Below are 57671 nucleotides of genomic sequence, written 5' to 3'. Positions count from 1 at the left end.
GCCGCCGCCGTGGAACCGGTGGCGACGCCGTCGTCGACCACGACGACGGTCCGCCCCTCGACCGGGACCCTCGGCCGGTGCCCGCGGTACTGCTGCAGCCGCCGCTCCAGCACCGAGCGCTCGGCCTCCTCCACGGCCACCTGCTGGGCACGGCTGAGCCGCGCCATCGCCACCACGTCGTCGTTGAGGATCCGCACCCCGCCCTCACCGATCGCGCCGAACCCCAGTTCGGGATGGACGGGCACGCCCAGTTTACGGACCACGATCACATCGAGCGGCGCGCCGAGGGCCCGGGCCACCCGGGCCGCCACCGGAACCCCGCCACGCGGCAGCCCCAGAACGACGGGATCCCGCAGTTCCAGCGCCCGCACTGCCTCGGCCAGCCGGTCCCCGGCCTCCGTACGATCGACGAACAGCACGGTCCACCTCACCTCCCGGGTCCTCGGACCCGTGCGGAAGCTCCCCTTCCAGCTTGCTCTTCCGTCGCGGCCCGGTGCGACCGACACTGGGTGGGTGAGGCGGTGACCCACGATGACGCTCACGATCGCCCTGGCCGGCGACACGATGCTCGGCCGGGGTGTCGCACAGCAGATCGCCGACTACGGCCCGGACTCGCTCTTCGCGCCCGGGCTGAAGCCTGTGGTCGACCGGGCCGACCTGTTCCTCCTGAACCTCGAATGCTGCGTCTCCGCCCGAGGGAGCCGCGCCCGCATCCCGGGCAAGCCATTCTTCTTCCGGGCCCCGCCGGAGGCCGCAGGCGCACTCGCGCAGCTTGGGGTGGACGCCGTCACCCTGGCCAACAACCACGCCCTCGACTACGGTCCGGAAGCCCTCGAGGACACGCTGTCGCTCCTCGCCGAAGCGGGCATCGACGTCGTCGGGGCCGGCCCCGACGTCACACGGGCCCGCGCCCCGATCGTGATGACGGCCGGAGGGCTGCGCATCGGTCTGCTGGGCGTCGCCGACCACCCCGAGGAGTTCGCCGCGGGCCCGCACACCCCCGGCACCTCCTACGCAGACCTCCGCCACGGCGCACCGCGCTGGCTCATCGACGCCATCCGCGACCTGCACCAGGGCACCGACGTCACCCTGGTCACCGTCCACTGGGGACCCAACATGGCCTCCCGCCCCGTCCCCCACGTCCTGCGCTGCGTCCCGGACCTGCTGGAGGCCGGGGCCGCCCTCGTGATCGGCCACTCCGCCCACGTCTTCCAGGGCTTCACCCGCCGCGTCCTGTTCGACCTCGGCGACTTCATCGACGACTACGCCGTCGACCCCGAGCTACGGAACGACCTGGGCCTGCTCTTCCTCGCCACGCTGGACGGGTCGTCCCTCCTCCGCGTGGATGCGTACCCGCTCGCCCTCGACTACTGCCACACCCGTCCCGCGGACCCGGACGAGTACGACTGGATCCGCCGCCGCCTCACCAGCGCATGCGCGGCCATGGGTACGACGGTCACGGACGACGGCGACCATCTGACGGCGCGGTGGGTCTGAGGGGCGGTCGGGGGTCACCGGGACCAGGGCCAGGCCCACGCCCGGGGGACCACGCCCGGGAGGCCACGGCCAGGAGACTGGGGCCAGGCGACCGGGACCCAGTGGATCATCCGTTTGCCATCCTTTCTGACATTCCGTCATTGAGACCATCACGGCACGCCCGACCTGTATGAAGGCCCGTCAGATGCATCCGTGCAGGGGGCTGCACCAGCACCTTCCGACAGGTCGTCAGGTCGCGGAGCTGTTTCCCTGGGTTGCGGAGCGCGGCGCCCTGTCGGGACAGCAGGTCCTGCCCCGCGCCCTCGGAGGGTGAAATGCGCATTGCACGAGTACTCGCCGCCGGCGCCCTGACCGTGATCGCCGTCGGCCACCCGGCCGGAGCCGCGGCCGCGGACGAGTCGGATCTCCGCGTCAGCCCCGGCGTGGTCTACCCGGGATCGACCGTCAAGGTCAGCACGGAGGTCTGCGGACCGGACGTGACGTACGGCAAGGGACAGGCGGAGGCCGGCGGCCAGATCAACATGCTGGAGACCGGCAGGGAGGGCGAACTGGCCGGCGAGTTCACCGTCCCGGCGGACACCAAGGAGGGCGTCTACAACATCACGGTCAAGTGCCCCCCGAGAACCCGCGTCGACACCACGGTCGAGGTGGCCCACCGCCCGAGCGGACCGGTGCGCGGCGGATTCGGCGGAGCCGGAGGCATGGACGGCACCCAGATCGCCCTCGGCTGCGCGCTGATCGCCGGCGCGGTGGGCGGCGGCGTGATCGCCAAGCGGCGCCGCACCGCCGGCGACGCCGCTTGACCGGCCTGCCCCCGGGGGCGGGGTGGCCGGCGCCCCGGCCGCCTCGCCGCCCGGCACCGGCGGCCGGGACCGCCACCGGGCGCGGACGAGCCGCGGTCCTGCTGTCGACCAGGAACCTCGCCGTCGTCCTGATCGCCGGCATCTTCCTGGTGGCCCACGGGATGCGCGGCGAGCCGGCCCCCCAGCCGTCCGCCGCCCAGGCCTTCTCCGCACCCGACTCCACGGCATCGCCGGCCCCACCGGAGACGCGGGCGCCCCGGAACGCCTCCCCGCGGGTGCCGCCCACCCGGGTGCCGCCCCCGCTCACGGCCGCCGCCCGCACGAAGGCCGCCCCGAAGCGACTGCGCATCCCCGCGATCGGCGTCAACGCACCGATGACCGGGCTCACCCTCGACGGGACCGGCACCCTCGCCATGCCGTCGGCCCGCAGAGCCCATCTGGCCGGCTGGTACGCCAAGGGCCCCGTCCCCGGCGAGCCCGGCACCGCGGTCGTCGCCGGCCACGTCGACACCCCGACCGGCCGCGCCGTCTTCTACGCCCTGGGCGTCCTCCGCAAGAAGAGCACCATCGAAATCGTCCGCGCCGACGGCCACACCGCGCTGTTCTCCGTCGACGCCGTCGAGGTGTACCCGAAGAAGAAGTTCCCCGACCAGAAGGTCTACGCCAGCACCTCGGCCCCCCAGCTGCGGATCATCACCTGCGGCGGCGGCTTCGACAAGAAGACCGGCTACCGCGGGAACATCGTCGTCTACGCGTCCCTGATCCGGATGTCGTGACGCCACGGCCAAGCCCGGCGAGGGCCCCGTCACCACGGACGGTTCGCGGGCGCCGGCCTGCCGGTTGGCCGAGGGTGCTGTCGGTGGGTGGGTGCACACTGGCGGCATGAGCGCCTCTTCGTCCGCCTCGGCTGACGCGTCCGATGCCGCCCCTGTCTGGGTGGAGTCGATGGGCGGCCCTCTGATCGTCATCCCCGTCTCCGCGCTGGCTGCATGGCGCGGGTGCACGGAGACCGGATTCGTCGTGGGGGACGCGACCGCTCCGGACGACTACGACCGCGCCTGCGCGGTGGACGACCTGGCCGTGGTGATCGCCGTCGGCGACAGCGGCGCGCAGGCACTGGTACTGGCGGACGAGCCGGCCACCAGTTGCTACCTGCCCGGCCATCGGGCTTTCCTGCGCCGGCTCGCCGCAGGCTCCGAGGACGAATTGGAGGCAGCAGCCGAGGCTGTCCTTGCGGACCCCGCCACCGAGTGGGAGGAGTGCGGCACCTGGGCGTCGGATGGCCCGGCCGTGCTCATGGACTCCGTAGAGGCGGGCGCAGAGCTGAGCATCGGGTATCCCGGAGGTGGGATGCCCGCTCAGGCGGCAATCCCGCTGTCCAGGGGCCGCTGGAGGGTCCGCGCCGTCCACACCGAAGCGGATGAGGTGAACTGGGTCGGCTTGGTCCAGCTCCTCCCCGTCGATGCCTGACCGCAAGAACAGCCGTCGGCCGTGTTCCTTCCAGCTGGGGAAGGAACACGGCCGACGGCCCACAGACCGACCAGGGGAGCGGAAACCCGCTCCGACCCGTGGCGATCTTAGATGTCGAAGTACAGCTCGAACTCGTGCGGGTGCGGACGGAGCTGGATCGGGGCGATCTCGTTCGTGCGCTTGTAGTCGATCCAGGTCTCGATCAGGTCGGAGGTGAAGACACCGCCGGCCTGCAGGTACTCGTTGTCCTCCTCCAGCGCGTCGAGGACGGCCGGGAGGGAGGTCGGGACCTGCGGGACGCCCGCGTGCTCCTCGGGGGCGAGCTCGTAGAGGTCCTTGTCGATCGGCTCGGCCGGCTCGATCTTGTTCTTGATGCCGTCGAGGCCGGCGAGCAGCAGTGCCGAGAAGGCCAGGTACGGGTTGGAGGACGGGTCCGGCGCGCGGAACTCGACGCGCTTGGCCTTCGGGTTCGAGCCCGTGATCGGGATACGCATGGCCGCGGAGCGGTTGCGCTGCGAGTAGACCAGGTTGACCGGGGCCTCGAAGCCGGGGACCAGGCGGTGGTAGGAGTTCACCGTCGGGTTGGTGAAGGCCAGCAGCGACGGGGCGTGCTTGAGGATGCCGCCGATGTAGTAGCGGGCGGTGTCCGAGAGGCCCGCGTAGCCCTGCTCGTCGTAGAAGAGGGGCTCGCCGCCGGTCCACAGGGACTGGTGGACGTGCATGCCGGAGCCGTTGTCACCGAAGATCGGCTTGGGCATGAAGGTCGCGGTCTTGCCGTTGCGCCAGGCGACGTTCTTCACGATGTACTTGAAGAGCATCAGGTCGTCGGCCGCGGCCAGCAGCGTGTTGAACTTGTAGTTGATCTCGGCCTGGCCGGCGGTGCCCACCTCGTGGTGCTGGCGCTCCACCTTCAGGCCGGCCTTGGCCAGCTCCAGGGAGATCTCGGCACGCAGGTCGGCGAAGTGGTCGACCGGCGGGGCCGGGAAGTAGCCGCCCTTGTAGCGGACCTTGTAACCACGGTTGTCCTCGAGCGCACCGGTGTTCCAGGCGCCGGCCTCGGAGTCGATGTGGTAGAAGCCCTGGTTCGCGGAGGTCTCGAAGCGGACCGAGTCGAAGATGTAGAACTCGGCCTCGGGGCCGAAGAAGGCGGTGTCCGCGATGCCGGTGGAGGCGAGGTAGGCCTCGGCCTTCTTGGCGATGTTGCGCGGGTCACGGCTGTACTGCTCGCCGGTGATCGGGTCGTGGATGAAGAAGTTGATGTTCAGCGTCTTGTCGCGGCGGAACGGGTCGACACGCGCCGTGGTGATGTCCGCGCGCAGCGCCATGTCGGACTCGTGGATCGCCTGGAAGCCACGGATCGAGGATCCGTCGAACGCCAGCTCCTCGTCCGGGTCGAACGCGTCGGCCGGGATCGTGAAGTGCTGCATCACACCCGGCAGGTCGCAGAAGCGGACATCAACGAACTTGACGTCCTCGTCTGCGATGAACTTCTTCGCGTCGTCGGCGTTCTGGAACATCCAACTCCTCCTACTCCCGACCCGGGGCTTGGGCGGGGCTGTAGCTCGGTCATGCAGCCAGTGCGGTGGTGCACGCTCGTCCCCGACCATAGGTACGAGGGATTTCTCAAGCGTGACCCATTTGTTTCGACCAAGTTAACCGGAGGCCCGTCGCAAACGGAGGCGGACAGAGCCGGACAGAGCCGGACAGACACTGGCCGGTCGGCCGGACAGGGGCGGCGGCGGGAAAGGAATCCCTGCCCAGTACCGTGGACGGGTGGACAAAAGGCAAGCACTCGGATCGTGGCTCTCCGGGCCTCGCGCGGCCGCCGAGCAGATGGGCGTCGACTTCGGATACCGGGGCCGGCAGCTCGGTCTGCCGGAGCACGGGCCCGGCTCCATCGCCCCTGTCGGGCGGCGTCTCGGCGCCGTCTTCGTCGACTGGGCGATGTGCATGCTGATCGCATACGGGCTCTTCGCCCAGGGTGACCAGCGCGCGGCCGGGAACTGGGCGCTCGGCATCTTCCTGCTGCTCGGTCTGCTGACGGTCGGTACCGTCGGCTTCACTCCGGGCAAGCGGCTCTTCGGCCTCCGCGTGGTCGCCGAGGAGGGCGGACGGCTCGGCTTCGGACGCGTTTTCGTGCGCACCCTGCTGCTGTGCCTCGCCATCCCGGCGCTCATCTGGGACCGCGACGGCCGCGGCCTCCACGACCGCCTCGCACGGGCCGTACAGGTCCGCCTCTGAGCCTGAGCCCCAGAGGGGCGGCTGCTACGGCAGCGGTAGTCCGCACGCGTCGTGCGTGAGCCCCGCCCGTACCTGGCCCCGGATGCCCGCGCGCGGTCTGCCCCCGGATGCCCGCACGCTGTATCTGCCGCCGGGTGTCCGCACGCCGTACCTCCCCCTGGGCGTCCGCAGGCCGTACCCGCCCATCGGCCTCCCGTGCCCGCCCGTGGGTGTCCGCACGTCCCGAGTGGGCCCGCGCGTAGCCATGTACCGGTCGCGTTTGCAGACGACGCGCACGCCGTCCGGCCCGGCGCACGACGGCCACGGCCGCTGACCCCGCGACACGCCGCCGACGCGCGACATACGAGCGGACCCGCGACATACGGAAGGGCCGCCCGGAGAAGAAACCTCCGGGCGGCCCTTCCGTACATCGGCGGGCAGGCGGGTCAGCGCATCTTTCCGCCCCGCGGCATCCGCATGCCCTTCGGCATCGGACCCTTTGGCAGCGGCATGTTGCTCATCAGGTCGCCCAGCGCGCGCAGCCGGTCGTTGGCGGCCGTGACCTGGGGGCCGGTGAGGACACGGGGCAGCTTCACCAGGGTGGTGCGCAGCTTCTTCAGCGGCACCTCGCCCTCGCCGTTGCCGACGATGAAGTCGTGCACCGGCACGTCCACCACGACGCGCGACATCTTCTTCTTCTCGGCGGCCAGCAGGGTCCGCACCCGGTTCGGGTTGCCCTCGCCCACGAGCACGATGCCGGCCTTGCCGACGGCACGGTGGACGACGTCCTGGTTGCGGTTCATAGCGACCGCCGGAGTGCTGGTCCAGCCGCGGCCGATCTGCTGCAGCACGGCGGCCGCGGCGCCCGGCTGTCCCTCCATCTGGCCGAAGGCAGCGCGCTCGGCGCGCCGGCCGAACACGATCGCACTCGCCAGGAAGGCCAGCAGGAAGCCCAGAATGCCCAGGTAGACCGGGTGACCGATCAGGAAGCCGATCCCGAGGAAGACACCGAAGGTGACGATTCCCACACCCGCGATCACGAGCCCGACCTTCGGGTCGGCCCGGCGGGTCATCTTGTACGTCAGGGCGATCTGCTTCAGTCGCCCGGGGTTCGCGGCCGCGTCAGCGCCGCCGTTGTTTGCCTTCCTCGCCATGCAAAGAAGTTTACGTTGCTCAGGGACGGCGCCCGGCCGCGGCCTCCAGTACGTGCTGTGCCTCGACCCGGTCCCTTGCGCGGCGGCGGTCCTCCAGGACCGCGGTCCAGGCGTTCCGGCGGGCCGTGCGCTGGCCACCGGCCATCAGGACGGACTCGACGGCGCGCAGCGCACCGCTGAGATAGGGCATGGGTGTGGCGGTGGCACGGCCGGCTGTCGCCATTACGGCTCCCTGTGGAGTGACGAGGGGTGTGCGCGGTGAGTGAGACCAGCGTCACTGATTGGTGTTACCAGGGCGTGTCCGACCGGTCAAACACCAATGAAACCTTGATACGCACGCCGCGCACGCCGACGCGGCCCGTACGGGCGCCCCTACCTGCGGGGACCGTACGGACCGCGTCGACTCGGCCACTACTGACCAGTAATAACTTGTGCGCAGATTCACACGGTCTGCGTCCGGGGGGACTCGGATCCAGCGGCACGCGGTCCCGTGCCCGACCGCTTGAGGCCGCGTAGGACCGCGTAGGACCGCGGAAGTCCGCGTCAGACCGCTTCGCCCGCCACGGGCCGTGCCGCCACCGCCGCGCCCTCGCCGCGCCGCTCCATCGCCTGCTGGAACAGCCGGCCGGCGCGGTAGGAGGACCGGACCAGCGGGCCGGACATCACACCGGAGAAGCCGATCTCGTCGGCCTCCTCCTTCAGCTCCACGAACTCCTGGGGCTTCACCCAGCGCTCCACGGGGTGGTGCCGCACGGAGGGCCGCAGGTACTGCGTGATGGTGATGAGCTCGCACCCGGCGTCGTACAGGTGCTGGAGGGCTCCGCTGACCTCCTCACGGGTCTCGCCCATGCCGAGGATCAGGTTCGACTTGGTGACCAGACCGGCCTCACGGGCCTTGGTGATCACCTCGAGCGAGCGCTCGTACCGGAAACCGGGGCGGATCCGCTTGAAGATCCGGGGCACGGTCTCGACGTTGTGCGCCAGCACCTCGGGGCGCGACGAGAAGACCTCGGCCAGCTGTTCCGGCACCGCGTTGAAGTCGGGGATGAGCAGCTCGACCTTGGTGCGGCCGGCCTCGCGGCCCGCGGTCGCCTCGTGGATCTGGCGCACGGTCTCCGCGTACAGCCAGGCGCCGCCGTCCTCCAGGTCGTCGCGGGCGACGCCGGTGATCGTGGCGTAGTTCAGGTCCATCGCGACGACGGACTCGCCGACCCGGCGGGGCTCGTCGCGGTCCAGCGCCTGCGGCTTGCCCGTGTCGATCTGGCAGAAGTCGCAGCGCCGGGTGCACTGGTCGCCGCCGATGAGGAAGGTCGCCTCGCGGTCCTCCCAGCACTCGAAGATGTTGGGGCAGCCCGCCTCCTGGCACACCGTGTGCAGGCCCTCGCTCTTCACGAGCTTCTGCAGCTGGTTGTACTCGGGGCCCATCTTCGCCCGAGTCTTGATCCACTCGGGCTTGCGCTCGATGGGGGTCTGGCTGTTCCGGACCTCCAGACGCAGCATCTTGCGTCCGTCGGGTGCGACAGCGGACACGACCGGCTCCCTACACTTCGATTCTTCGGCGAACCCCAGGGTACGCCCGTGGTTCCCGTTGCCTTACGTTCGGCCAACCTCTGGCCTGAGGGGATCATTCCCTGGTGGTTCCCCGGTGGATCCCGGGGCCGTTCCCGGATCCTCCCCGGGCGGGTCCCGGCCCGGAGTCCGGTCGGGACCCGGACCAGGATCCGGGGTGACCCCGGTGGCCGTCAGGCCGGGGCGTTCTCCTTCTCGCGGGGGGCGAGGACCGCGGTCTCCAGGATCTCCCCGAGGTACCGCTCCACCACCGGCACCACCTCGGGCACCGTGATCTCGCGCCCCAGTTCGTTCGTGAGCGAGGTCACACCGGCGTCCCGGATGCCGCACGGCACGATCCGGTCGAACCAGGTGTTGTCGGGGTTCACGTTCAGCGCGAAGCCGTGCATCGTGACGCCCTTCGCCACCCGGATGCCGATCGCGGCGATCTTGCGGTCCTCGCGGCGCTGGCCCGCGTTGGACGGCGCGTACTCGGGGCCGTTCAGCCGGGGGTCGAACTCCTCGTCGTGCAGCCGCGGGTCGAAGTCCAGGGACAGTCCGCCGAGGGCCGGCCGCTCCTCGACCGGGTCGCCGAGCACCCAGACGCCGCTGCGGCCCTCGACCCGGGTGGTCTCCAGGCCGAACTCGGCACAGGAGCGGATCAGCGCCTCCTCCAGGCGGCGTACGTGCGCCACGACGTCCACCGGGCGGGGCAGCTTCTGGATCGGGTAGCCCACGAGCTGGCCCGGGCCGTGCCAGGTGATCTTGCCGCCGCGGTCGACGTCCACGACCGGGGTGCCGTCCAGGGGCCGCTCGTTCTCCGCCGTGCGCCGTCCCGCCGTGTAGACGGGCGGGTGCTCCAGCAGAAGGCAGGTGTCCGGGATCTCGTCGGCGAACCGGGCCGCGTGCACCCGCCGCTGCTCGTCCCACGCCTCGCGGTACTCGACGGCTTGCTCGCCGAACCCCAGATGGACAAACCGCAGCTCACTCACGGCCATGCCTCCTCAGCACGTTCACAGTGCACGCATCCGCGCCCACGCCACTGTACGACCGGATGCACGAGACCGGTCCGGCGGTCGCCGTCACCGATCCCTGCCAATCCTCACACGATCGGATGAATGTAGGGCGAAGGAGGTGGTACCGGCGGGACGGGCCGCTAAATTCGCGCCGTTCCATGAGGGCTGCACCCGGGCCCGGAAGGCAGGAGACCGCAGAGCTGATGACGGAACGACCCTCGCAGCGCACCCCCAACCGCCAGCTCGCCGCGCTCATCGCGGAGGCAGGATTCTCCAACGCGGGGCTCGCCCGCCGAGTGGACCAGCTCGGTCTGGAGCACGGACTCGACCTGAGGTACGACAAGACGTCGGTCACCCGCTGGCTCCGCGGTCAGCAGCCGCGCGGCACCACCCCCGCGCTGATCGCCGAGGTCTTCACCCGGCGCCTCGGCCGTCGGCTCAGCGCGCAGGACCTGGGACTCGACGCGTGCGCCCCCGTGTACGCCGGTCTGGAGTTCGCGGCCACACCCGAGGAGGCCGTCGACATCGTCAGCGGGCTGTGGCGCAAGGACTCCGGCAGCCACGCCGAACTCCGCAAGATCGCCTTCACCCCCGCCGGGCTGGTGGTGCCGAGCCGCGACTGGCTGATCGGCAGGGCCGACGAACGGGTGGGACGCGGCGACCCCGCCCCCCACGCCGTCCGCGTCCCCAGCCAGGGACGGCCGGCGGGCCCCCGCCCCGTGCCACTGTCCGGCGTCGGCCTCGGCCGGCCCACAGACCGCGGTCCCGGCCAGCGGGTGACCGGCGGGGACATCGCGGCGCTGCGCTCGGTCGGCGAACTCTTCCGGGCGCTCGACCACGCCTACGGAGGCGGGCACGCCCGGCAGGCCCTGGTCCGGTACCTGGAGCACGAGGCCGAGCCGATGCTGCGCGGCGCCTACGGCGAGACGGTCGGCCGCCGGCTCTTCGCGGCCGTCGCCGACCTCACCCGGCTGGCCGGCTGGACCTCGTACGACATCGCCGCGCACGGACTCGCCCAGCGGTACTTCGTCCAGGCGCTGCGGCTCGCGCAGGCCGCCGGGGACCGTGCGTACGGCGCGTACGTACTGATCACCATGAGCCGTCAGGCCGTCTACCTCGGGCACGGCCGGGAGGCGGTCCAGCTGGCCCGGGTCGCCCAGCAGGGCGTCGGCTCGGCCGCGCCGCCCGTCGTGCAGGCCATGCTGCACGCGGTCGAGGCACGCGGCCACGGGGTGCTCGGCGAGGTCCGGGCCTGCACGTCCTCGCTGGCGCGCGCGGAGCGGGCCATGGAGGCGGCGAAGCCCGCGGACGAGGTGCCGCACTGGGCGCGCTCCTTCGACGAGGCCCAACTGGCCGATGAACTGGGCCACTGCCACCGCGATCTGCACCAGTACCGGTCGGCCGTCCAGCACGCCGAGCGTGCCCTGCAACTGCGCGCGCCCGGTTTCGCCCGCAGCCGCCTCTTCTGCCGGATCGTCCTCGCCACCGCCCGGCTGGGCCTCGGCGAGCTCGACCAGGCGTGCGCGCTCGGCGCGGAGGCCGCCCAGCAGGCGTCCGAGATGCGCTCCGCCCGTGCCCTGGAGTACGTACGCGACTTCGAACGCCGCCTGGAGCCGTTCCGCGACGCCTCCGCGGTACGGACGTACCGCGACCGGGTCTCGGCCCTGGGCTGACGGCCGGGCGGGCCGCCCCGGTCCGACGACCACGTGGCCTCCGGGGCGGTCCGCCTCCGGGCCCCGCCCGGCCGCCGGGCAGCCGCCGAGCAGCCGAGCGGCACGGGGTGCGTGCGGCGCAGGGTCAGGGCTGGGCGCCGCGTCTGTCCGGGGCGAGCGTCAGGCGGCCGCAGGCAGGGCCGGGACGGTGTGGTGGGGGCGGATGCCGAAGTCGGTGAGGATCGCCCGGGCGGCGCGGCGTGCGGAGCACAGGGTGCCCTGGACGGTGCTGGTGTCGCGGTGGTCGCCGCAGACGTAGAGGCCGTCCAGCAGGCGGACGGGCCGGCGCAGATCGTGCGGGGGCGGCATCGCGGGGACGGCTTCCCGGTCGTGGTGCAGGGACAGCAGTTCCCAGTCGGAGGTGGACGTGCCGTAGAGCCCGTCGAGGTGGCGCAGCACCAGCCGGTCGAGGTCCCGGGCGGGCGGCGGTGGGCCGAGTACCGTGGAGGAGACCAGGACTCGTCCGGCCGGCGCGCGCGAGGGGTCGACCGCGCTCATCACCGCTGTGTGGGCCACCGGTCCGCCGCGGTCCGCGTCCACCACGAGCGCCGCTCCCACCAGCGGCGCGACCGGGGCACTGTGGTGAAGGACCGTCATCTCGTGGAAGTCCGGGACGCGCAGACCCGGCAGCAGGTCCGCCGCCGACCGTGCGCCCGTCGCCAGGAGCACCGCGCGGCAGCGGATCTCCCCGTCCGCGGTCAGTACGGACGTGGTGGAGACGGACAGCGCCCGTACCCCGGTGCGTACGGTGCCCGGCGGGAGTGCGTCGGCGAGCAGCGTGGGCAGCGTCCCTGCACCGCCCTGAGGCGTGCACAGGCCGCTGCGGACGTAGGCGCGCAGCACCAGGTCCGCGACCCGGCTCGACGTGGTGAGGTCGGGATCGCAGAGCAGCGCCGACAGCAGGGGCCGCAGGTACCCGCGGACCGTGCGGGGCGGCAGCCCGCGCCGTACGAGTGCGGCGCCCGCGGGCAGTTCGGGCCGGGTCATCAGCCGCCTCGGCGGTGACGCGGCGAGCCGGGTCAGCGAGGCGCTGAGCCGCGCCTGGTCGAGGGCGCCGCCCATCGGCGTGGCGGTACGGGGAGCGCTCGCGAAGGCGCGTGCTGCCGTGAGCGCGCCCCGGGCGCCCCCACCTCCGCCCCCGGCCTCGCCCACGCGATGCCGGCGGCCCTCGCTGTGCACGAGGACGCCGGGGGCGAAGGCCCGCAGGGACAGCCTTTCCAGCCCTGGTGTCCGGCGCAGCTCGGGATACGAGGGACTGAGCGGCCGGCCGGTCCGGTCGAGCCGGAACCCGTCGACGACATCGGTGGACATCAGGCCGCCGACCTCAGGCGCGGCTTCCAGGACGCTGACCGTCACTCCCGCGCGGGTCAGCCGATGGGCCGCTGCCAGGCCCGCGAGCCCGGCCCCGACGATGACGACGTCCACATGGTGAGCGGGTGTGAGCACGTGCCCCTCCCCGAGATAACGCGGCATGGTGGAGACGTTGTGCCCCCAACCGACGAGTGGAATACCCGAGTTCGGGTCGAGATTAGGTCCCGATCCGGTCAACTGCAGTCGCGCACCGACCGAGCACTGGAGCACACGGGCGCACACCGTCGACAACCCGTCAGAAACGATCCCGAACGCTCACTTCCGGCAGACATCCCACCGAAAAGCCGCACCACGAAGTGCCGTCGTACTACGAAGTGCCGCACCATGCAATGGCACACCACGCAATGCCGTACCCCGAAGTGCCGCACCGCGGGGCGTCAGCGCAGAGCCGCCCGCACCGCGTCGTCGATCCGCGGGAACGCGAACGTGAACCCGGAGTCCAGCAGCCGGCGCGGCAGCACCCGGTGCCCGGCAAGCGCGTTCGCCGCGAACTCGCCGACCACGGCCCGCAGCGCGAACGCAGGGACGGGGAACGGCGTCGGCCGGTGCAGGACCCTCCCCATGGCGGCCGACACCTCCCGATTGCTCACCGGGTACGGCGAGGTGAGGTTGACCGGTCCCGACAGCGACCCCGTCTCCATGATGTGGCGCACGGCCGCGACGTGGTCGTGCAGGGCGATGAAGCTCCAGATCTGCCGCCCGTCGCCGAGCCGCCCGCCCAGGCCCGCCTTGAAGAGCGGAAGAAGCTTCGCCCACGCCCCGCCCTCACGCGCCACCACCAGGCCGGTGCGCAGGTGCGCCGTACGGATGCCCGCCTCCTCCGCCGGTGCCGTGGCCGCCTCCCATGCGACGCACACCGACGGCAGGAAGCCCTCGCCGTGCGGGGAGTCCTCGTCGACCGGACGGTCCCCGGTGTCCCCGTAGTAGTCGATGCCCGACGCGCTCACCAGGACGCCCGGCGGGGTGTCCAGCGATGCCAGTGCCTCGGAGAGCGTCGCCGTCGAGAGCACCCGACTGTCCCGGATCGTCCGCTTGTACTCCTCCGTCCACCGCCGGTCGCCGACCCCGGCCCCGGCGAGATTGACGACGGCCTCGGTGCCGACGAGCCCCGCGACGTCCACGTACCCCCGCCGGGGGTCCCACTGCACCTCGTCCCCGGCCCGGGCAGGCCGGCGCACCAGCCGCACCACCTCGTGACCGTCCGCGCGCAGTGAGCGCAGCAGCGCCGTACCGATGAGCCCGGACGAGCCGGTGATCGCGATCCGCATGGCCCCATTCTGGGCGGGCGGACCGCCCCCGCGGCGTCGCCCCGGAGAAACCGTTGCGGCGCGCCGTCCGGTGCGTGGCAGAGTGACCGGATGCCCGCGACGCAGCCGCACCAGCACCCACACCCGCACCGGATACGCCCCGCGGTACTGACCGACGATTCCGAGCTCGCCCTGCTCGACCGCGAGACCTGGTCCCCGCTGCACGCCGTCTCCCCCCGGCCCCGGCCGCCGTACCGGCCGTTCTTCGACGAGCGGCACACGCCCGAGCAGATCCTGCTCGTGGAGAGCGAGGGGCGCATCGCCGGGTACATCCGGACCGTGGCGCCGACCCCCCTGCCGTGCAACGCCCATGTGCGCCAGATCCAGGGACTCGCGGTCGCCGAGTGGGCCCGCGGCCGGGGGCTGGCCCGGGCCCTGCTGCGAGCCGCCTGCGACGAGGCACGGAGCCGTGGGGCGCTCCGGATGACCCTGCGGGTGCTGGGACACAACACCCCCGCGCGCACCCTCTACGCCTCCGAGGGGTTCACCGTGGAGGGCGTGCTCCCGGGGGAGTTCCTGCTGGCGGGCGAGTACGTCGACGACGTGCTGATGGGACGCAGCCTCCGGGACCCCGCCGGCTGATTCCCACGGGTGCGTACGCCCGTCCGGACCAGTGGAATCGTGGGGCCCGGCATCGTCCGCCACCGTGGACGGTATGAACGATCAGCAGAAGCCCCAGCCGCTGTGGGCGGACGACGACATCCCTCCCGAGGGACCGCTCCACTTCCTCTCGCGCAGAGCCTGGCAGGCGGTGCTGGCCGCCGGGCTCGTCTCTCTGGTCCTCGGCATCCTCATCCTGGTCTGGCCCGAGGTGTCGCTGGCGGTCGTCGGGATCCTCTTCGGGATCTTCCTCCTGGTCAGCGGTGTGGTTCAGCTCGTCGCCGCGTTCGGTACGCATGTGTCGACGCCGATGCGGGTGCTGGTGTTCATCAGCGGCGCCCTGTGCATCCTGCTCGGGCTGCTCGCCTTCCGCGACCGGTTGCAGTCGGTGCTGCTGCTCGCGCTGTGGATCGGCATCGCCTGGCTGTTCCGCGGGATCACCCAGATCGTCGCCGCCGCGTCCGACGCCCGCACGCCCGCCCGGGGCTGGCAGATCTTCTTCGGCATCCTCAACACCCTCGCCGGCATCGTGCTGATCGTCTGGCCCCTCACGTCCATCACGGTTCTGGCGATCTTCGCCGGCTGCTGGCTGATCGTCCTGGGCGTGGTCGAGATCATCACCGCGCTCTCGATCCGCAAGGACGCCGAACAGGTGCCGCGGGAGGTCTGACCTCGCGAGGTCGCACCATGTGCTGCGCGAGTCCGGCCAAGGGGTCCGGCGAGTCCGGCCGGGCCGCCCCCCGGTGGGCGTCAGTCCAGCGGCCCGAACCGTTCCCAGAGCCTGGGGAAACGCTCCTCCAAGGCGGTCCTGTCCTCGAAGTCGACCGGAACGCCGAGCGGTTCCGGCGGCGGCAGGGGCAGTCCGAGGTCCGGCGTCTCGGTGCCGGTCAGCTGCTCGAACGCCTCGTCCGCGGCGAAGCCGATCTCCTCGCCGTCGCCGTCGATCTCGGGGTCGAATTCGTCGAGGAGTTCGGCGAGCGACTCCGGGTCGTGCACCGCGCCCTCGAAGACCTTCCGGCCCTCACCGATCAGCCAGCACCGGAACGAGTCGAAGACGTCGTCGCTCGCACCGTCCAGCAGGACGGCCGCGGCCCCCCACAGATCCCAGAGGTACGCACGGTTGAACCGGGACTCGAAATGGCGGGCGAAGTCGATCACGTCATCGGGTTCGAGCTTGGTCAGCCGCTCCACGAGCAGCTCGGCATGCTCGTCGGGGTCGCCCTCGGCGGCCTCGCGCGTGCTGTCGATGAGCTCCCAGAACTCCGTCTCTTCCATCACGGGTCCAGCATCAAGGCTCCGGGCACGTCCCGCACCCGGAAATACCGGACAGAAGCCCCTGGGAATACCCGACAGAAGGTGTCGTCCATACATGGGAGCGTCGGGGCATGACCTACGAACAGCTCGTCCAGGACAAACCCCTCGGCGACCGGATCGCCCTCGTGGCCGGGGCCACCCGCGGTGCCGGCCGCGCCATCGCCGTCCAGCTCGGTGCGCTCGGCGCCACCGTGTACGTCACCGGTCGCACCACCCGGCAGCAGGTCAGCGAGGTCGGCCGGGCCACCGAGACGATCGAGGAGACCGCCGAACTGGTCACGGCCGCCGGCGGGGAGGGCGTCGCCGTGCCGGCCGACCACCTCCAGGCGGACCAGGTCCGGGCCCTCGTCGAACGCATCGACCGCGAGCGGGGCCGCCTCGACATCCTCGTCAACGACATCTGGGGCGGGAACCACCTGCTCGACTTCGACACCAGGATGTGGGACGTCGACCTGGAGCGCGGGCTGCGGATGATCGACCTGGGCGCGCGCAGCCACATCATCACCAGCAGCATCGCCCTCCCCCTGCTGGTGCGCCGGCCGGGTGGCCTGGTCATCGAGGTCACGGACGGCACGGCTGAGACCAACAAGGGGTTCCGGGAGAACTTCTACTACGACCTGGCCAAGAACATCCCGATCCGGATGGCCTTCACCCTGGGCGAGGAGCTGCGGAAGCTCGGCGGCACGGCCGTCGCGGTCACGCCCGGCTTCCTCAGGTCCGAGGAGATGCTCGACGCCTTCGGCCTCACCGAGGAGAACTGGCGCGACGGGATCGACAAGCAGCGGCACTGGGTCCTGTCGGAGTCACCGCTCTACATCGGCCGGTGCGTCGGGGCACTCGCCGCCGACCCCGACCGCGACCGCTGGAACGGACAGTCGCTCGACAGCGGGCGGCTCGCCAGGGAGTACGGCGTCACGGACGCGGACGGCAGCCGCCCGGACGTATGGGGGTTCATGCTCGCCGAGCAGGCAGGGGAGAAGCCCTCGCCGGACGACTACCGGTGAGGCGGACGAGCCCAGTGGGGCAGATGACCACCGTGAGGTGGATGACCGCCAGTGAGACAGATGACCACTCGTGAGACGGACAACTGTCAGCGAGGCTGATGACTACCAGTGAGACAGACGACCATCAGTGAAACAGATGACCACTGGTGAGACGACAGGTGTCGAGGGACGCGGCCACTACGGGTGGGCCGCCTCCGCGGCGGCCGGCCGGGAGCCTTCCGGCTCCCGGTACAACCGCGCGGTCCGCGCGGCCGACTCGGCGAACAGGGCGCGCAGTTCCGCGGGCTCCAGCACCTCCACCTCGGGCCCGAGGGCGGACAACTGCCCGAACGCGACCTCGTGGGACTCCACCGGCAGCGTGAGCGTCACCCGGCCCTCCCCGTCCGGCGGACCGGCCGCCGCCAGCGCCTCCTCGGCCGCCGCACGGTCGGTGACGTGCGGCAGCCGCCGCGCGCCCGGCTCGCTGACCCGGATCACCACCTCGGTACGGAGGATGGAGCGCGCGAACTGCGCCGCGCGCTGCTCCCAGAAGCCCGGCAGATCGAAACCCTCGTCACGGTCGAAGCGCTCACCATCCGCCGCCACCGATGCGAAGCGGTCGACCCGGTACACCCGGAAAGCCTCTCCGGCACGGGCGCACAGGTACCAGACCCCTGCCTTGAGCACGAGCCCGTACGGCTCCAGTTCACGTACCACCACCGCGTCCCGGCGGCGGTACCCCGCCCGGATGCGGTGGTCCTCCCACACTGCTGCCGCGATCACGTGCAGCAGCTCCGGCGTCGTGGGCTCCTGGTACCAGCCCGGCGCGTCGAGGTGGAAGCGCTGCGCTGCCGAATCAGGGGCGTTCCGCAGCGAGGGCAGCAGCGCCGCGGACACCTTCAGCCGGGCCGCCGAAGCGGCGTCCTCCAGCCCCATCTCGCGCAGCGCGCCCGGGACTCCGGACAGGAACAACGCCTCGGCCTCGCCGCGCCCGAGCCCCGTCAGCCGGGTGCGGTACCCGCCGACGAGCCGGTAGCCGCCGGCCCGTCCCCGGTCCGCGTACACCGGGATCCCGGCCTCGGAGAGCGCCAGCGCGTCACGCGCGACCGTGCGCTCCGACACCTCCAGCTCCCGGGCCAGTTCGGCGGCCGTCATCAAGGGCCGGCCCTGCAGCAGGAGCACCATCCTGATGAGACGAGCAGCGCGCATGAGGACATCATGCGCGCTGCCGTCGGGTTCCTACGGGCCGGTCAGAGGCCGTAGCGCTCCCGGGCCTCCTTCACCGCGGACGCCGGCACCTCGCCGCGGCGGGCGAGCTGGGCCAGTGCCGCGACGACGACGGACTGCGCGTCCACGCCGAAGTGACGGCGGGCCGCCTCGCGGGTGTCGGAGAGGCCGAAGCCGTCCGTGCCGAGCGAGGACCAGTCCTGCTCCACCCACTGGCTGATCTGGTCCGGCACCTGGCGCATCCAGTCGCTGACCGCCAGCACCGGGCCGGGAGCACCCTCCAGTGCCTGGGTGACGTACGGGATGCGCTGCTCGCCGCGCAGCAGGGCCTCGTCGCACTCCAGCGCGTCGCGGCGCAGCTCGGACCAGGAGGTCGCGGACCACACGTCGGCGGTGACGCCCCATTCGGCGGCGAGGAGTTCCTGTGCCTCCAGGACCCAGTGGATCGCCGTACCGGACGCCATCAGCTGGATCCGCGGGGCGTCCGCCGCGGCGGACGTGCCCTCCTTGAAGCGGTACAGGCCCTTGACGATGCCCTCCTCGACGCCTTCCGGCATCGCGGGCTGCTGCTTGGGCTCGTTGTAGACCGTCAGGTAGTAGAAGACGTCCTCGGGGGTCTCGCCGTACATGCGGCGCAGACCGTCCTTGACGATCACCGCGATCTCGTACGCGAACGCCGGGTCGTAGTTCAGCGAGGCCGGGTTGGTCGCCGCGATCAGGTGCGAGTGGCCGTCCGCGTGCTGGAGGCCCTCACCGGTGAGCGTGGTGCGGCCGGCCGTGGCGCCGACGATGAAGCCCTTGCCGAGCTGGTCGGCGAGCTGCCACATCTGGTCGCCGGTCCGCTGCCAGCCGAACATCGAGTAGAAGATGTAGAAGGGGATCATCGTCTCGCCGTGCGTCGCGTACGACGTGGCGGCGGCGATGAAGTCGGCCATGGCGCCGGCCTCGGTGATCCCCTCGTTGAGGATCTGGCCGTCCTTGGCCTCCTTGTAGTACATCAGCTGGTCGCGGTCGACCGGCTCGTACGTCTGGCCCAGCGGCGAGTAGATGCCGACCGACGGGAACAGCGACTCCATGCCGAAGGTGCGGGCTTCGTCGGGGACGATCGGCACCCAGCGGCGGCCGGTCTGCTTGTCCTTCATCAGGTCCTTGGCGAGGCGGACGAAGGCCATGGTGGTGGCCATCTCCTGTTTGCCGGAGCCCTTCTTCAGGGCGGCGAAGGCGCGCTCCTCGGGCTGCGGCAGGGCCGCCGCGTGGACCCGGCGGGCCGGGGCGGGACCGCCCAGGGCCGCACGGCGCTCCTGCAGGTAGCGGACCTCGGGGGAGTCGGCGCCGGGGTGGCCGAAGGGCACCACGCCGTCGGCGAAGGCGCTGTCCGGGATCGGGAGCCCGAGCCGGTCGCGCATGTCCTTGAACTCGTCGGCGGACAGCTTCTTCATCTGGTGGTTGGCGTTCTTGGACTCGAAGCCCGGGCCCAGGGTGTGGCCCTTCACCGTCTGCGCGAGGATCACCGTCGGCGCGCCCTTGAACTCCACGGCCGCCCGGTACGCCGCGTACACCTTGCGGGCCTCGTGGCCGCCGCGGGAGGTGTGGAAGCACTCGGCGATCTTCGCGTCGGTCAGCAGCTTCGCCATCTCGGCGAGCGCGGGCTCGGCGCCGAAGAAGTGTTCGCGGATGTACGCGACGTCGCGGGTGGCGTACGTCTGGAACTGGGCGTCCGGGACCTCGCGGAGGCGGCGCAGCAGGGCGCCGGTGACGTCCAGCTGGAACAGCTCGTCCCAGGCGGAGCCCCACAGCGACTTCACGACGTTCCACCCGGCGCCGCGGAACTGGCCCTCCAGCTCCTGAACGATCTTGAAGTTGGCGCGCACCGGGCCGTCGAGCCGCTGCAGGTTGCAGTTGATGACGAAGGTCAGGTTGTCCAGCTGCTCCCGCGCGGCGAGCGCGATGGCGGCCGTCGACTCGGGCTCGTCCATCTCGCCGTCGCCGAGGAACGCCCACACGTGCGACCGCGAGGTGTCCTTGATACCGCGGTTGTGCAGGTAGCGGTTGAAGCGTGCCTGGTAGATCGCGGAGAGCGGGCCGAGGCCCATGGAGACGGTCGGGAACTCCCACAGCCAGGGCAGGCGGCGCGGGTGCGGGTAGGAGGGCAGGCCGTTGCCGCCGGCCTCCTGCCGGAAGTTGTCGAGCTGCTGCTCGCTGATCCGGCCGTCCAGGAAGGCGCGGGCGTAGATGCCGGGGGCGGCGTGGCCCTGGATGTAGAGCTGGTCGCCGCTGCCGTCGGCCTCCTTGCCGCGGAAGAAGTGGTTGAAACCGGTTTCGTACAGCCAGGCAGCGGAGGCGAAGGTGGCGATGTGGCCGCCCACGCCCAGGCGGGAGCCGCGGGAGACCATGGCGGCCGCGTTCCAGCGGTTCCAGGCGGTGATGCGGTTCTCCATCTCCTCGTCACCGGCGAAGGCCGGCTCGGCGGAGGTGGGGATCGTGTTGACGTAGTCGGTCTCGAGCAGCTTGGGCAGGGCGAGACCGGCCCCCTCGGCGTGCTGGAGCGTGCGGCGCATCAGGTATGCGGCCCGGTGCGGACCAGCGGCCTTGGCGACGGCGTCGAGGGAGGCCGCCCATTCGGCGGTCTCTTCGGCGTCACGGTCCGGGAGCTGGTCGAGCTCGCTCGGAAGCTTGCCTACGGGGTCGGTCATGATCGCCGCCTTCCGGGACTGGGAGGGGGTGGAGATAAAGAGAGCCTTGTCTGGCAGGACAGGGCGGAGGGGTGGGTTGGTGAACCCGTCGAAGACTGTAAGGCTCTGATCGATGATCGATCAAAGCTTCCGAGTCGAAAACTTCTCCGAAAGGCAAAATTGGCATTCCGTGCCGCGAATCAGGGCACGGGGTGCCGCCTCAAATGGGGTGTTTCCGGGCGTGCCGGGATCCGGCCGGATCCGCCGGGGTCAGCCTCGACTGGAACCCGGTCAGCCGCTCAAGCCCCGGCATCTGGATGTCGGTGTCGCGGCCGGTGATGGACACCGCGACCCGACACCACCCACCAGCCCGGCCGCCGCTCCGTGGCGGGCGTGGACCGGGAGGGTGGCGGTGCGCTGCGGCGACTCGGGCCGGGCCGGTGTCATCGGCCGGCCGCATCGCCGCGCGGGGCCGTCTGCCGGGCGAGGCCGGCATACCCGGATCCGACGGGGCCGGTCCGGTTCCGCCGGGATCCGCTCCGGGCGGGCCGGGCCGGGCAGGGCGGCGGGTGGGTCCGGTGGGCTCAGGGGCGCGGGGCGCAGCCCAGGACGTGGGCCTTCACCAGCTCGCCGATCCGGGGGTCGCGGCGGCGGAACGCCCGGACCAGTTCGTCGTGCTCCTCCGCGTAGGACTGCTGGACCGTGCCCAGCCAGCGGATCGACAGCGCCGTGAACACCTCGATACCGAGGCCCTCCCAGGTGTGCAGCAGCACGCTGTTGCCGGCCGCCCGCACCAGCTCCCGGTGGAAGCCCACGGTGTGCCGCACCTGCGCCTCGCCGTCCGCGCTCCGGTCCGCCTCGTACAGCGCCGCCACATGGGGCTCCAGCGCCGAGCAGTCCTCGGCCAGCCGGTCCGCCGCCAGCTCCGCCGCGATCTGCTCCAGACCGGCTCGTACGGGGTAGCTCTCCTCCAGGTCCGCCGCCGTCAGACTCCGGACCCGCACGCCCTTGTTGGGCACCGATTCGATCAGCCGCAGCGACTCCAGTTCCCGCAGCGCCTCCCGCACCGGCGTCTGGCTCACCTGGAGTTCGGACGCGATCCGGCGCTCCACGATCCGCTCGCCCGGCTTCCAGCGCCCGCTGACGATCCCGTCGACGATGTGCTCGCGGATCTGCTCGCGCAAGCTGTGGACGACGGGCGGGATGGTCATGCGGGCTCCTTCCGACGGCTGCGGGCCGATGCATACCGTTGGGTAGACAATACGGCGGCGCCCCCGCCCCGGAGAGGTCCGGGACGGGGGCGCCGCGGGTGAGGCTGATCACCCTGTGTCACGGGGCGGCTCAGAGGCCGAGCTCGACCTCGAACTCGCCGGCCTCCAGGATCGCCTTGACCGCTGCCAGGTAGCGGGCGGCGTCGGAGCCGTCCACCAGACGGTGGTCGTAGGACAGCGACAGGTAGGTCATGTCGCGGACGCCGATGACCGTGCCCTCGGGGGTCTCGATGACCGCCGGGCGCTTGACCGTGGCGCCGAGGCCCAGGATCGCGACCTGGCTCGGCGGCACGATGACCGTGTCGAACAGCGCACCGCGCGAACCGGTGTTGCTGATCGTGAAGGTCGCGCCGGACAGCTCGTCCGGGGTGATCTTGTTGGCGCGGACCTTGCCGGCCAGATCGGCGGTGGCCTTCGAGATGCCCGCGAGGTTGAGGTCGCCGGCACCCTTGATGACCGGGGTCATCAGGCCCTTCTCGGAGTCCACGGCGATGCCGATGTTCTCCGTGTCGAAGTAGGTGATGGTGCCCTCGTCCTCGTTGATCCGGGCGTTGATGACCGGGTGGGCCTTCAGCGCCTGGGCCGCGGCCTTGACGAAGAACGGCATCGGGGACAGCTTGACGCCCTCGCGGGCCAGGAACGCGTCCTTGGCCTGGTTGCGCAGCCGCATGATCTTGGTGACGTCCACCTCGACCACGGTGGTCAGCTGCGCCTGCGAGTGCAGGGCCTTCATCATGTTGTCGCCGATGACCTTGCGCATCCGGGTCATCTTGACGGTCTGGCCGCGCAGCGGGGAGACCTCGAGGGCCGGGGCCTTGGCGGCCGGAGCGGCGGCGACGGCCGGAGCCGGGGCGGCAGCGGCGGCCTTCGCGGCCTCGGCGGCGGCGACGACGTCCTGCTTGCGGATGCGACCGCCCACGCCGGTGCCCTTGACCCGGGACAGGTCCACGCCGTGCTCGGCGGCGAGCTTGCGGACCAGCGGGGTCACGTAGGCGCCTTCCTCCACCACGGCGGCGGGGGCGGGCGCGGCCGGAGCCGGAGCGGCCACCGGGGCCGGGGCCGGAGCGGCCACCGGGGCCGGGGCCGGAGCGGCCACCGGGGCCGGGGCAGCGACCGGGGCCGGGGCCGGGGCGGGCGCCGGGGCGGCCGGAGCAGGAGCCGGAGCGGCGGCCGGGGCAGCACCCGCGGCACCGATCACGGCCAGCTTCGAGCCGACCTCTGCGGTCTCGTCCTCGCCGACCACGATCTCCAGCAGCACACCGGAGGCGGGCGCCGGGATCTCGGTGTCGACCTTGTCGGTGGAGACCTCGAGCAGCGGCTCGTCGGCCTCGACCGTCTCGCCGACCTGCTTCAGCCAGCGGGTGACGGTGCCCTCGGTGACGGACTCGCCGAGCGCGGGCAGCACCACGTCGGTGCCCTGCGCCGCACCCGCGGGTGCTGCGGCGGGAGCCGGAGCGGCAGCAGGGGCCTCGGCCGGGGCGGCGGGCGCCTCGGCGACCGGGGCGGGAGCCGGGGCAGGGGCAGGGGCCTCGGCGGCGGCCGGGGCCGGGGCGGCCGCGGGGGCGCCGGTGCCGTCGTCGATGACGGCCAGCTCGGCGCCGACCTCGACGGTCTCGTCCTCGGCGACCTTGATGGAGGAGAGGATGCCGGAGACGGGGGAGGGGATCTCGGTGTCGACCTTGTCGGTGGAGACCTCGAGCAGCGGCTCGTCGGCCTCGACCCGCTCGCCCTCGGCCTTCAGCCAGCGGGTGACAGTGCCCTCGGTGACGCTCTCACCGAGCGCCGGAAGGGATACGGAAACCGCCATGGTTTCAGTTGCTCCTTACAAAAAGTGCGGAAGTAAGTCGTCGCGCCCAGTACGCGCAGGTCCGTGAGGCAGGGTCCCGGCCCAGGGGCCGGGACCGGGGCCGGGACGGAGCCGGCCGGTCGTGCCGGACCTAGTCGTGGGCGTGCAGCGGCTTGCCGGCCAGGGCCAGGTGAGCCTCGCCGAGCGCCTCGTTCTGCGTCGGGTGGGCGTGGATGAGCTGCGCGACCTCGGCGGGCAGCGCCTCCCAGTTGTAGATCAGCTGGGCCTCGCCGACCTGCTCGCCCATGCGGTCACCGACCATGTGGACGCCGACCACGGCACCGTCCTTGACCTGGACGAGCTTGATCTCGCCCGCGGTCTTCAGGATCTTGCTCTTGCCGTTGCCCGCGAGGTTGTACTTCAGGGCGACGACCTTGTCCGCACCGTAGATCTCCTTGGCCTTGGCCTCGGTGATGCCGACGGAGGCGACCTCCGGGTGGCAGTAGGTCACCCGCGGCACGCCGTCGTAGTCGATCGGCACGGCCTTCAGACCGGCCAGTCGCTCCGCCACCAGGATGCCCTCGGCGAAGCCGACGTGCGCGAGCTGGAGGGTCGGGACGAGGTCGCCGACGGCCGAGACGGTCGGGATGTTCGTCCGCATGTACTCGTCGACGAGCACGTAGCCGCGGTCCATCGCGACGCCCTGCTCCTCGTAGCCCAGGCCCTGCGAGACCGGGCCGCGGCCGACGGCCACCAGCAGGATCTCGGCCTCGAACTCCTTGCCGTCCGCCAGGGTCACCTTGACGCCGGTCTCGGTGTACTCCGCCTTCTGGAAGAAGGTGCCGAGGTTGAACTTGATGCCGCGCTTGCGGAAGGCGCGCTCCAGCAGCTTGGAGGTGTTCTCGTCCTCGACCGGGACGAGGTGCTTCATGCCCTCGATGACGGTCACGTCGGTGCCGAAGGACTTCCACGCGGAGGCGAACTCGACGCCGATGACGCCGCCGCCCAGCACGATCGCGGACTTCGGGACGCGGTCCAGGACCAGCGCGTGGTCGGAGGAGATGATGCGGTTGCCGTCGATGGTCAGGCCGGGCAGGGACTTCGGGACGGAACCGGTCGCGAGCAGGACGTGACGGCCCTGGACGCGCTGGCCGTTCACATCGACCGAGGTCGGGGAGGACAGCCGGCCCTCACCCTCGATGTAGGTCACCTTACGGGAGGCGATCAGACCCTGGAGACCCTTGTACAGGCCCGAGATCACCTCGTCCTTGTACTTGTGGACCCCGGCGACGTCGATGCCCTCGAACGTCGTCTTGACGCCGAACTGCTCGCTCTCGCGGGCCTGGTCGGCGATCTCACCGGCGTGCAGCAGGGCCTTCGTGGGGATGCAGCCGCGGTGCAGGCAGGTGCCGCCGACCTTGTCCTTCTCGATCAGGGCGACGTCCAGACCCAGCTGGGCGGCACGCAGGGCCGCGGCGTAACCGCCACTGCCACCGCCGAGGATCACTAGGTCGAAAACGGTGCTGGCGTCGTTCGCCACGTCACGTCCTCCATGCATGTGCGCCGGTCGCCGGTCCTCGATGACCAGGCGGCGGCTGGTGTTCGGCCGCTTTATGTCGGCCCTGTGGTGGGGCCCTGTCCTGCCGAGAACCCATCTTCGCACTTGTTGGGGGAAGGCGGGACGCGGGGCCGGGGTCTGAGACGGCCGATTCACCGTCTCCTGCGGTTACCCGTCCGTACGAACTGCGGATTTCGTCGTCGGTGAAACCGCGCGGGGCCCCGCACCCCCTCGGAGGTCCGGGGCCCCGCGTGACGCACATCTCAGCCGAGGTCGCCCGCGGCGGTCCGCTCCGCCAGCTTGACCAGGGTGCGCACCGCGGAACCGGTGCCGCCCTTGGGGGTGTAGCCGTACGGGCCGGACTCGTTGAAGGCCGGGCCCGCGATGTCCAGGTGGGCCCAGGTGATGCCGTCGCCGACGAACTCCTTCAGGAACAGGCCGGCCACCAGGCCGCCGCCCATGCGCTCGCCCATGTTGGCCATGTCCGCGGTCGACGAGTCCATGCCCTTGCGCAGGTCGGCGGGGAGCGGCATCGGCCAGGACGACTCGCCGACCTCCTCGGCGATCTCGTGGATCGCGGTACGGAAGGCGTCGTCGTTGGCCATGACGCCGAAGGTGCGGTTGCCCAGGGCCAGCACCATGGCACCGGTCAGGGTCGCCACGTCGACGATGGCGTCCGGGCCCTCCTCGGAGGCGCGGGTGAGCGCGTCGGCCAGCACCAGCCGGCCCTCGGCGTCGGTGTTCAGCACCTCGACGGTCTTGCCGCTGTACATGCGCAGCACGTCGCCGGGGCGGGTCGCCGAGCCGGACGGCATGTTCTCGGCCAGCGCCAGCCAGCCCGTGACGTTGACCTCCAGGCCGAGGCGGGCGGCGCTGACGACCGCGGCGAACACGGCGGCGGCACCGCTCATGTCGCACTTCATCGTCTCGTTGTGACCGGCCGGCTTCAGGGAGATGCCGCCCGAGTCGTAGGTGATGCCCTTGCCGACCAGGGCGAGCGTCCTGGTCGCTTCCGGGTGGGTGTAGGCCAGCTTCACCAGGCGCGGCGGGGCGTCCGAGCCGGCGCCGACGCCGAGGATGCCGCCGTAGCCGCCCTTGGCAAGCGCTTTCTCGTCGAGCACCTGCACCTTGATGCCGTGCTCCTTGCCGGCCTCCGTGGCGATGGCGGCGAAGGAGACCGGGTTCAGGTCGTTCGGCGGGGTGTTGACCAGGTCGCGGGCCCGGTTGATCTCCTCCGCGACGGTGGCGGCGCGCTCGGCGGCCGCCTTGAAGGCCTTGTCCCGCGGCTTGGCACCGAGCAGGGCCACCTCGGCGAGCGGCTGCTTGCCGTTGGCCTTGGCCTTGCCGTTCTTCTCGCCGCCCTGGTAGGCGGTGAACGCGTACGCGCCGAGCAGCGCGCCCTCGGCGACGGCCTCGGCGTCCTCGGCTGCCTCGATCGGCAGCGCGAAGGCGGCCTTCTTGGAACCGGCCAGGGTGCGGGCGGCCGAGCCGGCGGCCCGGCGCAGTGCCTCGGCGTCGTAGGCCCCGTCGTTCTCGGGGGCGGCGCCCAGGCCGACGGCCAGCACGACGGGGGCCTTGAGTCCGGCCGGCGAGGGCAGCTTGGTCACCTCACCCTCGGCACCGGTGGCGCCGAGGGTCTCCAGGACGGCTGCGAGCTTTCCGTCGAACGCCTGGTCCACGGCCTCGGCGCCGGCCGCGACGACCGGGCCCTTGGCGCCCTTCGCGACACCGACGACGATGGCGTCGGCGCGCAGCGTCGCAGCGCCGGCAGTGCTGAGAGTCAGAGCAGTCACGGTGGTGAAGTCTCGCTTCCATTGAGTTCTGAGGGCCGATGGATGGCTCGGCCGTGCCCGGCGCATCGTAGATCGGGCGGCGGGGCTGCCGTGCCAGAGCCTACGCGCGTGGTCGTATTCCGCTCACGGCGACGTCAATTCACTCGAACGTGGTGTCTCTCTCACGTTTGTCCGACATGCCGCGAGACCTCAGTCACACTCGCTTCATTCAGGCAAGGGGTCAAGTCGTCTCTTTGCATCATCTCCACAGATCCTCCGTGCGTGTCCGTGTGTGTCCGTGCGTGTCCGTGCGTGCCGCCGGGGGTCGGGCGAGGGGGGAACACATGGGGTACCAGGCGTCACGCCTGCGCGGAATCGGTGCGGCAGCCCTGCTCACCGCCGGTCTGCTGGCGACCGGCACGCCGGCGGCGGCGGCCGTCGCGCCGCGGATCGACCTGAAGGTGCTGGTGGTGGACGACGGCGGCGGCGCGGTCGGCGCGATCACCGCCGAGCTGCGGAACACCGGCGTCCCGTACCGGGTCGTGGAGCTCGACGACCCCGGCCGGCCGCTGATCGACGCGGCTTTCCTCAGCGACACCGTCGACGGGCGGCCGCGCGCCAAGTACCAGGGCGTCGTGCTGCCCGACGAGAACCCGTTCGGCGAGGGCTCCGCGGAACAGGCCGCGCTCGTCGCCTATGAGCGGACGTACGGCATCCCGCAGGTCGACGCCTACACCTGGGCGCATCCCGGAGTGGGGCTCGACTACACCAGCGAGGGCGGCTTCGCCGGAGTCCTCGACGGTGCCGCCGCCCGGGTCACCGCCGCCGGCACGGCGGGCCCGTTCGGCTACCTCGACGGACCGGTCACCTTCGAGGACAACTCCCCGTCCGTGGACGAGAGCTACGGCTTCGCCGCCCGTCCCCGCGAGGGCTACACCAGCTACCTCGACATGCCGGCCGGCGACGGCGGCGCCCGCGGCAGCCTGATCGGGGAGTACGCCCACGAGGGGCGCCGCGAGCTCGTCGTGACCTTCGCCTACAACCAGCACCAGCGGCAGTTCCGGGCCCTCTCCCGCGGCATCGTCGAATGGCTCACCCAGGGTGTCCACCTCGGCCGCAGCCGCAACTACTTCGCCGTCCACGTCGACGACGTCTTCGCCCCCGACGCCCGCTGGGACACCGAGCGCAACTGCACCCCCGGCGACATCGACTGCACCGGTTCCGCCGACGAGCAGACCCCGGACATCCGGATGACCGCCGCCGACGCGCAGTACGCCGCCCAGTGGCAGCAGAGCAGCGGCCTCACCCTCGACATGGTCTACAACGGCGGCGCCGGCGAGGAGTGGAAGGCCGAGCACGGCGGCACCGACCCGTTCGCCGACCGGCTCGTCGCCGACCGGGCGAAGTACCGGTGGATCAACCACACCTACACCCACCCCTTCCTCGGCTGCGTCCAGGACACCTCGACCGTGCCCTGGCAGTGCGCCCGCGACGCCGCCGGCGACATCCGCTGGGTCAGCCGCAGCGAGATCACCGCGCAGATCGCCGACAACCACAACTGGGCGGTGGGGAAGGGCATCTCCGTCGACCGGGCGGAACTCGTCACCGGCGAGCACTCCGGTCTGCGGACGCTGCCCCAGCAGAGCCAGGACAACCCCAACCTGGCGGGCGCGCTCTCCGGCACCGGCGTGAAGTGGATCGCCTCGGACAACTCCCGCGAACCCGCCCAGCGCGCCGTCGGCAACGCCCTGACCGTCCCCCGCCACCCGATGAACGTGTACTACAACGTCGGCACCGCGGCCGAGATGGCCGACGAGTACAACTGGATCTACACCAGCCGGGAGGACGGCGGCAGCGGCATCTGCACCGACAACCCCGCCTCCACCTGCCTCGACGGACCCCTCGACACCGCCACCGGCTACGCCACCCACATCGTGCCGCAGGAGGCCCGCACCGCCCTGGGCCACGTCATGGCCAACGACCCCCGGCCGCACTACGTCCACCAGTCCAACCTCGCCGAGGAACGCATCCTCTATCCGGTCCTCGACAAGGTCCTCGCCGACTACCGCGGCCTCTTCGCCGACAACACCCCGGTGGTCAACCCCCGCCAGCGCGACATCGGCACCGAACTCTCCCGCCGCGCCGCCTGGGACAAGGCGCTCGCCGACGGCACCGTCACCGCCTACCGCATCGGGAACACCGTCACGATCAGGACGCCCTCCGGAGTGCTCGCACCCGTCACCGCGCCCGAAGGGACCCGCAGGCAACTCCTGCTCGGCAGCACCGCGTTCGGTACGGCGTACGCGGGCAAGCGCTCCGACTGGACCAAGCCGGACCTGCTGCAGTCGGCCGTGACGCTGACGCTGCCCGGTGCCTGAGCGCCGCCGGGAAAGCCCGGATCCGGCGAGAGCCGCCGCCAGGGCGGTGACCGCCGTCCTGCTCGTCGGGCCCGCCCGGGCGCTGCTCGCGTGCGTCACCGCGCACCGGGCGTGAGCCCGCCGGAGGGCGGTGGTGCCACGAGCACCGTGGGAGGCGTCGGCGCCGCGCCGCGGCTGTACGGGGTGGTGCGCTGCCCGGCGAACGCTCCGGGCGGCGCCCGCGGCACGACCGCCTTCCGTGGCTGCCCAGCGGCCTCCGCCGGGGCCGTCGCCACGGCCACCCCGGTCGGGTGCGCCGGATGAGCCGAGGCGGACGAAGCCGGCGAATGCTCCGCGCCGTGCCCGGCGTGCCGGGCACGGGTGTCCCGGGGGCGAAGGCGCGGGTGTCCTGTCCCGGGTTGCTGTTCCGTCGGCGGAGCGCTGCGGGTGTCCGGGCCTGCGCCCGTCCGTCGAGCGTCTGCCCGGGTCGGTCGGGTGCGCGGTGGGTGGAGAGGTCGGGCGCCGGACGCGGCCTGCCGCGCACGCCGGAACCAGTGGGTACGCCCGGCGTGCCGGGCCCGGGCGGCTCAGGGGCCGAGGGCGCGGGCTTCCCGTCCCGGGTCGCCGTCGAGTCGTCGAGCGATTGCCCGGGAAGGTGGGGTGCGGGGAGACGCCGCGCGTGCCGGGCGGCAGTCTTCCGCGTTCGGCGCGCCGGTGTTTCAGGGGCCGATGGTCAGTGCCACCAGCGCCGTCGTCGCCGCAGTCTCCGCGAGAGCGCCGAACACATCGCCGGTGACCCCGCCGAAACGTCGTACGCAGTGGCCGAGCAGCAGCCGGGCCGCCACGAGTGCCGCCGCGGCAGCGACGGCGTGACGTGCTGCGCCGAAGGGGCCGAACGGGGCCCCCGCCGCCGCGCAGGCCGCGAGGGCCACGGCGACGACGGCCGCCGCGGCGCCCGCGGGTACGGCGCCGGCGACCGCGGCGCCCAGGCCGTCGGGGCGGGCCGGTGGTACCCCCGGCCGGCAGGCGACCGTGAGGGCGAGCCGGGCGGCGATCGCGGCCACCACCGCGGCGGATGCGCCGTGCGCCCATCCTTGGGCGTACAGCCCGGCCAGCGCCGCCACTTGGGCCAGCAGGACGAACAGCAGGGTGATGACACCGAACGGGCCGATGTCCGACTGCTTCATGATCCGCAGCGCGTCCTCGGCGGGCTTGCCGCTGCCCAGACCGTCGGCGGTGTCCGCGAGGCCGTCGAGGTGGAGGCCGCGCGTGAGGACGGCCGGGGCGGCGGCCGTCGCCACCGCGGCGAGCAGCGGGCCCGAGCCCAGGGCCGACAGCGCGGCGCCGGCGGACGCGGCGAGCAGTCCGACGACGAGACCGGCCAGCGGGGCGCACAGCATCCCGGCGCGTGCCGCGGCACGGTCCCAGCGCCGCACCCTGACGGGCAGGACGGTCAGCGTGCCGAAGGAGAAACGGATGCCGTCCAGCGGCGTCAGCGGGGGATTCATCGCGCGCAGGGTAACGCGCGACGTGGGACGGTGGGTCGGGCAGGGGCCCGTGAATCAGGAGCTGCCGGTATGGGTGAGTGGTTCTACCGGAACATCGTCGAGCCGGGGAAGGTCCCGCTGCTGCTCGCCCTGACCGCCTTCCTCCTGACGTTCGTGGTCACGCGGATCGTCGTACGGCTGATCCGGGCCGGGCGCGGACCGTTCAAGAACGTCTCGGCCGGCGGGCTGCACATCCACCACGTGGTGCCCGGCGTGATGCTGACCGTCGTCGGCGGGTTCGGCGGCATCGCCACCGAGTTCGGCACGGCGGCCTCGGTCTGCGCGGTCATCTTCGGGACCGGTGTCGGCCTGGTCCTGGACGAGTTCGCCCTGATCCTCCATCTGGACGACGTGTACTGGAGCGAGGAGGGCCGCCAGAGCGTGGAGCTGGTGATCCTCACCGGGGCCCTCGTGCTGCTGCTCCTCGCCGGTTTCGCACCACTGGGGGTGAACGACCTGACGGAGGAGGAGCAGAGCGACCGGCGCCTCTTCATCGGCGCACTCGTCGTCAACTTCCTGTTCGTGGTGATCGCCCTGCTCAAGGGCCGGGTGCACACGGCGGTCATCGGCGTCCTGGTGCCGTTCGTGGCCATGGTCGGTGCGCTCCGGCTGGCGAGGCCCGCATCCCCCTGGGCGCGCCGTGCGTACCGCAAGCGGCCCAAGGCCCGGGCCAGGGCGATCCTGCGCGCCTACCGGCACGACCGTCGCTGGATGGAGCCCAAACGCCGCCTCCTGGACAGGATCGGGGGCTTCCAGGAGAAGGTCCAGGACGTTCAGGACAAGGTCTCGACGCGCGGCCGGGACGACTGACCGCCCTCTCCGTCCTGCTGGCCGTCCTTCTCGCCTCCCCTGTGCCGACGGGCCACGGCCAGCGCCGCCATCAGCACCAGCACCGCTGCGATCGCCGCCAGGTGCTCCTTGCCCGCGAGGTTGTTCTTGACCAGGATCTCGACGACCATCGCCACGATCACCAGCCCGCCCGTCCACCGGGCCCGGTACGTCCAGCACACGTACACCGCCAGACCCACCACCGCCGCCGAGGGACCGGTGTCCACCACCACCGCGTCCGACGCGGGCAGCCCCAGCGGGTGGTCCGGTCCGAGTGCGACACCGATCCGCGCGTACGTGGTGCCGGCCAGCGTCGCCAGATAGGCGACCCCCAGCATCCGCCACCGGCCGAGACAGATCTCGGCGATACCGAAGACCACCAGGACCTGGGCCAGGGCGCCCCAGACCGGCAGGTCGAGCGCGGGCACGAACAGCGACAGCGGGGTGCGCAGCACCGCCACCCACATCGGGTCCTGCGCCTGCACCGAACCGATCAGCTGCACCGGACGGAAACCCCAGGACTGGTTCTGCACCACCTGGAACAGGGCCGTCAGGCTCACGGCGGCGAGTGTCAGCGGGACGGCCCGGCCGCGCCGGGCGACGAGCGCCGAGCGGACGGCCGTGTACAGCTGCCCCCACTCGCGGCGTGCGGCCCTGCGCAGGACCGGAGGAATCGTCATCGGAATCGGGGCTCCCAGTCAGTCCGGGTACTCGGCGTTCGGCCTCGGTACTCCAAGACGTGCTGGAAGATCACGAAGTTGAGAGGGCGTCCGAGTGATTCCGGTCTCCTCGTACGAATACGTACGGACACGCCCCTGAGGCCTGGGCAGGGCCCTGCTCCCGGCCGCGGACCCGGCCGGAGCCGCTCATGCGGAGGTGCCGGACTCCGGCTCGCCCGTCTCGTGGCCGTCCGCCCCCGTGTCGTCCGCCGCGCGCACGGGGAGCTCCGCGGCCAGCGCCGCGGCGGCCTGGACCAGCGGGAGCGCGAGCAGCGCGCCCGTCCCTCCGCCGACCGTGACGCCGTGCTCCAGCACGGGGGTGAGGGCCATCCGGTCCAGGGCCTTCGCCTGACCCGGTTCGCCGCTCGCATGGCCGGCCAGCCACCAGTCGGGGGCCCGGAACGCCGCCCGCTGCGCCACCAGCGCACACGCCGACGACACCACGCCGTCCAGGATCACCGGCAGCCGGCGCACCGCGCACTGCAGCAGGAAGCCGGTCGTCGCCGCGAGATCGGCGCCGCCCACCGTGGCGAGCAGCTCCAGCTGATCGCCCAGCACCGGCCGCGCCCGGCGCAACGCGTCCCGGATCGCAGCGCACTTGCGCATCCACGCCAGATCGTCGATGCCGGCCCCGCCGCGGCCCGTCACCACCGACGCGTCGGTGCCGCACAGCGCCGCGATCAGCACACCCGCGGCCGTCGTGCCGCCGACACTGAGGTCGCCGAGGACCACGATGTCGGTGCCCGAGTCGGCCTCCTCGTCGGCGATCGCCATGCCGAGCCGGACCGCCTGCTCGGCCTCCTCGGCCGTCAGCGCGTCCTCGACGTCGATGCGTCCGCTGCCCCGGCGCACCCGGTGCTTGACGATCTCGCCCGGCAGCAGCCCCGGGTCGCAGTCCAGACCGGCGTCGACGATCCGCACCGACGCCCCGTACCGGTGGGCCAGTACCGCGACCGGGCTCTCGCCCTCCAGCACGGCGCGCACCAACTCGTGCGCCGAGCCCGCGGGCCGGCCGGACACGCCCAGCTCCGCCACGCCGTGGTCACCGGCGAACAGCACCACCCGCGGACGCCCGACCGCCCGCACCGGTACGACGCCCTGCGCCGCGGCCAGCCACTCGCCCAGTTCGTCGAGCCGCCCCAGCGCACCGGGCGGAAAGTCCATCCGGTCCCGGCGTTCCTCGGCGTCGCGCCGTACACCGCTGTCCGGGCGCTCGATCAGGTCGGAGAAGTCGTCGAGATTCAGCGAACTCATTTGCGTGATTTTAGGGCTCGGCCCGGGCCCGCGGAACGCAGGCCGCGGCTACTGGCGGCTCAGGGACCGGGTGATGCCCGCGGCGATCGTCGTGGCGAGGGTCCAGCCCGTGACGATCAGCAGATACGACAGCCACTGGAGCCGTCCGCGGGGCGCGAACGCCCCCTCCTGGCCGAATCCGATGATCGGCAGCAGCAGGTCCAGGGTGTAGAAGACGGGGTTGAACTCCGGTGCCTCGTCGGGCTTCAGCGGGGGCGGAGGACACAGCGTGAAGGCGACGGCGCCGGTGAGCAGCAGCGCCGCCAGCCACCCGGCGGCTCGCAGCGGGCGGAAGCCGTAGCCCACGGCCGTGTCCTGGAGCAGGCCCCAGATCCTCGCGTACCAGGGGAGCGTGCGGCGGTGGCGGCGGAGCTTGGCGAGCTGCACGGTGCGTGCCGCGGCCTCGTCGCCCGAGGCGCGGTAGGCGGCGGTCAGCTGCTCGTAGGCGAACGGCAGGTACCCCGCCTCCTCGCGTTCCAGCAGCGGCAGTCGCCGTTCGGCGGGGAGGTGCGGGGCGAGGGCGCGGTACGCGAGGCCGTCGAGCCGGACGGTGTCGGGCCAGGCATCCGGTTCGACGTGCAGCAGATCGAGCTGGGAGCGGCGCAGGTTCACGGTGCCCTCGACCAAGGGCATGTTGCGCAGCCACAGTTCGCCGACGACGCAGCTGCTGGCGCGCAGGGCCTGCCCGCCGGGGGCGGACAGCCGGGCGTACGCGAGGTTGAGCTGACGCGGGACGGTGGCGCCGCTCAGATTGAGACCGCCGTGGGCCCGCAGTCGCACGGCGCGCAGATCGGTGCCGACGGACAGGGTCTCGGCGTGCAGCGCGGTGTCTCCGGGGGCGTGCAGTTCGGCGGACTCGAGATTGACCTGGCCGCCGACGGCGGCGCCGTTCAGCCGGACCTGACCGTGGGCGACGAGGCCGACCGCCCAGACGTCGGTGCCTATGGTGGCGTGGTTCAGCTGGAGGACCGGTTCCGGTGGTTCCTCCGTGTCCCGGGCGCCGGCCGGATCGCCGAGCCGTGCCTGGTTCGCGAAGAACGCACCGGAGATCTGTGCGCCCATGAGCCGTACGGGGCCGGTGGTCCGGCAGCCGGTGATGCGCAGCACCCCGTCGACGCGGAGGGTGCCGGCGGTGAGCCCCGGCAGTACCGAGTCGCTCAGCACCAGGACGCGGACCCGCGCCCCGTACATCACCGGGGCGCGCTCGAAGTGACAGGCGCGCATCCGGACGGGATGGTCGACCGTGCCGTACCTCAGGTCCAGTCGGCCGGTGATACGGGCGCCGAACACTTTCAGGCCAGCCGTCTCCCCGTCCCGTACGGGGCCGCCCAGCAGCAGGGCGCGCAGCACCTCGGCGCGCACGGTCCGTTCGGGACCCCAGGACGCTCCGGCTCCGGCGTCCTCGTCGGGGCTCTCGCGGAAGTCGACGCCCTCGCCGCTGGGGAACGCCTCCCAGACGCGGCGCTCCGCCGGGGTCAGGTCCGTGATCTCCATAGACATCGACCGGATGCTGTCGGGCGGGTGTTCGGACTGTCAACTACGCGTCCGCCGGGGCGCCTTGCGGGACGCTCTGCCGGGGCCGAGGGGCCTCGCGGGGCCGGCCGCCGGGCGTTCCGCGAGGGCGTTGCCCCAGGACGTCCCGCCCGGACTGCCGGTCATCGCAGGACCAGTGCCTGGCCCGCCACCACGAGCAGGACGTGCTCGCACTCCTCCGCGAACGCCGCGTTCAGCCGGCCCAGTTCGTCACGGAAGCGGCGGCCGGAGGGGGTCGCCGGGACCACGCCCGAGCCCACCTCGTTGGTCACCGCCACCACCATGCGGCGGGTCCGGCGGAGCGCGGTGACGAGTTCCGCCGTCCGTTCGTGCAGCCGCTGCTCACCGTGTTCCTGCCAGAGCGAGTCGTCCCAGGCGTCCGTACGGTCCATCGCGTCCGTGAGCCACAGCGACAGGCAGTCGATCAGCAGCGGCGGTCCGTCCTCCCGCAGCAGCGGGACCACTTCACAGGTCTCGACGGTGCGCCAGGAGCCCGGACGGCGCTCGCGGTGCGCCGCGATACGGGCCGCCCACTCGACGTCGCCGCCGCGGGTGCCGCCCGTCGCCACGTACACCACGTCGGGGAACGCGTCGAGCCGCCGCTCCGCCTCCAGGGACTTCCCCGAGCGTGCCCCGCCGGTGATGAGGGTGCGCCGGGGCACGTCGGGCACCTCGTGGTACTCGCCGACGTACACGGTCGTTCCGTCGGGCACCGCGCGGGCGCCCGACGCGGCGAGACGGCGGGCCAGTTCGGGGCCCGGGGGGACGTCGTGGTCGATGTGCACGGCGATCACGTCGGTGGTCGCGCCGACGGCGCCCGAGGCGCGCATCCGGGCCAGGCCGTCGGGCCGGCCGATGACGTCGCCGACCACCATGTCGTACGGCTCGAGGTGCCCGTCGGTCTCCAGCCCGGCCGGAGCACCGCCCGGGGGCAGGTAGAGCAACCGCTTGCCGTCGGGCGAGGTCACCTCGTACCCGGTCCCCGGCGAGTCCATCGCCACCGCCCGCACCCGGTGGCCACTGATCAGCGTGAGCTCGCGCCCGTCCGGGACCCGCCCCGCGGTCGGCAGTCCGGCCGGCAGTTCCACGGCGGGTCCCCCGTGCGGATGAGTGAGCAGCACCTGCCGTACGCCGGTCAGCGACTGCCCTGCCCGGGCGGCGGCCAGCGCCGCACCCGGTGTCAGGTCGAGCAGCAGCGCCCCGTCCACGAGCAGCGCGGTCACGCCGCGTCCGTGGGGGCCGCGGGACAGGGCGCAGGAGGCGCAGGAGCAGTCGGGGCGGGGGAGCCCGGTGGGGGCTCCGGTGCCGAGCAGAGTCAGTTCCACGGTGACGATCCTCCCGCGTCGGCGCAGGTGGTGCGCGCCCGGCTAGTCTGCGGGCAGGAATGACCCGAATGGCACGGAATCCAGGAGGCGGGCATGGCGTGGACATGGCGGTTCGAGGCGGCCGACGGTGCGGAGGTCCAGCCGGCGGTCGAGCCGGAGGAGTTCTCCACCCAGGGGGACGCGGAGTCCTGGATCGGTGAGGTCTGGAAGGACCTCCTGGAGGGCGGCGCGTCCCAGGTCACGCTGTTCGAGGACACCACGAGGATCTACGGCCCGATGAGCCTCAACGCCGACGAGACCTGACGGTCCCGGGGCGCGGCCCCTCGGCACATCCCGAGAGGCCGGCCGCGCCCCGGCCGCCCCCGTTGGCGACTGGTCGCCCCCGTTCGGCGGGCTGCCGGTCACGCGGACGGCGCCCGGTGGACGCGTCGTCCGCCCGCTCGCAAGGCTGTTCCCCCTTCGGCGGTATGCGACGGCCCGAAGACCATATGGCTGCTCCCGGCGACGCTCGCGTGCCGCAGCCGAGGGACCGTCGCGAGGCGGCGGAGGGTCAGGCGGGCGACCCGCCCGGGCGGCGGCGGGGTCAGACCTCGTCGAGGGTGACCTCCACGGTCCTGGTGGTGCCGCCGCGCCGGTAGGTGACCGGCACCGTCTGGCCCGGCTGGTAGGAAGCGAGCGCCTCGGCGAGGTCCGTGATGTCGGCGATGTCGCTGTCGCCGATCTTCGTGATGACGTCACCCGACCGCAGGCCCGCCTTCTGCGCCCCGCCGCCGGGCTTGGCCTCTGCGACGGCGATGCCGGACGGAGCGTAGTCGCCGCCGACGACGGTCCGGGCGGTGATGCCCAGCGCGGCCCGTCCCGAGTGGGTGACCTTGCCCTGTTCTACGATCTGGTCCGCGATCGTCCTCACCGTGGACGCCGGGATCGCGAAGCCGATGCCGGGCACCGGGCCGCCGCCCATCTGCGGGTCGGTGGCCGCCACCGTCGGGATGCCGATCACCTCGCTGCCGAGGTTCACCAGTGCGCCCCCGCTGTTGCCGGAATTGATCGCGGCCGAGGTCTGCACCATGTTCGCGATGGTCGCCCCCGTGCCGCCGGCCTCCTCGGTCTCCGTGACGGTCCGCCCGGTCGCGGACACGATGCCCTGGGTGACGCTGCTCGACAGGCCGAACGGCGACCCCATCGCCAGGACGATCTGCCCCACCTCGACCTCGGCGGAGTTCCCGAAACGGGCCGGTTTCAGGGTGGCCGGGACGCTGTCGAGCTTGATGACGGCGAGGTCCTGGTCGGGGTAGGAGGACACCAGCGCGGCCGACAGGACGGTCCCGCCGGTGGCCGCGGTGACGGTGAACTTCTGCTCGGCGCCGACGACATGGGCGTTGGTGACGACATGGCCCTTGGTGTCGTACACCACCCCGGAGCCCAGACCGGCCGCGGAGTCGATCTGCACGACCGATGGCAGCACGTTCCTGATGACCTCCTGGAACGCGTCCTCCAGCTCGTTCTCCGACGTCCGCCCGGCCGCCCGGGTCGTGTCCTGCGTGCCGCCGGAGTCCGTGCAGCCGCCGAGGAGCGCGATCGCGCACGCCCCGGCGGCCACGGGCAGCAGCCACCGGCGGGCCGGCCGGCGGGCAAGGGACGGGTCCATGTCCGGAGTATCCCTTTCGCCCCGCCGGGGTCGCCCGCGGTGGACGTCCGATCAGGGGGCTGCGACACCGGCCTTGCCGGACGGGTCCGCCGCCCCGGCCGCCCCGTCGGCGGTCCGACCGGCGGCCTCACCAGTGGCCCCCGACGACCCGCGGGCCTCGGCGGATCCTCCCGCCTCGCCCGTCTCGCCGGCCTCCGCCGCGAGGAACTGCGTCGCGGCCAGCTCCCCGTACAGCGGGTCGCCGGCGACGAGTTCCGCGTGGGTGCCGACCGCCCGTACCCTGCCCGCCTCCATCACCACGATCCGGTCCGCCAGCGTCACGGTGGACAGCCGGTGCGCGACCACGAGGACCGTGGTGTGCCGCGCCGCCTCTGCCACCACGTCGCGCAGTGCCAGTTCGTTCACCGCGTCCAGCTGTGACGTCGCCTCGTCCAGCAGCAGCAGGCGGGGCTTGCGCAGCAGCGCCCGGGCGATCGCCACCCGCTGCCGCTCGCCGCCGGACAGCTTCGAACCGCGATGGCCCACCAGGGTGTCCAGTCCGTCCGGCAGCCGTGCCACCAGCGCGTCGAGCCTCGCCTGTGCCAGCACCTCGGCGATCTCCTCGTCCGTGGCGTCCGGTGCGGCGAAGACCAGGTTCTCGCGCAGCGTCCCGGCCAGCACGGGGGAATCCTGCTCCACGTACCCGATCGTGGCCCGCAGTTCGGCCAGCGGCCAGTCGCGCACGTCCACGCCGTCGATCAGCACCCGGCCGCCGGTCGCCTGATAGAAGCGTTCGATCAACCCGAAGACCGTGCTCTTGCCGGCGCCCGAGGGCCCTACGAACGCGGTCATCCCCGCCCCCGGCACCCGGAAGTCGACGCCGTGGTGGACGTGCGGGAGGTCGTCCCGGTAGCGGAAGGTCACCCCTTCGAAGGCCACCGACGCGGGGCCCGTGCCACGGCCCGCTGTCGACGAAGCGATGGACGACGAAGCGATGGACGACGATGCGGCCGACGGCAATCCGGCGGACGACGACGAACCGGACGACGACGAACCGGACGACACGGCGGCAGCCGACGGCCCGGCCGGCCGCGACACCGGCTCCGTGTCCTCCGTCTCCATCCGCTCCGCCTCCATGATCCGCGCGATGGCCGCCGCGCCCACCTGGTACTGCGTGGCCGCCTCGACCAGTCGGCCCACCGGCTCGATCAGGTAGAACAGCAGCAGCAGGAACGCGACCAGTGTCGACACCGTGATCGCCCCCGAGGCGACGCGGGCCCCGCCGATCCCCAGGACCGCCAGGAACGACACCTGGACCGCCAGACCCACCGAGGAACCGGCCAGTGACTGCCACTTGGCGGACTTCACTCCCTGCCGCCACGCCTCCCGCGCGGCCTCCTCGACCACCACGGTCTCCCGGGCCTCGGCCCCCGACGCCTTCACCGTGCGGAACGCCCCGAAGACCCGTTCCAGCACAGTCGACATCGTGGCCACCGACTCCTGTGCCCGTTCGGTCGCCCGGGCTATCTGCGGCATCACCAGCGCCACGGCGACCGCGATCAGCAGGATCACCCCGAGGGTGACGCCCAGCAGCACCGCGTCCTGAAGGCCCATCAACACGATCGTGCCGACGCAGGTGAGACCACCGGTCGCCGCCGAGACCACGGACTGGGTGGTTACGGCACGCAGCAGCGTGGTGTCCGAGGTGACCCGGGACATCAGATCGCCCGGCTGGGTCCGCTCCATCTCCGGCACCCGCAACCGGATCAGCCGCCCGACCAGGCTCCGCCGCGCCGCCAGCACCACGGACTCGGCAGTGCGCTCCAGCACGTAGCCGCCCACCGCGTCGACCGCCGTGCCGAACACCACCAGCGCGGTGAGCAGCAGCAGGATCCCGGTGATCGACTCGTCGCCGCCGAGCCGGTCCACCAGGGCCTTCGCCGCCAGTGGCTGCGCGAGACCGCTGAGCGCCCCGATCAGGGACAGTGACGCGCCGAGCGCGACGACCCAGCGATGCGGCCGGAAGTGCGCGTAGAGAGCCCGCCAGGTCTCCCTGGCGGGCAGTTTCCTCGTATCGGACTTCTCATCGGTCTTCGCGTCGGTGTCGGTCTTCGCGTCGGGGCGGGGCGGTGCGTCTGTTCTGCTCACAACGACCAGGACGCGGAACGGGCCCGCACGCCTGACCGGCTCCTCGGCATTCCGGCGCGATGCGGAGTCTGTCCGCCGGCCGCGCGGGGCCTGTCCGAGAATCGCGTCGCGGGACCTGTCCGCGGACCTCGACGCGGGGCCTGTCCACGAGCCGCGTCGCGGGGCCTACCCGCGGACCCCGCACAGATGCAGCATCGCCGCGACCCCGCGGTACGGGTCCGTGCGCCCCGCGCGGTCCTCCGCCGCCAGCAGACGGTCCAGCTCCTGGGCCGGCGGCAGCTCCGCGCCGTCGGCCGCGCAGTCCGTGAAGACCCGCACCCCGTACCAGGTGTGCAGCGGCACCGCGATGCCCGCGAGGGTGCGGGTGAGGTCCTCCAGCCGGTCCGCGCGCACCGGCAGTCCGAGCCGGTTGGTGTAGGCGAGCGTGTCGAACGACGCCAGCGCCGTCTCCCAGTCCCCGGAGAGTCCGGCACGCAGAGCGAGGGCGTCGCCGTTGCGCACCAGCAGCGACAGCAGACCTCCCGGCGCCAGCACCCGGGCCAGACCGGCCAGCAACGCGTCCGGGTCCTCGACGTACATCAGCACGCCGTGGCACAGGACCACGTCGAAGCTGCCGGGGAGGAAATGCACCCCGGTCTCCCGGCCGTCGCCCTCGATCAGCGTGACCCGCTCACGGATGCCCTCGGGCTCGGTGCTCAGCGCATCGCGCGCCGCCTTCAGCATCTCCGGGTCGGACTCCAGACCGGTGACGGTGTGCCCCGCGCGGGCCAGCCGCAGTGCCTGGGTGCCCTGGCCCGGGCCGACGTCCAGGACCCGCAGCCGCTGCCCGACCGGGAAGCGCGCCACGATCTGCTCGTCGACCTGACGCGCGACGAGCTCCTGGCGGACGGTGTTGCGCAGGCCTCCGAGGCCCGCGAGCCACGTGGCGGAACCCCCGTCGAACCCCCCGGTCGGCACCCTTTCGGAACCGACCGTGCTCAGGGTCGCTCCCCGCGCTTGACCTGCGGCTTCGGCAGCCGCAGCCGGCGCATCTGGAGCGTGCGCATCAGGCCGTACGCCACCGCGCCGCGCGTGTTCTCGTTCGGGAAGCGCAGCTTGAGCTGCTTCTTCAGCCGGATGCTCAGGCCGATCGAGTCGACCACGATCATCGCGATCACACCGAGCCACAGCAGCAGCGCGATGTTCTGGATGTTGCTCACCCGGATCATGCTCAGGACGAGGATGATCACGGCGAGGGGCAGGAAGAACTCGGCGACGCAGAAGCGCGAGTCGACGAAGTCGCGTACGAAGCGGCGGACGGGACCCTTGTCCCGCACCGGCAGGTAGCGTTCGTCACCGGTCGCCAGCGCCTCGCGCTGCCGGGCGAGGTCCGCACGGCGGGCCTCCCGCTGGCGGCGCATGGCCTCCTTGCGGTCGACCGGCCCGCTCGACGCCTTGCGGCGCTGGTTCTGGGCCTCACTCCGCTTGGGGGTGGGGCGGCCCTTGGGGGCCTCCGGATCACGGGGCTTCTTCGAGAGGTCCGCCATCACCGCGTCGGTGGGGGCCTTCTCTTCCTTTGCACGGCTACGGAACACAGAACCCAAGGGTACGGGGTGCCGCGCGGGTACCCCAGCCCGGCGGGGAACGATCCGGCAACGGCGGGCGTCCTTCAGGTGTGTAACGGGCGTCGTCGCGTCCATCACCGGGTACCGCTACGGTCATCTACTCCTTGCGCCGGATCGGAGCGGAGCCACAGTCGTCCTTGGGGATGAGCGCATTGCCGCTCGAACAGTGCGGTAATGGAGGCAGGGCCCGTACTGTGGGTTCTGTTGGACAAGCTGGAGCGTCAGGTTCCGTCAGAAGGGGGCGCGCGAAGCCCATGAGCGGTGTCATGAAGCGTATGGGGATGATCTTCCGCGCGAAGGCGAACAAGGCCCTTGACCGGGCCGAGGACCCGCGCGAGACCCTCGATTACTCGTACCAGAAGCAGCTGGAGCTGCTGCAGAAGGTCCGCCGCGGCGTCGCCGACGTGGCCACCTCGCGCAAGCGCCTGGAGCTCCAGCTGAACCAGCTCCAGGGCCAGTCGGCCAAGCTGGAGGACCAGGGACGCAAGGCCCTCGCCCTGGGCAGGGAGGACCTGGCACGGGAGGCACTGTCCCGCCGCGCCGCGCTCCAGCAGCAGGTCACCGACCTGGAGACGCAGCACCAGACCCTCCAGGGCGAGGAGGAGAAGCTCACGCTCGCGGCCCAGCGGCTGCAGGCCAAGGTCGACGCCTTCCGCACCAAGAAGGAGACCATCAAGGCCACCTACACCGCGGCCCAGGCACAGACCCGCATCGGCGAGGCCTTCTCCGGCATCTCCGAGGAGATGGGCGACGTCGGCCTGGCCATCCAGCGTGCCGAGGACAAGACCGCCCAGATGCAGGCCCGCGCCGGTGCCATCGACGAGCTGCTCGCGTCCGGTGCCCTGGACGACCCCTCCGGCATGGCCAAGGACGACATCCAGGCCGAGCTGGACCGTCTTTCGGGCGGTACGGACGTGGAGCTGGAACTCCAGCGGATGAAGGCCGAGCTGGCAGGCGGCGGCTCCGCGCAGCAGCAGGCCATCGAGGGCGGCTCGGCCGCTGCCGACCGGCAGCAGCCGCAGGACACCCCCCGCTTCGACAAGCAGTAGGCCCCACCGCACGGCGCACCACACCACACAGCACCACACAGCACCGCACCGCGCCGAGGAGGCGTCAATGATCGTCAGGATCATGGGGGAGGGGCAGTGGAATCTCGACGAGCGTCACTTCGCCGAGCTGAACAGCCACGACGAGGAACTGCTCATCGAGATGGAGAGGGGTGACGAGGACGGCTTCCGGCGCACGCTCGGGAGCCTCCTCGACGCCGTGCGCCGTACCGGCACGCCGCTGCCCGACGACGCGCTCGAACCGTCCGAACTGATCCTCCCGAGCCCGGACGCCACCCTCGACGAGGTCCGGGCCATGCTCTCCGACGGCGGTCTGATCCCCGGCTGAGGCACAGCCGGGGAGTACGGGCCGACGGGCCCGTACGGGACGGCCCCGGGTTGTCCGCACCGAGGTCGGGGTCGGGATCCAGCGGGTCGGCGGGGTCGGAGTCGGAAGCCGTCGGGGTCGGAAGCCCGCGAGCCGACCGCCCGCCGCGACAGCGGGCCGCCCGCCCGCCACGACAGGGGCGCACGTTCCTCGAACGTGCGCCCTTTACCGTAATCGGGTGAACTCCCTCGGACGCGGCATACGCCGGACCGCCGCCTTGCTCCGCGAGCATCCGCTCGCCCTGGACGCCCTGCTGGCCCTCGGCGTGCTCGTGTGCATGGTCGCCGCATCCTTCGTCGAGCCCCACGGCGAGAACGGCCCCACCTTCGGTGCCCGCACCCCCGGGCTCCAGAGCCTCGTCGTCATGCCGGTCGCGGCCGCCGCCCTGGTGTTCCGGCGGCGCAGGCCCCTCGCCGTGCTCGGTGTCACCGGGGGGCTCACCTTCATCGAACTGATCACCACCGATCCCCCCGCGCCCGTCCCGATGAGCGCCGTCGTGGCCCTCTACACGGTCGCCTCCCGCACCGACCGGCCCACCACATGGCGGGTCGGACTGCTCACCATGACCGTGCTCACGGTCAGCGCGATGGCCTTCGGCTCCACCCCCTGGTACGCCCAGGAGAACCTCGGTGTGTTCGCCTGGACCGGTATGGCGGCCGCGGCCGGCGACGCGGTCCGCAGCCGCCGGGCGTTCGTCGACGCCATGCGCGAGCGGGCCGAGCGGGCCGAGCGCACCCGCGAGGAGGAGGCCCGCCGCAGGGTCGCCGAGGAGCGTCTGCGTATCGCCCGCGATCTGCACGACGTCGTGGCCCACCACATCGCCCTGGTCAATGTGCAGGCGGGAGTGGCCGCACACGTCATGGACCGGAGGCCCGACCAGGCGAAGGAGGCCCTCGCCCACGTACGGGAGGCGAGCCGGTCGGCCCTCGACGAACTGCGCGCCACCGTCGGACTGCTGCGCCAGTCCGGCGATTCGGAGGCCCCCACCGAACCGGCACCCGGCCTGCACCGGCTCGACGACCTGGTGGGCTCCTTCCGGAACGCCGGACTGCCCGTCCAGGTCGCCCGTACCGACACGGACGGCGGACTCCCGTCGGCCGTGGACCTCGCGGCGTACCGGATCATCCAGGAGGCCCTGACCAATGTGCAGAAGCACGCCGGACCCGGCGCCAGGGCCGAGGTGAGCGTGCTCCGGGTGGGGCCGTCCGTGGAGATCACCGTGATCGACGACGGAGGCACCGCCGGCCCCGCCGCGGACGCCCCCACGGCGGCCGGCACCCGGAGGACCGCCCCGGACAGGACCGGGGGCGGCAGCGGCGGGGCCGGCGGTGCGGTGAACGGCGACGGCGGCGGACACGGTCTGCTCGGCATGCGGGAGCGCGTCGGCGCGCTCGGCGGGAGCTGCACCACCGGCCCCCGCTACGGCGGCGGTTTCCGCGTCCAGGCGATACTGCCCCTCGGAGCCGGCACGGGGGAGGACGTATGACGATCAGGGTGCTGCTCGCCGACGACCAGGCGCTGCTGCGCAGCGCCTTCCGGATCCTCGTGGACTCGGAACCCGACATGGAGGTGGTCGGGGAGGCGGCCGACGGCGCCGAGGCCGTGGCCCTCGCCCGGTCCGAGCGGGCCGACGTCGTCCTTATGGACATCCGGATGCCCGGCACGGACGGGCTCGCCGCCACCCGCATGATCAGCGAGGATCCCGCCCTGTCCGATGTCCGGGTGGTGATGCTCACCACCTTCGAGGTGGACGAGTACGTGGTCCAGTCCCTGCGGGCCGGCGCCTCCGGCTTCCTCGGCAAGGGAGCCGAGCCCGAGGACCTGCTCGGCGCCATCCGGGTCGCCGCGGCCGGCGACGCCCTGCTCTCCCCGGCCGCGACCAAGGGCCTGATCGCCAGGTTCCTCGCCCAGGGTGGGCCCGCGGACGAGGGCGACGGGTCCTCGTCCTACGCCGAGCGGCTGGCCGCCCTCACCGGCCGGGAGCGCGAGGTGCTGGTCCAGGTCGCCGGCGGCCACTCCAACGACGGGATCGCCGAACGCCTCTCGGTCAGTCCCCTGACGGTCAAGACCCATGTGAACCGGGCGATGGCGAAGCTGGGCGCCCGCGACCGTGCGCAACTGGTGGTGATCGCGTACGAATCGGGCCTGGTACGTCCGAGGTCGGAGTGACGTGAGTGACGCGAGAGGACGTCGAGCGTCGGCGAGGTGACGGCGGCAGTGACGGCGAGGTGACCGCGGCAGTGACGGCGAGTGACCGAGGGGCCGGGGAGTAGACCCGCGTACTCCATTCGCGGTATGCGCGGCATAAGGAAACCGGTCTGGGGGGCGAGGACCGACCCCCTTCTCATACGTGATCGTAGAGGCGGGCCATTGGGCCCGCCTGCCGCGCAAGCCACGGAAGAGAGACCGACCCATGTCCTGGCTGTCCAGATTCAGCCTCGCACAACGGGCCCTGATCGGGCTGATGTCGATCGTGGCGATCGTCTTCGGGGCGATCGCCATCCCGCAGATCAAGCAGCAGCTGCTGCCCACCATCGAACTCCCGATGGTGTCGGTGCTGGCCCCCTACCAGGGCGCCTCACCCGACGTCGTCGAGAAGCAGGTGGTCGAACCGCTCGAGAACACCATCAAGGCCGTCGACGGAATCAAGGGCATCACCTCCACGGCGAGCGAGGGCAACGCCCTGATCATGGCGTCCTTCGACTACGGCGACCAGGACACCAAGCAGCTCGTCGCCGACGTCCAGCAGGCGGTCAACCGGGCCCGCGCCCAGCTCCCCGAGGACGTCGACCCGCAGGTCGTGGCCGGCTCCACCGACGACATGCCGACCGTGGTGCTCGCCGTGTCCTCCGACAAGGACCAGCAGGCCCTCGCCGACCAGCTCGGGCGCACCGTCGTCCCGGTCCTGGAGGACATCGACGGCGTCGGTCGGGTGAGCGTCCAGGGCGTCCAGGACCTCCAGGTCTCCGTGATCCCCGACGACGGCAAGCTCGCCAAGGCGGGTCTCAACCCGGCCACGCTCTCCCAGGCGCTCCAGGCCGCCGGCGCCACCGTGCCGGCCGGCTCGTTCGACGAGGGCGGCAAGAACCGCACCGTCCGCGTCGGCGGCGGCCTCACCTCGCTGAAGCAGATCGAGGACCTGCGGGTCGGTGCCCCCGGCAACAAGCCGGTCCGTCTCGGCGACGTCGCGACCGTGAAGCAGCAGGAGGCCCCGCGGGCCTCGATCACCCGCACCAACGGCAAGCCCAGCCTCGCGGTCCTCGCCACCATGGACCACGACGGAAGCGCGGTCGCCATCTCGGACGCCGTCAAGGCCGAACTGCCCGGCCTGCGCGAGGACCTCGGCTCCGGCGCCGAACTGACCGTCGTCAGCGACCAGGGCCCGGCCGTCTCCAAGTCGATATCCGGCCTCACCACCGAGGGCGCGCTCGGCCTGCTCTTCGCGGTGGTCATCATCCTGGTGTTCCTCGCGTCGCTCCGCTCGACGCTGGTCACCGCCGTGTCCATCCCGCTGTCGGTCGTGCTCGCGCTGATCGTGCTGTGGACCCGCGATCTGTCGCTCAACATGCTCACCCTGGGCGCGCTGACCATCGCCATCGGCCGGGTCGTCGACGACTCGATCGTGGTCCTGGAGAACATCAAGCGGCACCTCGGCTACGGCGAGGAGCGGCAGGCCGCCATCCTCACCGCGGTCAAGGAGGTGGCCGGCGCGGTCACCTCGTCGACGCTCACCACCGTCGCCGTGTTCCTGCCGATCGGTCTCACCGGCGGCATGATCGGTGAGCTCTTCGGCTCCTTCAGTCTGACCGTCACCGCAGCCCTGCTCGCGTCGCTGCTGGTCTCGCTGACCGTGGTGCCGGTGCTCTCGTACTGGTTCCTGCGCGCCCCCAAGGGCACTTCCGAGGACCCGGACGAGGCGCGTCGCGCCGCCGAGGAGAAGGAGGAGCGCAGCGTCCTCCAGCGTCTGTACGTGCCGGTGCTGCGGTTCGCGACCCGGCGGCGGCTCACCAGCGTGGCCCTCGCGGTCGTCGTGCTCGTCGGCACGTTCGGCATGGCTCCGCTGCTGAAGACGAACTTCTTCGACCAGGGCGAGCAGCCGGTGCTCACCGTCAAGCAGGAACTGGAGCCGGGCACCTCGCTGGCGGCCACCGACGCGTCGGCGAAGAAGATCGAGAAGGTCCTCGACGGCATCGACGGGGTCAAGAACTACCAGGTCACCGTCGGCTCCTCCGGCTTCCTCGCGGCCTTCGGCGGAGGTACGGGCTCCAACCAGGCGTCCTACCAGGTCACCCTGGAGGACTCGGCGTCCTACGAGAAGACCCGCGACCGCATCGACGCCGAGCTGGCCAAGCTCGACGGCATCGGCGAGACCGGCATCACGGCGGGCGACGCCTTCGGAGCCCAGAAGCTGAGCGTGGTCGTGAAGGCCGCCGACCCTGACGTGCTCAAGAAGGCCGCCGAGCAGGTGCGGTCCGCCGTCGCGGAGCTGGACGAGGCGACCGACGTGCAGAGCGACCTCGCGCAGAGCGTGCCGCGGATCTCGGTCCGTGCGAACTCCAAGGCGGCGGAGGCCGGCTTCAACGACGCCGCACTCGGCGCCGCGGTGGTCCAGGCGGTGCGCGGCACCCCGGCCGGCAAGGCGGTCCTCGACGACAGCGAGCGCGACGTCGTGATCACCTCGGCCCGCCCCGCCACCACTCTCGACGAGCTGAAGAAGCTGCCCCTCGGCCCGGTGAAGCTCGGTGACATCGCCGAGGTGAAGCTGGAGCCGGGTCCGGTCTCCATGACCCGTATCGACGGTGCCCGGTCCGCCACCATCACGGCCAAGCCGAAGGGTGACAACACCGGCGCGGTCAGCTCGGCGCTCCAGACGAAGCTCGCGACGCTGAAGCTCCCGGAGGGCGCCACCGCGTCCATCGGCGGTGTGTCCGAGGACCAGACCGAGGCCTTCACCTCGCTCTTCCTCGCCATGCTGGCGGCCGTCGCGATCGTGTTCATGCTGCTGGTCGCGACCTTCCGGTCGCTGGTCCAGCCGCTGATCCTGCTGGTCTCCATCCCGTTCGCGGCGACCGGAGCGATCGGCCTGCTGGTCGCCACCGGCACCCCGATGGGTGTTCCCGCCCTGATCGGCATGCTGATGCTGATCGGCATCGTGGTGACCAACGCGATCGTGTTGATCGACCTGGTCAACCAGTACCGGGCCCAGGGCTTCGGCGTCGTCGAGGCGGTCGTCGAGGGCGGCCGGCACCGGCTCCGTCCGATCCTGATGACGGCCCTGGCCACGATCTGCGCACTGCTTCCGATGGCCTTCGGCATCACCGGCGAGGGCGGCTTCATCGCCCAGCCGCTGGCGGTCGTCGTGATCGGCGGTCTGGTGACCTCGACCCTGCTGACGCTGCTGCTCGTCCCGACGCTGTACGCGATGGTGGAGCTCCGCAAGGAGCGCCGTCGCGCCAAGCGCCAGGCGAAGCGCGAGGCGAGGAACGGGGCCGGACAGCCGGCCGAGAAGGTGTCCGTGGAGAAGGACCTCCAGCCGACGGAGGTCTGATCCGGCGGGCCTCGGTCCGGCCCGTCCGGACCGAGGCCCGGTCATGGGGCCCGGTCATCGGGACCGAGAACCGGTCGAGCAACGCGAAGGGGCGCCCCCGGATCGGGGACGCCCCTTCGGCGTCGTAGCGGCTGCGTCGTACCGCCGTGCCGTTACGGCAGGGCGAGCATGCGCTCCAGCGCCAGCTTCGCGAAGCTCTCCGTCTCCTTGTCGACCTGGATCCGGTTCACGAGGTTGCCCTCGGCCAGGGATTCCAGCGCCCACACCAGGTGCGGCAGGTCGATCCGGTTCATGGTCGAGCAGAAGCAGACCGTCCGGTCGAGGAAGACGATCTCCTTGTCCTCGTCGGCGAAGCGGTCGGCCAGTCGGCGCACCAGGTTGAGCTCCGTGCCGATGGCCCACTTGGAGCCGGCCGGGGCGGCCTCCAGCGTCTTGATGATGTACTCCGTCGAACCGACGTAGTCGGCCGCGGCCACCACCTCGTGCTTGCACTCGGGGTGCACCAGCACGTTGACGCCCGGGATGCGCTCGCGCACCTCGTTGACGGAGTCGAGGGAGAAGCGGCCGTGCACCGAGCAGTGGCCGCGCCAGAGGATCATCCTGGCGGCGCGCAGCTCCTCGGCGGTCAGCCCGCCGTTCGGCTTGTGCGGGTTGTAGACCACACAGTCGTCGAGGGACATGCCCATGTCCCGGACCGCGGTGTTCCGGCCGAGGTGCTGGTCCGGCAGGAACAGCACCTTCTCGCCCTGCTCGAAGGCCCAGTCGAGAGCGCGCCTGGCGTTGGACGAGGTGCAGATGGTGCCGCCGTGCTTGCCCGTGAAGGCCTTGATGTCGGCCGAGGAGTTCATGTACGAGACGGGCACGACCTGCTCGGCGATGCCGGCCTCGGTCAGCACGTCCCAGCATTCGGCGACCTGCTCGGCGGTGGCCATGTCGGCCATGGAGCAGCCGGCGGCCAGGTCGGGCAGCACGACCTTCTGGTCGTCCGTGGTGAGGATGTCCGCGGACTCGGCCATGAAGTGCACACCGCAGAAGACGATGTACTCGGCCTCCGGCTTGGCGGCGGCGTCCCGGGCGAGCTTGAAGGAGTCGCCGGTGACGTCGGCGAACTGGATGACCTCGTCGCGCTGGTAGTGATGGCCGAGCACGAAGACCTTGTCGCCGAGCCTCTCCTTGGCCGCCCGGGCGCGCTCCACCAGGTCCGGGTCGGACGGGGAGGGCAGTTCGCCGGGGCACTCCACACCGCGCTCGCTCTTGGGGTCGGCGTCGCGGCCGAGCAGCAGGAGGGCGAGCGGCGTCGGCTGGACGTCCAGTTGTTGGGCGGTGGTCACGACACGCACCCTTTCTGTTCTGCGGACATACCTTTTCGTCGGAATGACGCTATCTATCATAACCGCTTCACGTCAGATTGACGATGTCCATAGCGTCGATGTGACGCATCACCACAGGACGAGTCGGTGCCCTGCCGCGATCCGGTGTGCGAGCATGAAAGGAGAAAGTTGCGCCTGGCCCGGAATGAATCCGCGGCCCCGCCGGTTAGCAACCGTCGGCAGCAGACCGTACAACCCGGGAGAGATGTAGATGTCCGTTCAGGACGAGAAGACCACCGTGAGCGACGGCATCATCCTGACCGACGCCGCCGCGGCCAAGGTCAAGGCCCTGCTCGACCAGGAAGGCCGCGACGACCTGGCGCTGCGCGTAGCCGTTCAGCCCGGCGGCTGCTCCGGCCTGCGCTACCAGCTCTTCTTCGACGAGCGTGCGCTCGACGGCGACGTCGTCAAGGACTTCGACGGTGTCAAGGTCGTCACCGACCGGATGAGCGCCCCGTACCTGGGCGGCGCCTCCATCGACTTCGTCGACACCATCGAGAAGCAGGGCTTCACGATCGACAACCCGAACGCGACGGGCTCCTGCGCCTGCGGCGACTCGTTCAGCTGACCGGCACACACGTGGAAGGCGGTGACTCCCGAGGGAGCCACCGCCTTCGTGTTTCCGGTGCCTCGGGTTTCGGCGGCGCTTCCGTGTTCCCGGTGCCTCATCCGGCCCGCGCTCCGTTCCGCCCGGGGCCGGACCGGTCCGTGCCGGGCCGGTACGGTTCGGGGCGGTCCGGTTCGGTCCGTCCGGCGTGTACGGACCCGCGGCCGTCACTTACGCGGCACGGTCTGCCCGCTCTGCGCGTCCACGACCTTCCGTTCGCCCAGCGGTGCGTCCAGCTTCACCGAGACGCTCTGCTCCTGCGCGATCAGGATGCAGACCCTGCCCGGTTCCCGCGGGGCCTCCGTGATCGCGACCCGGACCTCGTCCGCGGTCTCCGTCGCCCGCCCCGAGTACACGCTGCACACACCGCCCCAGAAGCGCAGCGTCAGAGTGCGCCCGTCCCGCGTGACCGCGTAGGAGTCGACCCGCCGCTCCTCCGCCGCGGGCCCGTCCGACGGCTTCGGGTCCTTCGACGGCTTCGGCGGGGCGGTCTCGGCCAGCTGGTCCGGGTGGACGGCGATCTGCGCGATCGTGAACGGCGCCGCCGTACCCTCGGGCCTCACCTCGAACAGCCACGACGGCACCAGCGTCTGCACTCCGCGCACATACTGCGTCGACAGTCCGAACACCGCTCCGGTCACCGGCACCGGCTTCACCGGCCCGCCCTTCCTCTCGGGCACGCACGGCACGTCCGGGGTCTTCACATCGCTCTCGTCCACCGGGACCGGCCGGGCGCACCCGGCGATGCCGATCGGGCCGCTGTCCTTGCGTGCCGCGTTCAGCTGCTTCAGCGCCTCCTCGGCACTCACCACCCGGTACTCGTCACCCTTCACAGGCTTCAGCAGTTGCCCGCTGCCGCCCACGACGCGCCCGCTCACGCCCACATGGACACCGGTGCTCCAGCCGTACGTGGGCAGTCCGCCGACCTTCGGGTTCGCGTTCACCACCCGCACCGCGCCCATCACCTGCCGGGCGTCGAGCTTGGCGTCGTCCAGGCCGATCCCCTTCAGCACCGGAGCCGCGGCCGCCAGCGCCGCCTTCTCGCTCACCGGGGAGGTCCCGCCGCCCGACGGCGAGGACGGTTCCGGGCACCGCTTGCCCTTGAGGCACATGTCACTGCCCTGCGGCCCGAACGCGGCGAACGTCCACGTCCCCGGAGCCTGCCGGTTCACCGTGAGGACCGGGCCCGAACCGTCCCTCGCCCCGCCGACCCGCCACGCCGTGCCCTCCAGACGCGGAGCACCGGGCACGTCCAGGGCCTTCGCCAGCCGCGCCACCTCGGCCTCGCCGACCGTGCCCTCCGGCCGGTACACCGCCGCCCGGTCGGGACCGTCCGGCAGATCGCCGGTCGCCCGGTACAGGGCGTCGTTCGGGTCCGGCTCGCCCGGCGCGATGCCCGCGGCGGCGCCGTCCAGCGCCAGCGGCGGCGGACCGTCGGACCCGCGGGCGTCACCACGGGCACCGTCGTGTGCCGGGGTGCCCCCGTCCCCGAAGGCCGTCGACGCCCAGTACGCGCCCCCGCCGCCGGTGAGCAGCACGGCGGCCGCGACCGATACGAGGACGAGCGTCGGACGCCGCCGTCGAGGGCCGCCCGCGTCGTCCGCGTGCCTCTCCGTGTCTGCCATGGGCCTGTCAGGGGCGTCTGCGTTGCTGTCGGGCCGCTCGCTGCTCACCGCATGCTCCTTCGACTGCGCTGCCGTCCGCTTCCGTGTCCCGCACCCTCACGATGCGGGACACGGATGTGACGGAACAGGGGAGCGCGCGGTTCCCTCCCCCGGTCGGCGGCGTGACGAAGCCCGTACGGGAAGCCCTACGGGAGGCCGTCCGGGGAGCCTCAGGGGAAAGCCGTTCGGGGCCGTACGGGGAGCCCTGGAGGAGAGTCGTACGGGAGAGTCGTACGGCAAGCCCCCGCGGGAAGCCCTGGCGGGATCAGTCCCCGTAGTCGGACATCCCCTCGACCAGGTCCACGGAGGCCGGCGGCACCGAGATCGTGTGGATGAGCGACGGCGAAACGGGCGCGGGAGCGGTCTTCTCGTGCGGCGCCCAGTGCTGGACCATCCGGGCGCAGTCGCAGCGCAGCTGCTCCAGGCCCTCATCCATTTCCAGCGGGCCTGACTCCGGGAAGGTGTGCTTCGGCATGCGACTGCTCCCGTGACTCATGGGGCCGCAACGCCGCGGCCCCGCCACTCCGCACCGTACGCATCGTCTGCGGAGCGAAAAAAGACCTACTATTGGGTAGTTTCCGTCTTCGGTGCACGGCTCGCGACCGGGTAGCGTGGACTGTCACTGTTGTCCTCCGCAGGAGCAGCCACCGCCGTGCGTATCGCAGTCACCGGCTCCATCGCCACCGACCACCTCATGACCTTCCCCGGCCGATTCGCCGACCAGCTGGTCGCCGATCAGCTGCACACGGTCTCCCTCTCCTTCCTCGTCGACAACCTCGACGTGCGCCGGGGTGGTGTCGGTCCCAACATCTGCTTCGGCATGGGCCAGCTCGGCACCAGGCCCATCCTGGTCGGCGCCGCCGGCTACGACTTCGACGAGTACCGTGCCTGGCTGGACCGGCACGGCGTCGACACCGAGTCGGTCCGTATCTCCGAGGTGCTGCACACCGCCCGCTTCGTGTGCACCACCGACGCCGACCACAACCAGATCGGCTCCTTCTACACCGGCGCCATGAGCGAGGCCCGCCTCATCGAGCTGAAGTCCGTCGCCGACCGCGTCGGCGGACTCGACCTGGTCCTCATCGGCGCCGACGACCCCGAGGCGATGCTGCGCCACACCGAGGAGTGCCGCTCCCGGGGCATCCCGTTCGCCGCCGACTTCTCCCAGCAGATCGCCCGGATGAACGGCGAGGAGATCCGGATACTGCTGGACGGCGCGACGTACCTCTTCTCCAACGAGTACGAGAAGGGCCTCATCGAGTCCAAGACCGGCTGGACCGAGGAGGAGATCCTGTCCCGGGTCGGCCACCGGATCACCACGCTCGGCTCCCGCGGCGTCCGCATCGAGCGGGACGGCGAGCAGCCCATCGTGGTGGGCTGCCCCGAGGAGGATGCCAAGGTCGACCCCACCGGTGTCGGCGACGCGTTCCGGGCCGGTTTCCTCTCCGGCCTCCAGTGGGGCGTCGGACTGGAGCGCGCGGCCCAGGTCGGCTGCATGCTGGCGACCCTGGTGATCGAGACGCTCGGCACCCAGGAGTACACCCTGCGCCGCGCCCACTTCATGGAGCGCTTCACCAAGGCCTACGGCGAGGACGCCGCCGGTGAGGTCCGGGTCCACCTGGGCTGACGCCCCCGGCCGAACCCGGGGCGGGGCCGCGCCGACCACCCCCGGGTTCCGTCGGCCCCGGCCGCCCCGAACCCGGACGGTCCCGGGTCGGACCCTGCGCCATATCCCGTACGGCGGACCCGCATCACGCACATCGGGCCGGTCCGGCCGCACTTGTACGCCGGACCGGTTCGACCGCACTCACACACCGGCCTCGTACACCGGCACCGGCCGTCCAGACGACGTCCGGGCAGGACACCTCGCGCAGCGCCCCGGGCGACTCGCCCGCGTGCAGCCCCCGAGGTCAGACGCTGCGCCGCACCTCGTACGCCGTGCCGCCCTCCACCGGGTGCTCGCCCACGTACTCCTGGCCCCGCATCCCGCACCACGCCGGAATGTCCAGCCGCGCCGCCTCGTCGTCCGAGAGCACCGTCACCACCGCGCCGACCGGCACATCGCCGATGACCTTCGCCAGCTCGATCACCGGAATGGGGCAACGCTTCCCCAGCGTGTCCACCACCGGCGACTCCGGAGCGCCGCTGCCCGCGCCCGCCGCCGGTGAGGGCGCCCCCAGCTGCTCGCGGACCCGTCCGACGACCCCCGGCAACACCTCCAGGAACCGGTCCACGTCGGCCGCCTCCGTGCCCAGCGGCAGCGACACCCGGACGTTCCCCTCCGACAGCACGCCCATGGCGCGCAGTACATGGCTGGGCGTCAGTGTGCTGCTCGTACACGACGAACCGGACGAAACGGAGAACCCGGCCCGGTCCAGTTCGTGCAGCACCGTCTCCCCGTCGACATAGAGACAGGAGAAGGTCACCAGATGCGGCAGCCGCCGCACCGGGTCACCGGCGACCTCGACGTCCGGCACCGACCCGGGCACCCGCGCCCGGATGCGGTCCACCAGTTCCCGGAGCCGCTCCGCCTCCGCTGCCGCCTCGGCCCGTACGGCCCGGAGGGACGCCGCGGCCGCCACGATGCCCGGGACGTTCTCGAAGCCGGCCGCCCGGCCCGACTCCCGCTCGTCGGCGGGGCCTTGCGACGAGAACCGGACGCCTTTCCGCACCACCAGCAGTCCGACTCCGGCCGGTCCGCCCCACTTGTGCGCACTCGCCGTCAGCAATGACCAGTCGCCCGCCACCGGCCCCCAGCCCAGCGACTGGGCCGCGTCCACCAGCAGCGGCACGCCCGCCTCCCGGCACACCCCGGCGACCCCGGCCACCGGCTGCTCGGTGCCCACCTCATGGTTCGCGGACTGCAGGCAGGCGAGCGCGGTGTCCTCGCGCAGCGCCCGCGCGTACCCCTCGGCCGTGACCCGGCCGGTGCGGTCCACCGGCACCTCGGTCACCGAGCCGCCGTCCGCCTCGTGGGCGGACGCCGCGTGGAGTACGGACGAATGCTCCACCGCGGACACGATCAGGTGACGTCCGCTCCGCCGGCGGCCGGCGAGCGCACCCGCGACACCCGTGTGCACCGCCCGGGTGCCGGACGTGGTGAAGACCAGTTCGTCCGGACGGCAGCCCACCGCCTCGGCCGTCGCCTCCCGCGCCGCGTCGAGCAGCATCCGGGCGCGCCGGCCCTCCCGGTAGAGCCGCGCCGGATCGGCCCACCCCTCGTCCAGCGAGGCCTGGAGCGCCTGCCGGGCGACGGGGTGCAGAGGAGCGGAGGACGCGGCGTCGAAGTAGGTCACCGTCTCACGCTAACTCTCCGGGACCGGGTCGCGGAAAGGCCGGGGGCCGGGCCGCAGCCCGGCCCCCGGCCCGGTCGCGGAGGGGCTCCGGCCGGTCCGGGAAAGGCCGTCAGATGCCGTGCGGAGGCCGCAGGTCGGGGGCACGGAACCCGTCTCCCGGAGGGCCCGGGCCACCCCTTCGGGGTGTCGGGCGGCGCGTTGGGCACCCTCCCCGCGCGACCCCAAATAGCGTCCAGTAGGGTTTGGTCCGCATAAACATCCAAACCCCTGCCCGCGTCAGGGCCGGCGACCGACCAGCGAGACGGCCGCAGCCGACCTGCGGGCGAGACTCTCGGGAAGGCGCTACGTGAGTCCCTACGGCTCCGACCGCTCGCCGCGGCGCCCGATGCGGCGGAAGCTGCTGCAGGCGCTGACTGCGGGCCTGGTCCTTGCGACCGCTACCGGTTGCACATACAAGGACTTTCCCCGCCTCGGAATGCCCACCCCCGTCACCGAGGAGGCGCCGCTCATCCTCTCCCTGTGGCAGGGGTCCTGGGCGGCAGCACTCGCCACGGGCGTGCTGGTCTGGGGTCTGATCCTGTGGAGTGCGTTCTTCCACAGGCGCAGCCGCACCAAGATCGAGGTTCCTCCGCAGACCCGGTACAACATGCCCATCGAGGCCCTGTACACGGTCGTCCCGCTCATCATCGTGTCGGTGCTGTTCTACTTCACCGCACGTGACGAGTCGCGACTCCTCGCTCTGTCGAAGCCGACCCACACCATCAACGTGGTCGGCTACCAGTGGAGCTGGGCCTTCAACTACGTCGAGAACGTGGACGGCAAGCCCGCCGGCGACGCCAAGAAGGACGAGAAGCTCAAGGCGATCCCGGACCGGTACATCAAGGACTTCCCCGCGGGTGCCGAAGGCGTCTACGACTACGGCATCCCCGGCACCCGGAACCCGCAGACCGGCAACCCCGGTCCGACCCTGTGGCTGCCGAAGGGCGAGAAGGTCCGCTTCGTCCTGACGTCGCGCGACGTCATCCACTCCTTCTGGGTGGTGCCGTTCCTCTTCAAGATGGACGTCATCCCCGGGCACACCAACGTCTTCGAGGTGACCCCCACCGCGGAGGGCACTTTCATGGGCAAGTGCGCCGAGCTCTGCGGCGTCGACCACTCCCGCATGCTCTTCAACGTGAAGGTCGTCTCCCCGGAGCGCTACCAGCAGCACCTCAAGGAGCTGGCGGAGAAGGGCCAGACCGGCTTCGTGCCCGCAGGCATCGAGCAGACCGAGCCCGCCAAGAACGCGGAGACGAACAAACTGTGAGCATCCTCAACGAACCTCAGGGTGCCGCCGCGGCCGCAGACTCGTACGAGAACGAACTGCCGGTCCGGCGTGCTCAGCCCGGTAATGTCGTCGTGAAGTGGCTGACCACCACGGACCACAAGACGATCGGCACGCTGTACCTGGTCACCTCGTTCGTGTTCTTCGTCATCGGTGGCGTGATGGC

The 57671-nt window shown here is 71.9% G+C and carries 48 protein-coding genes and 1 pseudogene (1 of these 49 running past the window's edge); 21 read left to right on the top strand and 28 right to left on the bottom strand.

The annotated features are described in order from the left end of the window. Positions 1–419: the start of a phosphoribosyltransferase family protein gene (locus ACZ4Z5_RS14340; protein WP_468261633.1), read on the bottom strand. 883 nt of this gene lie to the left of the window's left edge; only the first 419 of its 1302 coding nucleotides appear in the window; its start codon is at positions 417–419; its stop codon lies beyond the left edge, outside the window. Between the two features lie 112 nt (positions 420–531). On the opposite strand from ACZ4Z5_RS14340, the gene ACZ4Z5_RS14335 reads away from it, so the two are divergent. The 4 genes from ACZ4Z5_RS14335 to ACZ4Z5_RS14320 all read left to right on the top strand — a co-directional run bounded on the left by ACZ4Z5_RS14335 (position 532) and on the right by ACZ4Z5_RS14320 (position 3770). Next, positions 532–1497, top strand: coding sequence for a CapA family protein (locus ACZ4Z5_RS14335; protein ID WP_468261630.1), 966 nt, complete (start codon positions 532–534; stop codon positions 1495–1497). A gap of 314 nt (positions 1498–1811) precedes the next feature. Further along, positions 1812–2300: a hypothetical protein gene (locus ACZ4Z5_RS14330; RefSeq protein WP_468261628.1), complete on the top strand. Its 489-nt coding sequence runs from the start codon at positions 1812–1814 to the stop codon at positions 2298–2300. Further along, positions 2297–3076, top strand: coding sequence for a class F sortase (locus ACZ4Z5_RS14325; RefSeq protein ID WP_468261625.1), 780 nt, complete (start codon positions 2297–2299; stop codon positions 3074–3076). The genes ACZ4Z5_RS14330 and ACZ4Z5_RS14325 overlap by 4 nt, the downstream gene beginning before the upstream one ends. A 106-nt stretch (positions 3077–3182) precedes the next feature. Continuing rightward, positions 3183–3770 (top strand): Imm21 family immunity protein, encoded by a 588-nt coding sequence (locus ACZ4Z5_RS14320; protein ID WP_468261622.1) that lies wholly within the window; start codon positions 3183–3185, stop codon positions 3768–3770. 107 nt (positions 3771–3877) lie between these two features. Here the strand turns inward: ACZ4Z5_RS14320 and glnA are convergent, their stop codons facing one another. Beyond that, positions 3878–5287 carry a type I glutamate--ammonia ligase gene (glnA, locus tag ACZ4Z5_RS14315; protein ID WP_468261620.1) on the bottom strand — a complete coding sequence of 470 codons (1410 nt, stop codon included), beginning with the start codon at positions 5285–5287 and terminating at the stop codon, positions 3878–3880. A gap of 256 nt (positions 5288–5543) precedes the next feature. On the opposite strand from glnA, the gene ACZ4Z5_RS14310 reads away from it, so the two are divergent. Next, positions 5544–6011: an RDD family protein gene (locus tag ACZ4Z5_RS14310; protein WP_468261617.1), complete on the top strand. Its 468-nt coding sequence runs from the start codon at positions 5544–5546 to the stop codon at positions 6009–6011. Positions 6012–6436: 425 nt separating this feature from the next. Here the strand turns inward: ACZ4Z5_RS14310 and ACZ4Z5_RS14305 are convergent, their stop codons facing one another. The 4 genes from ACZ4Z5_RS14305 to lipB form a co-directional block, all read right to left on the bottom strand. After that, positions 6437–7144, bottom strand: a complete 708-nt coding sequence (locus ACZ4Z5_RS14305) for a DUF4191 domain-containing protein (protein ID WP_468261615.1) — start codon at positions 7142–7144, stop codon at positions 6437–6439. 19 nt (positions 7145–7163) lie between these two features. Beyond that, a complete protein-coding gene (locus ACZ4Z5_RS14300) occupies positions 7164–7367 on the bottom strand; it encodes an SCO2195 family GlnR-regulated protein (protein WP_468261612.1) in 204 nt (67 codons plus the stop codon). Positions 7368–7687: 320 nt separating this feature from the next. Then, positions 7688–8674: a lipoyl synthase gene (gene lipA, locus ACZ4Z5_RS14295; protein ID WP_468261610.1), complete on the bottom strand. Its 987-nt coding sequence runs from the start codon at positions 8672–8674 to the stop codon at positions 7688–7690. A 212-nt stretch (positions 8675–8886) separates the two neighbouring features. Then, on the bottom strand, positions 8887–9684 hold the full coding sequence (gene lipB / locus ACZ4Z5_RS14290; protein WP_468261608.1) for a lipoyl(octanoyl) transferase LipB: 798 nt from the start codon (positions 9682–9684) through the stop codon (positions 8887–8889). Between the two features lie 227 nt (positions 9685–9911). Between lipB and ACZ4Z5_RS14285 the strand changes: the two genes are divergently transcribed. Then, positions 9912–11381 carry a regulator gene (locus tag ACZ4Z5_RS14285; protein WP_468261606.1) on the top strand — a complete coding sequence of 490 codons (1470 nt, stop codon included), beginning with the start codon at positions 9912–9914 and terminating at the stop codon, positions 11379–11381. Between the two features lie 159 nt (positions 11382–11540). On the opposite strand, the gene ACZ4Z5_RS14280 is transcribed toward ACZ4Z5_RS14285, so the two are convergent. Further along, a complete protein-coding gene (locus ACZ4Z5_RS14280) occupies positions 11541–12866 on the bottom strand; it encodes an NAD(P)/FAD-dependent oxidoreductase (RefSeq protein WP_468261604.1) in 1326 nt (441 codons plus the stop codon). A gap of 302 nt (positions 12867–13168) precedes the next feature. After that, entirely contained in the window at positions 13169–14059 is an 891-nt protein-coding gene (locus ACZ4Z5_RS14275; RefSeq protein ID WP_468261601.1) for a TIGR01777 family oxidoreductase, read from the bottom strand. A 90-nt stretch (positions 14060–14149) separates the two neighbouring features. Between ACZ4Z5_RS14275 and ACZ4Z5_RS14270 the strand changes: the two genes are divergently transcribed. Both ACZ4Z5_RS14270 and ACZ4Z5_RS14265 read left to right on the top strand, forming a co-directional pair. Beyond that, positions 14150–14680, top strand: a complete 531-nt coding sequence (locus ACZ4Z5_RS14270) for a GNAT family N-acetyltransferase (RefSeq protein WP_468261598.1) — start codon at positions 14150–14152, stop codon at positions 14678–14680. Between the two features lie 73 nt (positions 14681–14753). After that, positions 14754–15368: an HdeD family acid-resistance protein gene (locus ACZ4Z5_RS14265; protein WP_468261595.1), complete on the top strand. Its 615-nt coding sequence runs from the start codon at positions 14754–14756 to the stop codon at positions 15366–15368. Positions 15369–15448: 80 nt separating this feature from the next. Here the strand turns inward: ACZ4Z5_RS14265 and ACZ4Z5_RS14260 are convergent, their stop codons facing one another. Further along, a complete protein-coding gene (locus ACZ4Z5_RS14260; protein ID WP_468262040.1) occupies positions 15449–15973 on the bottom strand; it encodes a DUF4240 domain-containing protein in 525 nt (174 codons plus the stop codon). A 110-nt stretch (positions 15974–16083) separates the two neighbouring features. Between ACZ4Z5_RS14260 and ACZ4Z5_RS14255 the strand changes: the two genes are divergently transcribed. Next, positions 16084–17016 carry an SDR family oxidoreductase gene (locus tag ACZ4Z5_RS14255; RefSeq protein WP_468261592.1) on the top strand — a complete coding sequence of 311 codons (933 nt, stop codon included), beginning with the start codon at positions 16084–16086 and terminating at the stop codon, positions 17014–17016. A 177-nt stretch (positions 17017–17193) separates the two neighbouring features. Here the strand turns inward: ACZ4Z5_RS14255 and ACZ4Z5_RS14250 are convergent, their stop codons facing one another. The 6 genes from ACZ4Z5_RS14250 to ACZ4Z5_RS14225 form a co-directional block, all read right to left on the bottom strand. Then, positions 17194–18204, bottom strand: coding sequence for a helix-turn-helix transcriptional regulator (locus tag ACZ4Z5_RS14250; protein WP_468261590.1), 1011 nt, complete (start codon positions 18202–18204; stop codon positions 17194–17196). Between the two features lie 41 nt (positions 18205–18245). Further along, positions 18246–20915, bottom strand: coding sequence for a pyruvate dehydrogenase (acetyl-transferring), homodimeric type (gene aceE, locus ACZ4Z5_RS14245; RefSeq protein WP_468261588.1), 2670 nt, complete (start codon positions 20913–20915; stop codon positions 18246–18248). A gap of 563 nt (positions 20916–21478) precedes the next feature. Continuing rightward, the gene (locus ACZ4Z5_RS14240; protein WP_468261585.1) at positions 21479–22105 is read right to left on the bottom strand and encodes a GntR family transcriptional regulator; all 627 of its coding nucleotides are present in this window, start codon (positions 22103–22105) and stop codon (positions 21479–21481) included. Positions 22106–22235: 130 nt separating this feature from the next. Continuing rightward, on the bottom strand, positions 22236–23972 hold the full coding sequence (gene sucB / locus ACZ4Z5_RS14235) for a 2-oxoglutarate dehydrogenase, E2 component, dihydrolipoamide succinyltransferase (protein ID WP_468261583.1): 1737 nt from the start codon (positions 23970–23972) through the stop codon (positions 22236–22238). 130 nt (positions 23973–24102) lie between these two features. Continuing rightward, positions 24103–25491 carry a dihydrolipoyl dehydrogenase gene (gene lpdA / locus ACZ4Z5_RS14230; RefSeq protein ID WP_468261580.1) on the bottom strand — a complete coding sequence of 463 codons (1389 nt, stop codon included), beginning with the start codon at positions 25489–25491 and terminating at the stop codon, positions 24103–24105. A gap of 281 nt (positions 25492–25772) precedes the next feature. Further along, positions 25773–27302 (bottom strand): leucyl aminopeptidase, encoded by a 1530-nt coding sequence (locus tag ACZ4Z5_RS14225; RefSeq protein WP_468261578.1) that lies wholly within the window; start codon positions 27300–27302, stop codon positions 25773–25775. Between the two features lie 323 nt (positions 27303–27625). Between ACZ4Z5_RS14225 and ACZ4Z5_RS14220 the strand changes: the two genes are divergently transcribed. After that, entirely contained in the window at positions 27626–29659 is a 2034-nt protein-coding gene (locus tag ACZ4Z5_RS14220; protein ID WP_468261576.1) for a hypothetical protein, read from the top strand. 698 nt (positions 29660–30357) lie between these two features. Here ACZ4Z5_RS14220 and ACZ4Z5_RS14215 read toward each other — a convergent pair. After that, a complete protein-coding gene (locus tag ACZ4Z5_RS14215) occupies positions 30358–31146 on the bottom strand; it encodes an adenosylcobinamide-GDP ribazoletransferase (RefSeq protein WP_468261574.1) in 789 nt (262 codons plus the stop codon). Between the two features lie 69 nt (positions 31147–31215). On the opposite strand from ACZ4Z5_RS14215, the gene ACZ4Z5_RS14210 reads away from it, so the two are divergent. Next, positions 31216–31995: a hypothetical protein gene (locus ACZ4Z5_RS14210; protein WP_468261571.1), complete on the top strand. Its 780-nt coding sequence runs from the start codon at positions 31216–31218 to the stop codon at positions 31993–31995. Here the strand turns inward: ACZ4Z5_RS14210 and ACZ4Z5_RS14205 are convergent. From ACZ4Z5_RS14205 to ACZ4Z5_RS14190, 4 genes are all read right to left on the bottom strand, one after another. Then, entirely contained in the window at positions 31959–32693 is a 735-nt protein-coding gene (locus tag ACZ4Z5_RS14205) for a hypothetical protein (protein WP_468261568.1), read from the bottom strand. The two genes, ACZ4Z5_RS14210 and ACZ4Z5_RS14205, sit on opposite strands and share 37 nt — an antisense overlap. A gap of 186 nt (positions 32694–32879) precedes the next feature. Continuing rightward, on the bottom strand, positions 32880–33977 hold the full coding sequence (cobT, locus tag ACZ4Z5_RS14200; RefSeq protein ID WP_468262037.1) for a nicotinate-nucleotide--dimethylbenzimidazole phosphoribosyltransferase: 1098 nt from the start codon (positions 33975–33977) through the stop codon (positions 32880–32882). A gap of 57 nt (positions 33978–34034) precedes the next feature. Continuing rightward, the gene (locus ACZ4Z5_RS14195) at positions 34035–35519 is read right to left on the bottom strand and encodes a membrane-associated oxidoreductase (protein WP_468262034.1); all 1485 of its coding nucleotides are present in this window, start codon (positions 35517–35519) and stop codon (positions 34035–34037) included. 161 nt (positions 35520–35680) lie between these two features. Continuing rightward, the gene (locus ACZ4Z5_RS14190; RefSeq protein WP_468261565.1) at positions 35681–36883 is read right to left on the bottom strand and encodes a bifunctional adenosylcobinamide kinase/adenosylcobinamide-phosphate guanylyltransferase; all 1203 of its coding nucleotides are present in this window, start codon (positions 36881–36883) and stop codon (positions 35681–35683) included. A gap of 93 nt (positions 36884–36976) precedes the next feature. Here ACZ4Z5_RS14190 and ACZ4Z5_RS14185 point away from each other — a divergent pair, with 93 nt between their 5' ends. After that, positions 36977–37186, top strand: coding sequence for a hypothetical protein (locus ACZ4Z5_RS14185; RefSeq protein WP_468261563.1), 210 nt, complete (start codon positions 36977–36979; stop codon positions 37184–37186). A gap of 280 nt (positions 37187–37466) precedes the next feature. On the opposite strand, the gene ACZ4Z5_RS14180 is transcribed toward ACZ4Z5_RS14185, so the two are convergent. From ACZ4Z5_RS14180 to ACZ4Z5_RS14165, 4 genes are all read right to left on the bottom strand, one after another. After that, on the bottom strand, positions 37467–38531 hold the full coding sequence (locus ACZ4Z5_RS14180; protein WP_468261560.1) for a S1C family serine protease: 1065 nt from the start codon (positions 38529–38531) through the stop codon (positions 37467–37469). A gap of 51 nt (positions 38532–38582) precedes the next feature. Beyond that, entirely contained in the window at positions 38583–40574 is a 1992-nt protein-coding gene (locus ACZ4Z5_RS14175; RefSeq protein ID WP_468262032.1) for an ABC transporter ATP-binding protein, read from the bottom strand. A gap of 249 nt (positions 40575–40823) precedes the next feature. Beyond that, positions 40824–41558 (bottom strand): class I SAM-dependent methyltransferase, encoded by a 735-nt coding sequence (locus ACZ4Z5_RS14170; protein ID WP_468262029.1) that lies wholly within the window; start codon positions 41556–41558, stop codon positions 40824–40826. Between the two features lie 77 nt (positions 41559–41635). Further along, positions 41636–42232 carry a DUF3043 domain-containing protein gene (locus ACZ4Z5_RS14165; RefSeq protein WP_468261557.1) on the bottom strand — a complete coding sequence of 199 codons (597 nt, stop codon included), beginning with the start codon at positions 42230–42232 and terminating at the stop codon, positions 41636–41638. 284 nt (positions 42233–42516) lie between these two features. On the opposite strand from ACZ4Z5_RS14165, the gene ACZ4Z5_RS14160 reads away from it, so the two are divergent. From ACZ4Z5_RS14160 to ACZ4Z5_RS14140, 5 genes are all read left to right on the top strand, one after another. Continuing rightward, positions 42517–43311 carry a PspA/IM30 family protein gene (locus ACZ4Z5_RS14160; protein WP_468261554.1) on the top strand — a complete coding sequence of 265 codons (795 nt, stop codon included), beginning with the start codon at positions 42517–42519 and terminating at the stop codon, positions 43309–43311. Between the two features lie 67 nt (positions 43312–43378). Beyond that, positions 43379–43657, top strand: a complete 279-nt coding sequence (pspAA, locus tag ACZ4Z5_RS14155; RefSeq protein WP_468261551.1) for a PspA-associated protein PspAA — start codon at positions 43379–43381, stop codon at positions 43655–43657. 217 nt (positions 43658–43874) lie between these two features. Continuing rightward, the gene (locus tag ACZ4Z5_RS14150; protein WP_468261548.1) at positions 43875–45182 is read left to right on the top strand and encodes a sensor histidine kinase; all 1308 of its coding nucleotides are present in this window, start codon (positions 43875–43877) and stop codon (positions 45180–45182) included. Then, a complete protein-coding gene (locus ACZ4Z5_RS14145; protein WP_468261545.1) occupies positions 45179–45865 on the top strand; it encodes a response regulator in 687 nt (228 codons plus the stop codon). Before ACZ4Z5_RS14150 ends, ACZ4Z5_RS14145 begins: the two co-directional genes overlap by 4 nt. Before the next feature lie 244 nt (positions 45866–46109). Further along, positions 46110–49244, top strand: a complete 3135-nt coding sequence (locus ACZ4Z5_RS14140) for an efflux RND transporter permease subunit (RefSeq protein ID WP_468261542.1) — start codon at positions 46110–46112, stop codon at positions 49242–49244. 152 nt (positions 49245–49396) lie between these two features. Here ACZ4Z5_RS14140 and nadA read toward each other — a convergent pair whose 3' ends face one another. Continuing rightward, entirely contained in the window at positions 49397–50575 is a 1179-nt protein-coding gene (gene nadA / locus ACZ4Z5_RS14135; protein ID WP_468261540.1) for a quinolinate synthase NadA, read from the bottom strand. Between the two features lie 250 nt (positions 50576–50825). Here nadA and erpA point away from each other — a divergent pair, with 250 nt between their 5' ends. Then, on the top strand, positions 50826–51182 hold the full coding sequence (gene erpA, locus ACZ4Z5_RS14130) for an iron-sulfur cluster insertion protein ErpA (protein WP_468261537.1): 357 nt from the start codon (positions 50826–50828) through the stop codon (positions 51180–51182). 206 nt (positions 51183–51388) lie between these two features. On the opposite strand, the gene ACZ4Z5_RS14125 is transcribed toward erpA, so the two are convergent. Continuing rightward, positions 51389–52894, bottom strand: coding sequence for a hypothetical protein (locus ACZ4Z5_RS14125; RefSeq protein ID WP_468261534.1), 1506 nt, complete (start codon positions 52892–52894; stop codon positions 51389–51391). A 256-nt stretch (positions 52895–53150) separates the two neighbouring features. Then, positions 53151–53360 carry a hypothetical protein gene (locus ACZ4Z5_RS14120; protein ID WP_468261533.1) on the bottom strand — a complete coding sequence of 70 codons (210 nt, stop codon included), beginning with the start codon at positions 53358–53360 and terminating at the stop codon, positions 53151–53153. Between the two features lie 177 nt (positions 53361–53537). Here ACZ4Z5_RS14120 and ACZ4Z5_RS14115 point away from each other — a divergent pair, with 177 nt between their 5' ends. Beyond that, positions 53538–54512, top strand: a complete 975-nt coding sequence (locus tag ACZ4Z5_RS14115) for a carbohydrate kinase family protein (protein WP_468261530.1) — start codon at positions 53538–53540, stop codon at positions 54510–54512. Positions 54513–54795: 283 nt separating this feature from the next. Here the strand turns inward: ACZ4Z5_RS14115 and ACZ4Z5_RS14110 are convergent, their stop codons facing one another. Further along, on the bottom strand, positions 54796–56181 hold the full coding sequence (locus ACZ4Z5_RS14110; RefSeq protein WP_468261527.1) for an aminotransferase class V-fold PLP-dependent enzyme: 1386 nt from the start codon (positions 56179–56181) through the stop codon (positions 54796–54798). 346 nt (positions 56182–56527) lie between these two features. Between ACZ4Z5_RS14110 and ctaC the strand changes: the two genes are divergently transcribed. Together ctaC and ACZ4Z5_RS14100 are read left to right on the top strand one after the other, a co-directional pair. Next, entirely contained in the window at positions 56528–57487 is a 960-nt protein-coding gene (ctaC, locus tag ACZ4Z5_RS14105; protein ID WP_468261525.1) for an aa3-type cytochrome oxidase subunit II, read from the top strand. After that, positions 57484–57671, top strand: a pseudogene (locus ACZ4Z5_RS14100) (aa3-type cytochrome oxidase subunit I); the annotation flags it as partial. The gene ctaC and the pseudogene ACZ4Z5_RS14100, both read left to right, overlap by 4 nt.

This window comes from Streptomyces sp. NPDC030222 (assembly GCF_055573115.1).
Note: the sequence above shows the minus strand (reverse complement) of the source record. Positions and strands in the feature narration are given on the sequence as shown.

Excerpts from the sequence above, each read along its gene's own strand:
- ACZ4Z5_RS14335 (WP_468261630.1), top strand. The coding sequence starts at position 532 with ATGACGCTCACGATCGCCCTGGCCGGCGACACGATGCTCGGCCGGGGT.
- ACZ4Z5_RS14330 (WP_468261628.1), top strand. The coding sequence starts at position 1,812 with ATGCGCATTGCACGAGTACTCGCCGCCGGCGCCCTGACCGTGATCGCC.
- ACZ4Z5_RS14320 (WP_468261622.1), top strand. The coding sequence starts at position 3,183 with ATGAGCGCCTCTTCGTCCGCCTCGGCTGACGCGTCCGATGCCGCCCCT.
- glnA (WP_468261620.1), bottom strand. The coding sequence starts at position 5,287 with ATGTTCCAGAACGCCGACGACGCGAAGAAGTTCATCGCAGACGAGGAC.
- ACZ4Z5_RS14305 (WP_468261615.1), bottom strand. The coding sequence starts at position 7,144 with ATGGCGAGGAAGGCAAACAACGGCGGCGCTGACGCGGCCGCGAACCCC.
- ACZ4Z5_RS14300 (WP_468261612.1), bottom strand. The coding sequence starts at position 7,367 with ATGGCGACAGCCGGCCGTGCCACCGCCACACCCATGCCCTATCTCAGC.
- ACZ4Z5_RS14285 (WP_468261606.1), top strand. The coding sequence starts at position 9,912 with ATGACGGAACGACCCTCGCAGCGCACCCCCAACCGCCAGCTCGCCGCG.
- ACZ4Z5_RS14275 (WP_468261601.1), bottom strand. The coding sequence starts at position 14,059 with ATGCGGATCGCGATCACCGGCTCGTCCGGGCTCATCGGTACGGCGCTG.
- ACZ4Z5_RS14270 (WP_468261598.1), top strand. The coding sequence starts at position 14,150 with ATGCCCGCGACGCAGCCGCACCAGCACCCACACCCGCACCGGATACGC.
- ACZ4Z5_RS14265 (WP_468261595.1), top strand. The coding sequence starts at position 14,754 with ATGAACGATCAGCAGAAGCCCCAGCCGCTGTGGGCGGACGACGACATC.
- ACZ4Z5_RS14260 (WP_468262040.1), bottom strand. The coding sequence starts at position 15,973 with ATGGAAGAGACGGAGTTCTGGGAGCTCATCGACAGCACGCGCGAGGCC.
- ACZ4Z5_RS14255 (WP_468261592.1), top strand. The coding sequence starts at position 16,084 with ATGACCTACGAACAGCTCGTCCAGGACAAACCCCTCGGCGACCGGATC.
- ACZ4Z5_RS14250 (WP_468261590.1), bottom strand. The coding sequence starts at position 18,204 with ATGCGCGCTGCTCGTCTCATCAGGATGGTGCTCCTGCTGCAGGGCCGG.
- aceE (WP_468261588.1), bottom strand. The coding sequence starts at position 20,915 with ATGACCGACCCCGTAGGCAAGCTTCCGAGCGAGCTCGACCAGCTCCCG.
- ACZ4Z5_RS14240 (WP_468261585.1), bottom strand. The coding sequence starts at position 22,105 with ATGACCATCCCGCCCGTCGTCCACAGCTTGCGCGAGCAGATCCGCGAG.
- sucB (WP_468261583.1), bottom strand. The coding sequence starts at position 23,972 with ATGGCGGTTTCCGTATCCCTTCCGGCGCTCGGTGAGAGCGTCACCGAG.
- ACZ4Z5_RS14220 (WP_468261576.1), top strand. The coding sequence starts at position 27,626 with ATGGGGTACCAGGCGTCACGCCTGCGCGGAATCGGTGCGGCAGCCCTG.
- ACZ4Z5_RS14215 (WP_468261574.1), bottom strand. The coding sequence starts at position 31,146 with ATGAATCCCCCGCTGACGCCGCTGGACGGCATCCGTTTCTCCTTCGGC.
- ACZ4Z5_RS14210 (WP_468261571.1), top strand. The coding sequence starts at position 31,216 with ATGGGTGAGTGGTTCTACCGGAACATCGTCGAGCCGGGGAAGGTCCCG.
- ACZ4Z5_RS14205 (WP_468261568.1), bottom strand. The coding sequence starts at position 32,693 with ATGACGATTCCTCCGGTCCTGCGCAGGGCCGCACGCCGCGAGTGGGGG.
- ACZ4Z5_RS14195 (WP_468262034.1), bottom strand. The coding sequence starts at position 35,519 with ATGGAGATCACGGACCTGACCCCGGCGGAGCGCCGCGTCTGGGAGGCG.
- ACZ4Z5_RS14185 (WP_468261563.1), top strand. The coding sequence starts at position 36,977 with ATGGCGTGGACATGGCGGTTCGAGGCGGCCGACGGTGCGGAGGTCCAG.
- ACZ4Z5_RS14180 (WP_468261560.1), bottom strand. The coding sequence starts at position 38,531 with ATGGACCCGTCCCTTGCCCGCCGGCCGGCCCGCCGGTGGCTGCTGCCC.
- ACZ4Z5_RS14160 (WP_468261554.1), top strand. The coding sequence starts at position 42,517 with ATGAGCGGTGTCATGAAGCGTATGGGGATGATCTTCCGCGCGAAGGCG.
- pspAA (WP_468261551.1), top strand. The coding sequence starts at position 43,379 with ATGATCGTCAGGATCATGGGGGAGGGGCAGTGGAATCTCGACGAGCGT.
- ACZ4Z5_RS14145 (WP_468261545.1), top strand. The coding sequence starts at position 45,179 with ATGACGATCAGGGTGCTGCTCGCCGACGACCAGGCGCTGCTGCGCAGC.
- ACZ4Z5_RS14140 (WP_468261542.1), top strand. The coding sequence starts at position 46,110 with ATGTCCTGGCTGTCCAGATTCAGCCTCGCACAACGGGCCCTGATCGGG.
- erpA (WP_468261537.1), top strand. The coding sequence starts at position 50,826 with ATGTCCGTTCAGGACGAGAAGACCACCGTGAGCGACGGCATCATCCTG.
- ACZ4Z5_RS14120 (WP_468261533.1), bottom strand. The coding sequence starts at position 53,360 with ATGCCGAAGCACACCTTCCCGGAGTCAGGCCCGCTGGAAATGGATGAG.